General features: G+C 73.0%; 52 protein-coding genes and 1 pseudogene (2 of these 53 running past the window's edge). 20 read left to right on the top strand and 33 right to left on the bottom strand.

Annotation, left to right across the window (positions count from 1 at the left end; all coding sequences use genetic code 11):
• Window positions 1-1,663: the 5' portion of a bifunctional [glutamine synthetase] adenylyltransferase/[glutamine synthetase]-adenylyl-L-tyrosine phosphorylase gene (locus tag IEZ17_RS08395; RefSeq protein ID WP_189298038.1), read on the bottom strand. 1,361 nt of this gene lie to the left of the window's left edge; 1,663 of the gene's 3,024 nt are visible here — the first part of the coding sequence; it begins with the start codon at window positions 1,661-1,663; the stop codon falls past the left edge of the window.
• Between the two features lie 51 nt (window positions 1,664-1,714).
• A pseudogene (locus IEZ17_RS08390) lies at window positions 1,715-1,798 on the bottom strand (glutamine synthetase); the annotation flags it as partial.
• A 676-nt stretch (window positions 1,799-2,474) separates the two neighbouring features.
• On the opposite strand from IEZ17_RS08390, the gene IEZ17_RS08385 reads away from it, so the two are divergent.
• On the top strand, window positions 2,475-2,717 hold the full coding sequence (locus IEZ17_RS08385) for a hypothetical protein (protein ID WP_189298034.1): 243 nt from the start codon (window positions 2,475-2,477) through the stop codon (window positions 2,715-2,717).
• A gap of 428 nt (window positions 2,718-3,145) precedes the next feature.
• Here the strand turns inward: IEZ17_RS08385 and glnA2 are convergent, their stop codons facing one another.
• The 3 genes from glnA2 to IEZ17_RS08370 form a co-directional block, all read right to left on the bottom strand.
• A complete protein-coding gene (gene glnA2, locus IEZ17_RS08380; RefSeq protein WP_069568045.1) occupies window positions 3,146-4,507 on the bottom strand; it encodes a gamma-glutamylpolyamine synthetase GlnA2 in 1,362 nt (453 codons plus the stop codon).
• A 331-nt stretch (window positions 4,508-4,838) separates the two neighbouring features.
• Window positions 4,839-5,663: an alpha/beta fold hydrolase gene (locus tag IEZ17_RS08375; RefSeq protein ID WP_189298368.1), complete on the bottom strand. Its 825-nt coding sequence runs from the start codon at window positions 5,661-5,663 to the stop codon at window positions 4,839-4,841.
• 80 nt (window positions 5,664-5,743) lie between these two features.
• On the bottom strand, window positions 5,744-6,538 hold the full coding sequence (locus IEZ17_RS08370) for a DUF998 domain-containing protein (protein ID WP_189298032.1): 795 nt from the start codon (window positions 6,536-6,538) through the stop codon (window positions 5,744-5,746).
• Window positions 6,539-6,995: 457 nt separating this feature from the next.
• On the opposite strand from IEZ17_RS08370, the gene IEZ17_RS42135 reads away from it, so the two are divergent.
• Both IEZ17_RS42135 and IEZ17_RS08355 read left to right on the top strand, forming a co-directional pair.
• Window positions 6,996-8,963: a multicopper oxidase family protein gene (locus IEZ17_RS42135; RefSeq protein ID WP_229852057.1), complete on the top strand. Its 1,968-nt coding sequence runs from the start codon at window positions 6,996-6,998 to the stop codon at window positions 8,961-8,963.
• A 125-nt stretch (window positions 8,964-9,088) separates the two neighbouring features.
• Entirely contained in the window at window positions 9,089-10,843 is a 1,755-nt protein-coding gene (locus tag IEZ17_RS08355; RefSeq protein ID WP_189298030.1) for an NAD+ synthase, read from the top strand.
• On the opposite strand, the gene IEZ17_RS08350 is transcribed toward IEZ17_RS08355, so the two are convergent.
• The 4 genes from IEZ17_RS08350 to IEZ17_RS08335 all read right to left on the bottom strand — a co-directional run bounded on the left by IEZ17_RS08350 (window position 10,815) and on the right by IEZ17_RS08335 (window position 15,865).
• On the bottom strand, window positions 10,815-12,113 hold the full coding sequence (locus IEZ17_RS08350; protein ID WP_189298028.1) for an MFS transporter: 1,299 nt from the start codon (window positions 12,111-12,113) through the stop codon (window positions 10,815-10,817). The genes IEZ17_RS08355 and IEZ17_RS08350 overlap by 29 nt on opposite strands.
• A gap of 187 nt (window positions 12,114-12,300) precedes the next feature.
• Window positions 12,301-13,221 carry an endonuclease/exonuclease/phosphatase family protein gene (locus tag IEZ17_RS08345; RefSeq protein WP_373299766.1) on the bottom strand — a complete coding sequence of 307 codons (921 nt, stop codon included), beginning with the start codon at window positions 13,219-13,221 and terminating at the stop codon, window positions 12,301-12,303.
• Window positions 13,222-13,580: 359 nt separating this feature from the next.
• The gene (locus IEZ17_RS08340) at window positions 13,581-14,249 is read right to left on the bottom strand and encodes a TetR/AcrR family transcriptional regulator (protein ID WP_189298024.1); all 669 of its coding nucleotides are present in this window, start codon (window positions 14,247-14,249) and stop codon (window positions 13,581-13,583) included.
• Entirely contained in the window at window positions 14,246-15,865 is a 1,620-nt protein-coding gene (locus tag IEZ17_RS08335) for an MFS transporter (protein WP_189298022.1), read from the bottom strand. The genes IEZ17_RS08340 and IEZ17_RS08335 overlap by 4 nt, the downstream gene beginning before the upstream one ends.
• A 182-nt stretch (window positions 15,866-16,047) precedes the next feature.
• Between IEZ17_RS08335 and panB the strand changes: the two genes are divergently transcribed.
• The 3 genes from panB to IEZ17_RS08320 all read left to right on the top strand — a co-directional run bounded on the left by panB (window position 16,048) and on the right by IEZ17_RS08320 (window position 18,903).
• The gene (gene panB, locus IEZ17_RS08330; protein WP_189298020.1) at window positions 16,048-16,956 is read left to right on the top strand and encodes a 3-methyl-2-oxobutanoate hydroxymethyltransferase; all 909 of its coding nucleotides are present in this window, start codon (window positions 16,048-16,050) and stop codon (window positions 16,954-16,956) included.
• A 91-nt stretch (window positions 16,957-17,047) separates the two neighbouring features.
• A complete protein-coding gene (locus IEZ17_RS08325; protein ID WP_189298018.1) occupies window positions 17,048-18,076 on the top strand; it encodes an ATP-binding cassette domain-containing protein in 1,029 nt (342 codons plus the stop codon).
• Window positions 18,073-18,903, top strand: coding sequence for an ABC transporter permease (locus IEZ17_RS08320; protein WP_189298016.1), 831 nt, complete (start codon window positions 18,073-18,075; stop codon window positions 18,901-18,903). Before IEZ17_RS08325 ends, IEZ17_RS08320 begins: the two co-directional genes overlap by 4 nt.
• A gap of 63 nt (window positions 18,904-18,966) precedes the next feature.
• Here the strand turns inward: IEZ17_RS08320 and IEZ17_RS08315 are convergent, their stop codons facing one another.
• On the bottom strand, window positions 18,967-22,404 hold the full coding sequence (locus IEZ17_RS08315) for an AfsR/SARP family transcriptional regulator (RefSeq protein WP_189298014.1): 3,438 nt from the start codon (window positions 22,402-22,404) through the stop codon (window positions 18,967-18,969).
• Window positions 22,405-22,652: 248 nt separating this feature from the next.
• Here IEZ17_RS08315 and IEZ17_RS08310 point away from each other — a divergent pair, with 248 nt between their 5' ends.
• On the top strand, window positions 22,653-23,456 hold the full coding sequence (locus tag IEZ17_RS08310; RefSeq protein ID WP_189298012.1) for a site-2 protease family protein: 804 nt from the start codon (window positions 22,653-22,655) through the stop codon (window positions 23,454-23,456).
• A 4-nt stretch (window positions 23,457-23,460) separates the two neighbouring features.
• Here IEZ17_RS08310 and IEZ17_RS08305 read toward each other — a convergent pair whose 3' ends face one another.
• The 7 genes from IEZ17_RS08305 to IEZ17_RS08275 form a co-directional block, all read right to left on the bottom strand.
• Complete coding sequence (locus tag IEZ17_RS08305) at window positions 23,461-23,679, bottom strand: hypothetical protein (RefSeq protein WP_189298010.1); 219 nt, start codon at window positions 23,677-23,679, stop codon at window positions 23,461-23,463.
• A 111-nt stretch (window positions 23,680-23,790) separates the two neighbouring features.
• Window positions 23,791-24,546: an NADPH-dependent F420 reductase gene (npdG, locus tag IEZ17_RS08300; protein ID WP_189298008.1), complete on the bottom strand. Its 756-nt coding sequence runs from the start codon at window positions 24,544-24,546 to the stop codon at window positions 23,791-23,793.
• 117 nt (window positions 24,547-24,663) lie between these two features.
• A complete protein-coding gene (locus tag IEZ17_RS08295) occupies window positions 24,664-25,512 on the bottom strand; it encodes a carbohydrate ABC transporter permease (protein ID WP_189298006.1) in 849 nt (282 codons plus the stop codon).
• The gene (locus IEZ17_RS08290) at window positions 25,509-26,507 is read right to left on the bottom strand and encodes a carbohydrate ABC transporter permease (protein WP_189298004.1); all 999 of its coding nucleotides are present in this window, start codon (window positions 26,505-26,507) and stop codon (window positions 25,509-25,511) included. Before IEZ17_RS08290 ends, IEZ17_RS08295 begins: the two co-directional genes overlap by 4 nt.
• On the bottom strand, window positions 26,504-27,877 hold the full coding sequence (locus IEZ17_RS08285) for an ABC transporter substrate-binding protein (protein ID WP_189298002.1): 1,374 nt from the start codon (window positions 27,875-27,877) through the stop codon (window positions 26,504-26,506). Before IEZ17_RS08285 ends, IEZ17_RS08290 begins: the two co-directional genes overlap by 4 nt.
• Window positions 27,874-28,953, bottom strand: a complete 1,080-nt coding sequence (locus tag IEZ17_RS08280; RefSeq protein WP_189298355.1) for a sialidase family protein — start codon at window positions 28,951-28,953, stop codon at window positions 27,874-27,876. The genes IEZ17_RS08285 and IEZ17_RS08280 overlap by 4 nt, the downstream gene beginning before the upstream one ends.
• A gap of 387 nt (window positions 28,954-29,340) precedes the next feature.
• A complete protein-coding gene (locus IEZ17_RS08275; RefSeq protein WP_229852055.1) occupies window positions 29,341-30,027 on the bottom strand; it encodes a FadR/GntR family transcriptional regulator in 687 nt (228 codons plus the stop codon).
• Window positions 30,028-30,209: 182 nt separating this feature from the next.
• Here IEZ17_RS08275 and IEZ17_RS08270 point away from each other — a divergent pair, with 182 nt between their 5' ends.
• Window positions 30,210-31,178: a dihydrodipicolinate synthase family protein gene (locus IEZ17_RS08270; protein ID WP_189298000.1), complete on the top strand. Its 969-nt coding sequence runs from the start codon at window positions 30,210-30,212 to the stop codon at window positions 31,176-31,178.
• Between the two features lie 125 nt (window positions 31,179-31,303).
• Window positions 31,304-31,930: a hypothetical protein gene (locus IEZ17_RS08265; RefSeq protein ID WP_189297998.1), complete on the top strand. Its 627-nt coding sequence runs from the start codon at window positions 31,304-31,306 to the stop codon at window positions 31,928-31,930.
• Between the two features lie 110 nt (window positions 31,931-32,040).
• Here IEZ17_RS08265 and IEZ17_RS08260 read toward each other — a convergent pair whose 3' ends face one another.
• Complete coding sequence (locus IEZ17_RS08260) at window positions 32,041-32,307, bottom strand: hypothetical protein (protein ID WP_189297996.1); 267 nt, start codon at window positions 32,305-32,307, stop codon at window positions 32,041-32,043.
• A 68-nt stretch (window positions 32,308-32,375) separates the two neighbouring features.
• Here IEZ17_RS08260 and map point away from each other — a divergent pair, with 68 nt between their 5' ends.
• Together map and IEZ17_RS08250 are read left to right on the top strand one after the other, a co-directional pair.
• Window positions 32,376-33,233 carry a type I methionyl aminopeptidase gene (map, locus tag IEZ17_RS08255; RefSeq protein ID WP_189297994.1) on the top strand — a complete coding sequence of 286 codons (858 nt, stop codon included), beginning with the start codon at window positions 32,376-32,378 and terminating at the stop codon, window positions 33,231-33,233.
• A 187-nt stretch (window positions 33,234-33,420) separates the two neighbouring features.
• The gene (locus tag IEZ17_RS08250; protein WP_189297991.1) at window positions 33,421-34,101 is read left to right on the top strand and encodes a biliverdin-producing heme oxygenase; all 681 of its coding nucleotides are present in this window, start codon (window positions 33,421-33,423) and stop codon (window positions 34,099-34,101) included.
• A gap of 62 nt (window positions 34,102-34,163) precedes the next feature.
• Here the strand turns inward: IEZ17_RS08250 and IEZ17_RS08245 are convergent, their stop codons facing one another.
• Window positions 34,164-34,898, bottom strand: coding sequence for a PhzF family phenazine biosynthesis protein (locus IEZ17_RS08245; RefSeq protein ID WP_189297989.1), 735 nt, complete (start codon window positions 34,896-34,898; stop codon window positions 34,164-34,166).
• Between the two features lie 8 nt (window positions 34,899-34,906).
• Complete coding sequence (locus IEZ17_RS08240; protein WP_189297987.1) at window positions 34,907-35,101, bottom strand: hypothetical protein; 195 nt, start codon at window positions 35,099-35,101, stop codon at window positions 34,907-34,909.
• 243 nt (window positions 35,102-35,344) lie between these two features.
• Between IEZ17_RS08240 and IEZ17_RS08235 the strand changes: the two genes are divergently transcribed.
• Window positions 35,345-36,331, top strand: a complete 987-nt coding sequence (locus tag IEZ17_RS08235) for an SCO2278 family lipoprotein (protein WP_229852053.1) — start codon at window positions 35,345-35,347, stop codon at window positions 36,329-36,331.
• 138 nt (window positions 36,332-36,469) lie between these two features.
• On the opposite strand, the gene IEZ17_RS08230 is transcribed toward IEZ17_RS08235, so the two are convergent.
• A complete protein-coding gene (locus IEZ17_RS08230) occupies window positions 36,470-37,213 on the bottom strand; it encodes a bifunctional DNA primase/polymerase (protein WP_189297985.1) in 744 nt (247 codons plus the stop codon).
• A gap of 143 nt (window positions 37,214-37,356) precedes the next feature.
• A complete protein-coding gene (locus IEZ17_RS08225; RefSeq protein ID WP_189297983.1) occupies window positions 37,357-37,956 on the bottom strand; it encodes a TetR/AcrR family transcriptional regulator in 600 nt (199 codons plus the stop codon).
• Between the two features lie 125 nt (window positions 37,957-38,081).
• Here IEZ17_RS08225 and IEZ17_RS08220 point away from each other — a divergent pair, with 125 nt between their 5' ends.
• Complete coding sequence (locus IEZ17_RS08220) at window positions 38,082-38,258, top strand: DUF6243 family protein (RefSeq protein WP_189297981.1); 177 nt, start codon at window positions 38,082-38,084, stop codon at window positions 38,256-38,258.
• A 35-nt stretch (window positions 38,259-38,293) separates the two neighbouring features.
• Here the strand turns inward: IEZ17_RS08220 and IEZ17_RS08215 are convergent, their stop codons facing one another.
• Genes IEZ17_RS08215 through IEZ17_RS08205 form a run of 3 tightly spaced genes read right to left on the bottom strand, consistent with a single transcriptional unit; the run spans window position 38,294 to window position 41,830 of the window.
• Entirely contained in the window at window positions 38,294-39,277 is a 984-nt protein-coding gene (locus IEZ17_RS08215) for a small ribosomal subunit Rsm22 family protein (RefSeq protein ID WP_189297979.1), read from the bottom strand.
• 43 nt (window positions 39,278-39,320) lie between these two features.
• Window positions 39,321-40,397: a serine hydrolase domain-containing protein gene (locus IEZ17_RS08210; RefSeq protein ID WP_189297977.1), complete on the bottom strand. Its 1,077-nt coding sequence runs from the start codon at window positions 40,395-40,397 to the stop codon at window positions 39,321-39,323.
• A gap of 56 nt (window positions 40,398-40,453) precedes the next feature.
• Window positions 40,454-41,830 carry a multidrug effflux MFS transporter gene (locus tag IEZ17_RS08205; RefSeq protein ID WP_189297975.1) on the bottom strand — a complete coding sequence of 459 codons (1,377 nt, stop codon included), beginning with the start codon at window positions 41,828-41,830 and terminating at the stop codon, window positions 40,454-40,456.
• Window positions 41,831-42,133: 303 nt separating this feature from the next.
• Here IEZ17_RS08205 and IEZ17_RS08200 point away from each other — a divergent pair, with 303 nt between their 5' ends.
• Both IEZ17_RS08200 and IEZ17_RS08195 read left to right on the top strand, forming a co-directional pair.
• Entirely contained in the window at window positions 42,134-43,021 is an 888-nt protein-coding gene (locus IEZ17_RS08200) for an SDR family oxidoreductase (protein ID WP_189298348.1), read from the top strand.
• A gap of 53 nt (window positions 43,022-43,074) precedes the next feature.
• On the top strand, window positions 43,075-43,971 hold the full coding sequence (locus IEZ17_RS08195) for a PhzF family phenazine biosynthesis protein (protein WP_189297973.1): 897 nt from the start codon (window positions 43,075-43,077) through the stop codon (window positions 43,969-43,971).
• A 21-nt stretch (window positions 43,972-43,992) separates the two neighbouring features.
• On the opposite strand, the gene IEZ17_RS08190 is transcribed toward IEZ17_RS08195, so the two are convergent.
• Window positions 43,993-44,454, bottom strand: a complete 462-nt coding sequence (locus IEZ17_RS08190) for a MarR family winged helix-turn-helix transcriptional regulator (RefSeq protein WP_189297971.1) — start codon at window positions 44,452-44,454, stop codon at window positions 43,993-43,995.
• Between the two features lie 81 nt (window positions 44,455-44,535).
• Here IEZ17_RS08190 and IEZ17_RS08185 point away from each other — a divergent pair, with 81 nt between their 5' ends.
• Both IEZ17_RS08185 and IEZ17_RS08180 read left to right on the top strand, forming a co-directional pair.
• Window positions 44,536-44,907 carry a VOC family protein gene (locus tag IEZ17_RS08185; protein WP_189297968.1) on the top strand — a complete coding sequence of 124 codons (372 nt, stop codon included), beginning with the start codon at window positions 44,536-44,538 and terminating at the stop codon, window positions 44,905-44,907.
• Window positions 44,908-45,264: 357 nt separating this feature from the next.
• Complete coding sequence (locus tag IEZ17_RS08180) at window positions 45,265-46,269, top strand: trypsin-like serine peptidase (RefSeq protein WP_189297966.1); 1,005 nt, start codon at window positions 45,265-45,267, stop codon at window positions 46,267-46,269.
• A gap of 49 nt (window positions 46,270-46,318) precedes the next feature.
• Here IEZ17_RS08180 and IEZ17_RS08175 read toward each other — a convergent pair whose 3' ends face one another.
• The 3 genes from IEZ17_RS08175 to IEZ17_RS08165 all read right to left on the bottom strand — a co-directional run bounded on the left by IEZ17_RS08175 (window position 46,319) and on the right by IEZ17_RS08165 (window position 48,462).
• A complete protein-coding gene (locus tag IEZ17_RS08175) occupies window positions 46,319-46,672 on the bottom strand; it encodes a hypothetical protein (protein ID WP_189297964.1) in 354 nt (117 codons plus the stop codon).
• A gap of 471 nt (window positions 46,673-47,143) precedes the next feature.
• Window positions 47,144-47,764 (bottom strand): hypothetical protein, encoded by a 621-nt coding sequence (locus tag IEZ17_RS08170; RefSeq protein ID WP_229852051.1) that lies wholly within the window; start codon window positions 47,762-47,764, stop codon window positions 47,144-47,146.
• Window positions 47,765-47,955: 191 nt separating this feature from the next.
• Window positions 47,956-48,462, bottom strand: coding sequence for a DUF6010 family protein (locus tag IEZ17_RS08165; protein WP_229852049.1), 507 nt, complete (start codon window positions 48,460-48,462; stop codon window positions 47,956-47,958).
• A gap of 245 nt (window positions 48,463-48,707) precedes the next feature.
• Here IEZ17_RS08165 and IEZ17_RS08160 point away from each other — a divergent pair, with 245 nt between their 5' ends.
• A complete protein-coding gene (locus IEZ17_RS08160) occupies window positions 48,708-49,670 on the top strand; it encodes a GlxA family transcriptional regulator (RefSeq protein ID WP_189297962.1) in 963 nt (320 codons plus the stop codon).
• 687 nt (window positions 49,671-50,357) lie between these two features.
• Here the strand turns inward: IEZ17_RS08160 and IEZ17_RS42130 are convergent.
• From IEZ17_RS42130 to IEZ17_RS08140, 4 genes are all read right to left on the bottom strand, one after another.
• Window positions 50,358-51,005, bottom strand: coding sequence for a hypothetical protein (locus IEZ17_RS42130; protein WP_229852047.1), 648 nt, complete (start codon window positions 51,003-51,005; stop codon window positions 50,358-50,360).
• A gap of 125 nt (window positions 51,006-51,130) precedes the next feature.
• Complete coding sequence (locus IEZ17_RS08150) at window positions 51,131-51,580, bottom strand: hypothetical protein (RefSeq protein ID WP_189297960.1); 450 nt, start codon at window positions 51,578-51,580, stop codon at window positions 51,131-51,133.
• Window positions 51,577-52,578, bottom strand: coding sequence for a metallophosphoesterase family protein (locus tag IEZ17_RS08145; protein WP_189297958.1), 1,002 nt, complete (start codon window positions 52,576-52,578; stop codon window positions 51,577-51,579). Before IEZ17_RS08145 ends, IEZ17_RS08150 begins: the two co-directional genes overlap by 4 nt.
• Entirely contained in the window at window positions 52,578-52,871 is a 294-nt protein-coding gene (locus IEZ17_RS08140; protein WP_189297956.1) for a plastocyanin/azurin family copper-binding protein, read from the bottom strand. Before IEZ17_RS08140 ends, IEZ17_RS08145 begins: the two co-directional genes overlap by 1 nt.
• 775 nt (window positions 52,872-53,646) lie before the next feature.
• Between IEZ17_RS08140 and IEZ17_RS08135 the strand changes: the two genes are divergently transcribed.
• Window positions 53,647-54,249, top strand: coding sequence for a sigma-70 family RNA polymerase sigma factor (locus tag IEZ17_RS08135; protein WP_189297954.1), 603 nt, complete (start codon window positions 53,647-53,649; stop codon window positions 54,247-54,249).
• Between the two features lie 25 nt (window positions 54,250-54,274).
• Window positions 54,275-54,600 carry the 5' portion of an anti-sigma factor gene (locus IEZ17_RS08130; protein WP_189297952.1) on the top strand. 463 nt of this gene lie beyond the right edge of the window, so the window shows 326 of its 789 coding nt (coding positions 1-326); its start codon is at window positions 54,275-54,277; its stop codon lies beyond the right edge, outside the window.

Here is a 54,600-nt window from a genome sequence, read left to right as displayed (position 1 = left end):
ACCAGGCGAGCAGCACCGGCAGCAGCGTCCGCTGGATCGCCGCCTTGCGGGTCACCCCGGACGCCAGCGCCTCCAGATGCCGCAGCGCGCCCGCCGGGTCGGCGTAGCCCAGCGCCTCCAGGCGGTGGCCGGCGGCCCTGGCGGACAGCCGGGTCTCCCCGGGCTCCAGATGGGCCACGGCGTCCAGCAGTGGCCGGTAGAACAGCTTCTCGTGCAGCCGGCGCACCTCGCGCGCGTGCCACTTCCACTCCCGGCGCAGCGTCTCGGCCGGTTCGGTCCGCAGCCCCAGCGAGCGCGCCAGCCGCCGCAGTTCGGTGTCTTCCTCCGGCATCAGGTGGGTACGGCGGAGCCGGAAGAGCTGGATGCGGTGCTCCAGGGTGCGCAGGAAGCGGTAGGCGGCGTCGAGGGCCGCGGCGTCCTGGCGCCCCACGTAGCCGCCGGCCGCGAGCGCCGCCAGTGCGTCCAGGGTGGTGGCGCTGCGCAGTGTGGCGTCGCTGCGGCCGTGCACCAACTGGAGGAGCTGGACGGCGAATTCGACGTCGCGCAGCCCGCCGGGGCCGAGCTTGAGCTCCCGGTCGACCTGGGCGGCGGGGATGTTCTCGACGACCCGGCGGCGCATCTGGCGGACGTCGGCGACGAAGTTCTCCCGCTCGGCGACGTCCCAGACCATCGGCGACAGCGCGTCGACGTACTCCTGGCCCAGCGCCACGTCCCCGGCCATCGGGCGGGCCTTGAGCAGCGCCTGGAACTCCCAGGTCTTGGCCCAGCGCTGGTAGTAGGCGAGGTGGCTGCTGAGGGTGCGCACCAGCGGGCCGTTGCGGCCCTCGGGGCGCAGGTTGGCGTCCACCGGCCAGATGGTGCCCTCGACCGTGCTGTCCGAGCACAGCCGCATCATCCGGGCGGCGAGCCGGGTCGCGGCCTGGAGCGCCTTGGCCTCCTCGGCGCCCTCCCGGGGCTCGGCGACGAAGATGACATCGACGTCCGAGACGTAATTCAGCTCCCGGCCGCCGCACTTGCCCATGCCGATGACCGACAGCCGGCACAGCGCGGCGTCGCCGGGCTGCTCCTCGTAGGCGATCTCCAGGGCGGCGCGGACGGTGGCGGTGGCCAGGTCCGCGAGCTCGGCGGCGGCCTCGGCGAGATCGGTGGTGCCGCACACGTCGCGGGCCGCGATGCCCAGCAGGCTGCGGCGGTAGGCGGCGCGCAGCGCGTCCGCGCGCGGCCGGTCGGCACCCCGCTCGCCCCACACGCCCTCGGCGAGCGCCTGCTCGAACTCGGGCGTGGTGGGGTGCAGGTCGACCGACTCGTAGGTGACCAGCGACCGCCAGTCCTGCGGGTGCCGGGCCAGGTGGTCGGCGAGCGCCTCGGAGGCGCCCATGACCCCCAGCAGCCGGTCGCGCAGCGGCTTGGCGGCGGCCACGGTGGCCAGCAGCTCCTGCCGCTCGTCCGGCTCCTGCGCCTCCACCAGGCGCACCAGGCCGAGCAGCGCCAGGTCGGGGTCGGCGGTGGCCCCGAGCGCTTCGAGGAGCACCGAGTCCTCGCGTACGGAGGCGAGTTCGGGGGCGTCGAGCAGCTTCCCGGCGGCCGAGGGGTCGGTGAAACCGTGCCTCAGCAGCCGGGTGAAGGTGCTGCTCCGCCGTCCCTGCGGGGCGGGTAGTGCCATCGGGCGGCCTCTCGGTGACGGGTCGGCTCGGACACGGGGGCTGGTCCGGGGTCAGCGCACCGGCGGCATCGTCCGCAGCTCGGAGGCGGTGGCCTCGGAGGGGTACTCCTCCCACTCCTGCTTCTTGTTGCGGAGGGATCGACGCATGGTGCTCCTCACCCGAAACGACTCTACCGGCGGGCCCTCTGACCTGCGGCGGAGCGGTCGTCGTCGGTCGTCGTCGGACGCCCACGGACGGACCGCGGACGGACCGGCACGGTGCCGCCCCTGCCTACGGGGGCCGGCCGCTAACGTTAGCGGCTCCGCCGGCGCCCTCGTAGGGCGCTGATCACTGTGTCAGCGGTTCGTGGCCCGGTCGGTGTCAGCAGTTGGCGGCCGGGTCGGCAGATGTTCGCCGGGGCCGGCGCCAGGAGTTCTCCCCGACCGCCTCCCCGCCCCGCCCACAGGAGTTCTCCCCGACCGCCTCCTTGCCCCGCCCGCCCGGAGGCATCGGCGAAAGGGCGGACGACACGCGGAAGGGTGCGGGAGCATTCGGATCGCCCCGGACGGATTCGGAGAGCGCCGAAAGGGTTCGGGAAGATTCGGAAAGCACGGCGGCGGCACACCGCACCACTTTGCGATTATCGGGCCGAGGCCGACCCTTATGGTCGCGAAAGGCCGGTGAAGTAGGCACCTCGAAAAGCCAGTTCACCAGATTCCCCACGATTCACCCGATCAGCCGCACTCCGGGCGAAACCCGCCCCGGGAGCATGCATGGTGATTGAGTGAACGCTCTGCCAGATGAATCGCCCGAAGAAAGGAGCACTTCGACATGAATCACTCGAAGAAGACTGTTTCGCGAATATTCACGGTCAGCGCCGCCCTGGGCATCGCTCTCGCGGCAGGGTCGGCGACGGCCACCTCCGCCATCGCCGCGACACCGCTCGCCTCCCACGTCGCCGTGAAGGCCCCGGCCGCCCAGGCGCGCGCAGCCGACGGCCACGGCCGCCACCACGGCGGGGGCGAAGGCGACGAGGGGGACTGCAAGGGCCTCATCGTCCTCCTCTGCGCGTGACGGGTCTCCCGCACGTGCTCGGGCGAGGCTGAGGAGGAGGGCAATGCTCCCGCGCCGTTCCCCCTCGGCCTCACCCAGTGCCTGAAGTCGGCACCTCGGCGAGGAATTCGCGAACACGGAAATCCCGCTCACCGGCGGGTCGGAATGCGATTCCCTCGCCCGAATCACCGCCGTTTCCCCTTACGGCATTCCGCCGAGGCATTCCGTCTGCACTTTCCGCCCGCGTATTCCGCCAAGAATGCGCGGCGCGGCGTTCAATCCTTCGAGGACACCGCAACAAGGAAGTGCAGACGCCAGGCACGATGCCGGATATCGCCGTGAATTCCACCGGGAGACGGCCCGGGGAGGGCGGGACGGGCGTGGGGGTCCACGTCACATGCCGTGGACCCCCACACCGTTGCCCGCTGGAGAAGCGCTCTGACCTGCGGTTACAGCACCGGCAGCATCTTCCGCAGCTCGAAGGCGGTGACCTCGGAGCGGTACTCCTCCCACTCCTGCTTCTTGTTGCGCAGGAAGAAGTCGAAGACGTGCTCGCCCAGCGTCTCGGCGACCAGTTCGCTGCGCTCCATCAGCTCGATGGCCTCGCCGAGGTTCTGCGGCAGCGGCTCGATGCCCATCGCGCGGCGCTCGGAGTCGGACAGCGCCCAGACGTCGTCGTCGGCGCCGGCCGGGAGCTCGTAGCCCTCCTCGATGCCCTTGAGGCCGGCCGCGAGCAGCACCGCGTACGTCAGGTACGGGTTGGCGCCGGAGTCGATCGAGCGGACCTCGACCCGGGTCGAGCCCATCTTGCCGGGCTTGTACATCGGTACGCGGATCAGCGCGGAGCGGTTGTTGTGGCCCCAGCAGATGTACGAGGGGGCCTCGCCGCCGGCGCCCGCGGTGCGGTTGGCGCCGCCCCAGATGCGCTTGTAGGAGTTGACCCACTGGTTGGTGACGGCGGAGATCTCGCCGGCGTGCTTGAGCAGGCCGGCGATGAAGGAACGTCCCACCTTGGAGAGCTGGTACTCCGAGCCCGACTCGTGGAAGGCGTTGCGGTCGCCCTCGAAGAGGGAGAGGTGGGTGTGCATGCCCGAGCCCGGGTACTCGGAGAACGGCTTGGGCATGAAGGTGGCCTGCACGCCCTGCTCCAGCGCGACCTGCTTCATCACCAGCCGGAAGGTCATGATGTTGTCCGCGGTGGAGAGCGCGTCGGCGTACCGCAGATCGATCTCCTGCTGGCCCGGGGCGCCCTCGTGGTGGCTGAACTCCACCGAGATCCCCATCGACTCCAGCATCGTGATCGCCTGGCGGCGGAAGTCCATGCCGACGTTCTGCGGGGTGTGGTCGAAGTAGCCCGAGGAGTCGCCGGGGATCGGCCGGGAGCCGTCGACCGGCTTGTCCTTGAGCAGGAAGAACTCGATCTCGGGGTGGGTGTAGAAGGTGAAGCCGAGGTCGGAGGTCTTGGCGAGGATGCGCTTGAGCACGTAGCGCGGATCGGCGTACGAGGGCGAGCCGTCCGGCATCAGGATGTCGCAGAACATCCGGGCGGTGCCCGGGGCCTCGGCACGCCACGGCAGGATCTGGAACGTGCCCGGATCCGGCTTGGCGATCATGTCGGACTCGTACACCCGGGCAAACCCCTCGATGGCCGAGCCGTCGAAGCCGATGCCCTCGTCGAACGCCTGCTCCAGCTCGGCCGGCGCCACCGCCACGGACTTGAGGAACCCGAGAACGTCGGTGAACCACAGCCGGACGAAGCGAATGTCGCGCTCTTCCAGCGTCCGGAGCACAAACTCCTGCTGCTTGTCCATGGGTCACCAATCCTTGCAGGTCATTCGGCCTGTCCACGCGCGTGGAACACCGCGGTCCGGCACACCAGTATCACGTCAGGGGGTTACCGTCACATTACGCACCCTTGGCCTGAATCAGAACCGCTGACCCGTGACCCCCATCGCGCATCTTTCCCGCAGTGGCCCCCCTCAGCGCAACGGGACGCGACAATCGGCCGGCTTGGCGCAGTCTTGGACGGCCCCAGAAGCCCTGTTGACCGGCTGTTGAGCGCTCCGTGCCATGGCGTTCCTGCGTTCCCCCGGGCCGCACGAACGCCCGCCGCGGCGGGCGGATGGCCGCTCCGCCCGCCCCTCACGGGAGGTCCAGGACGGCCCTGACCACCGCCCCCGGCGCGTCCGCCATCACCAGGTGGCCGGAGGGCGCGGCGACCGCGAAGTGGCCGCCCAGTTCCGCCGCGAGAGCCCGCTGGCGCTCCAGCCAGCGCAGTCCGCGGGGCGACTCGCTGCCGTCGTAGGCCGCCAGGACGGCGACCGGGAGGGCGGGCAGCGGGCGGTGGCGGCGCAGCGCGGCGAGTTCGGCGGCCTGGTAGGGGTAGGTGGCGTTCTCCAGGACGCAGGCCCGCAGGACCCGGCTGGTGCGGTAGCCGGCGTGCTCCCACCCGTGCCGGGGGTGCCGGCCGACGGTCGAGGCGCGGGTTATCAGACGGCGGGCGGCGGGTCCGAGCAGCTGCGGCAGCCCGGCGGCGGACAGTGCGCCCGCGAGGCCGCCCGCCCAGGCCGTACGGACCGCGCGCGGCAGGCGGGGCCGGGGGTCCTCCTCGATGCTGCCGTCGACGAGGACCAGACCGGCGCAGCGGGCGGGGTGCAGCCGGGCGAACGCCTCGGCATGGAACCCGGCGAGCGAGTGCCCGACGACCGTCGCCGGCCCCACGTGGCCCAGCGCGTCGAGGAGTTGGGCGATCCGGTCGGCCTCGGCGGCGAGGCCGGGCGGCCGGCGGGCGGCGGCGCTGAGGCCGAGTCCGGGCCGGTCGAACCGGACGACGGTGCGGTACGAGGCGAGCAGCGCGGCGACCGCGTCCCAGTCGAACCAGGCCATGCCTAGTCCGCCGCTGAGGACGCACAGCGGTCCGCGGCCCTCGCGCAGCACGTGCAGCGGCAGACCGCCCACACGCACCATGCGGCCGGGGGCGGGGCGGGTCCGTACGGGCTGGTTCACGGTTCTCCTCACGGCGGGTCCGGTGGGCGCGGCGTCAGCCGCTACGGCGACGGGCGCGCGGGCGCGGCACCGGGGGCGGCCGGGGGCGGGTGCGCCGCGGGCGCCGTGCGGGCCGCGGCGGTGCCCGGCCGCGCGAGGCACCCGGCGAGCAGCGCGATGTAGAGGGCGACCAGCAGGACCTGGACGCGCTGGCCGACGCCGAGCGCCCAGGTGCCGCGGTCCGCGGTGAAGGCGGCGACCGCGGCCAGGGTCCAGAGCGTGGCGGCGAGTTCCGCCAGCACCAGCGGCGGGCCGAAGCGGGCCAGCGCCGGCCAGCGGTCGTAGCGGCGGGCGGCCACCGTGAGCAGGACCAGCGCGGCGAGCGCACCGACCATGGCGAGGGAGCTGCTGACGGCGTGCGCGGTGTGGGTGGCCGGGACCAGCCCGGCGGTCTCCCGGGCCGCGCACTCCGGGTCGCCGGTCGGCGCGCAGCTCAGCGGCAGCCGGGAGTCCAGCGCGGTGGCGGCGCCGAACAGCACCAGCGCGGCCCAGCCGGCCACCGCCCAGGGCCGCCGCTCCGCGGCTGCCGGCCCGGTCGGCTCCGCCTGTCCCGCCGGCCCCGTCAGCGCGGTCAGCGCACCGGCGAGCACCAGCAGCCCGGCGACCAGGTCGGTGGCGCGGAACAGGCCGCCGAGCGGCTGGTCGGCGGCGGCCAGTTCGCTGACGTACGCCCGCACCGGGTCCAGGCCCGTGACGATCACCAGCTCCAGGACCCAGGCCGTGTAGGCGACCGCGCCGAGCAGCAGGAGCGCGGCGGCGGTGCGGCGGGCTGCGGGGCGGGTGCGGTTCACGGGCATCCTGGTGTTCGGGTGGTCCCGACGGCGCGTCCGGAATGCCGGATATGCCAGAGGAGCGGGAAGGCCAAGAATAGGCGGATGGTCCACCGGACGCGGCGAGCACGGCGCGATGGGCCACCTCCAGGGCCGGCCGGCCCGGGAGCAAGGGTGCGTCCGTTGGTCCCCGGCTGTCGAGAGGTCCGCGATGGGTGAACACCGCAAGGCCGCCACCCGGCGCGGTCACCCGCTGCGCGGACTCCGGCCGATATCCCCGGGGCCGCGCCGACGACGCCTCGCGCCACTGCCGACTGCGTGCGCAGGAGCGCGCCCGGCCTCTCCCAAGGGCCTCCGGCACTCCCCGGTCCCGACGTCGTTCGGCTGAGGGAACACCCATCGGTCCAGGGGCCCCGACGCCGGTCGGAGTCCGCGGCCCGCCGCCGCTCCCCCTCCCCCGACATCGCCACGAGGTGCTCACCCCATGGATTCCCTTCCCACGCACTCCCGCCGCGCCCTGCTGGGCGCGGGCATCGCGGTCGCCGGCAGTGGCCTCCTGGCCGCCTCCAGCGCCGCCGCCAGCTCCGATACCGGGCCGGACGGCCGACACGACGGGCACGACGGGCGCGACGGGCACGGCGACCACGGCTCCAGCCGGGCCGGATACGTCGAACCGAACGGCCCGGAGGTCTCCGACGCCGAGCGCCGGCGCGGCTCCGGCCCGGTGCGCAAGCTGTACGTCGACGCCCGGAAGTCCCGGATCGACATCGGCAGCCGTACCGTCGACACCTGGACGTACGGCGACCGCCTGCCCGGCAAGGAGGTCCGGATCACGGCCGGCGACACCCTCGCGGTGACGCTGGTCAACCACCTTCCGCAGTCGACCACGCTGCACTGGCACGGGATGCACCTGCGCAACGACATGGACGGCGTCCCCGACGTCACCCAGCGCGCGGTCAAGCCCGGCGGCTCCTACCTCTACAGCTTCCGGGTCACCCAGCCCGGCACGTTCTGGATGCATCCGCACGTCGGCGTCCAGCAGGACCACGGGCTGTACGCCCCGCTGATCGTCGACGATCCCAAGGAGCCGATGTCGTACGACAAGGAGTGGGTCGTCGTGCTGGACGACTGGCTCGACGGGGTGGACGGCAGCAACCCGGACACCGTGCTGAAGGATCTGAACCACGGCCGGGACCCCATGGCCATGGACGACGACGGTGACGGGGGCGGCGGCTCGCACGGCGGCGGCCACGGGCACGGCTCGGGCCACGACGGGTCCGGACACGACTCCGGCCACGGGCGCGACCACGGCCACGGCCCGGGTCACGGCCACCGGCACGACGGCCACGGTTCCGGGCACGGCCACGGGGAACACGGGCGCCACGGCGACCACAGCGGTCGTGGCGACCACGACTACCCGCGCTACGGGATGCCGCTCACGTCCCCGATGGACATCGACGAGCTGACCGAGGACTTCCGCCGCGGCTTGGACTTCATCCGGGACGGCCTGGACCTGGGCTTCAGGGCCATGGGCGGCTTCCCCGACGACGACCGGCTCATGGACCGGGCGAGCCGCGGGGCGTTTCGCGCGCAGGGGCCCATGCCCGGCAACGACGGCCCCAACCGCCTCCTGCGCGACGACGCCCGCAGCAGCCTGCTGGGCGCCATGCCGGGCAACATCAACTACCCGTACCACCTCATCAACGGCCGGACGAACCGGCATCCGGAGACCTTCCACGCCAAGCCCGGCGACCGCATCCGCATCCGCTTCATCAACGCGGGCGGCGACACCGCCTACCGGGTGGCGCTGGGCGGCCACGACATGACCGTGACGCACACCGACGGCAACCCCGTGCAGCACGCCCGGGCCGGTGCGCTGCTGATCGGCATGGCCGAGCGCTACGACGTGGTGGTCACGGCCAGGTCCGGTGTCTTCCCGCTGGTCGCGCTCGCCGAGGGCAAGGGCCGCTCCGCGCTCGCCGTACTGCGCACCGCGAGCGGCGAGGCACCGGACGACAGGGACCGGCCCAAGGCGCTGGACGGGCATGTGATGACCGCCGACAAGCTGCGGGCGCCCGCGAGCGTACGGGCCCGGTCCCGGCGGCCGGACCGCGTCCTCACCATGCGGCTCACCGGCAACATGACGCGCTTCAACTGGGCGTTCAACGGCCGGCCGTACACCCCGTCCCAGCGCTATCCGCTGTACGAGGGCGAGCGGGTGCGCCTGGTGTTCCGCAACGGCACCAAGATGTGGCACCCGGTCCACCTGCACGGGCACAGCTTCACGCTCCCGGACGGCGGGCCGCTCAAGGACACCATGATCATGCGGCCCGGCGAGAACACCGCCGTCGAGTTCGACGCCGACAACCCGGGGCTGTGGATGCTGCACTGCCACAACATCTACCACTCGGAGTCCGGGATGATGACGGTCCTCGGCTACCGCCGGAAGTGACCGCCCGGTCCGGCCGGCCCGGTGCGCTCCACCGGGCCGGCCGGGCCGCCGGCAGCGCCGTACGCGCCGTCTTCCCGCGCCGTCGCACACCCCCATTGCGTCAGAAAGACGATTACACTGGCGGGGTGCCTCAACTTCGCCTCGCCCTCAATCAGATCGATTCCTGCGTCGGCGACATCGCCCAGAACGCCGAGACGATCGTGCACTGGACCCGGCACGCCGCCGCCCAGGGCGCGCACCTCGTCGCGTTCCCCGAGATGGCGCTGACCGGCTACCCCGTCGAGGACCTCGCGCTGCGCCCGTCGTTCGTCGAGGCCAGCCGCGCCGCGCTGCCCGCGCTGGCCGCCCGGCTCGCCGCGGAGGGCCTGGGCGACACCCCCGTCCTCGTCGGCTACCTCGACCGCTGCGAGCAGGCCCGGCCCCGTTACGGCCGTCCGGCGGGCGCCCCACAGAACGCGGCGGCCATCCTGCACCGCGGCCGGGTCGCGCTCACCTTCGCCAAGCACCACCTGCCCAACTACGGCGTCTTCGACGAGTTCCGCTACTTCGTCCCCGGCGACACCCTGCCGGTGGTGCGGATCCACGGGGTGGACGTGGCGCTCGCCATCTGCGAGGACCTGTGGCAGGAGGGCGGCCGGGTGCCGGCGGCCCGCAGCGCGGGGGCCGGGCTGCTGGTGTCCGTCAACGCCTCGCCGTACGAGCGGGACAAGGACGACACCCGGCTGGAGCTGGTGCGCAAGCGGGCCCAGGAGGCCGGCTGCACCACCGCGTACCTGGCGATGATCGGCGGGCAGGACGAGCTGGTCTTCGACGGGGACTCGATCGTCGTCGACAAGGACGGCGGGGTGATCGCCCGCGCGCCGCAGTTCGCGGAGGGGTGTGTGCTGGTCGACCTGGAACTGCCCGCCGCCGCGGCCGAGCCGCCCGCCGGGGTGCTGGACGACGGGCTGCGGGTGGACCACGTCGTGCTCTCCCCCGACCCTCTGCCGCCCTACGAGCCGGAGACCCTGGGCGGGCAGGCGGAGCGGCTGGGGGACATCGAGGAGATCTACACCGCGCTGGTCGTCGGGCTGCGCGCCTATGTCGCCAAGAACGGCTTCCGGAGCGTGGTGCTGGGGCTGTCCGGCGGGATCGACTCGGCGCTGGTCGCGGCGATCGCCTGCGACGCGCTGGGCGCCGGGCAGGTGCACGCCGTCGCGATGCCCTCCCGCTATTCGTCGCAGCACTCGCTCACCGACGCCGCCGAGCTGGCGCACCGTACGGGACTGGCCTTCCGTACGGTGCCGATCGGCCCGATGTTCGACGCGTACATGGAGGCGCTGGGGCTGACCGGGCTCGCCGAGGAGAACCTCCAGTCGCGGCTGCGCGGCACGACGCTGATGGCGATCTCCAACCAGGAGGGGCACCTGGTGCTCGCACCGGGCAACAAGTCCGAGCTGGCGTGCGGGTATTCGACGCTCTACGGCGACTCGGTCGGCGCGTACGGCCCGATCAAGGACGTCTACAAGACCGTCGTCTACGAGCTGGCGCGCTGGCGCAACCAGGCCGCCGCCGACCGCGGCCAGACCCCGCCGATCCCGGAGAACTCGATCAGCAAACCGCCGAGCGCCGAGCTGCGCCCCGGCCAGGTCGACACCGACTCGCTGCCCGACTACGACGTGCTGGACCGGATCCTGGAGCTGTATGTCGACCGCGACCGGGGCCGCGCGGAGATCGTGGCGCAGGGCTTCGACGAGGCCCTGGTGACCCGGGTGCTACGGATGGTGGATCACGCCGAGTACAAGCGGCGCCAGTACCCGCCGGGCACCAAGATCTCCGCGAAGGGCTTCGGGAAGGACCGTCGGCTGCCGATCACGAACCACTGGAGAGAGGGGGCCTGACGGCCCCGCCGGCTGCCGCATCCGCCCCGGCAGCCGTCACCGCCCCGCCCGGCCCGGCGCCCTCGGCGCTCCCGGCGTTCCCTGCGTTCCCGGCGCCGCGCGCCACGACGCGGGTGGGAGTGTCGTGCCCGCCGCGGTCCAGCAGACCGGCGACGACGGCGACGGCCAGGCCGACCGCGGCCAGGACGGCGCCGACCAGGGTGGGCGAGGTCCAGCCCCAGCCCGCCGACAGGGCCAGCCCGCCGGCCCAGGCGCCACCCGCGTTGGCGAGGTTGAACGCCGACTGGTTGGACGCGGCGGCCAGGGTCGGTGCCTGCTGGGCCTTGTTCATCACCAGCATCTGGAGCGGGGTGGTGGTCAGGAAGCCCACGGCGCCGATGACCACCACGCTCGCCAGGGCCGCCCACTTCACCGGGGCGGTGAAGTGGAAGGCCGCCAGCACCAGCGCCAGCGCGCCCAGGGACCCGTAGAGGGTGGGGCGCAGCGCCCGGTCGGTGAGCGGTCCGGCGGCGAGTGCGCCGAGGGTCATCCCGATGCCGAAGAGGGCGAGGACGACCGGGACCGAGCCGGCCGCGAATCCGGTGACCTCGGTCATCATCGAGGCGAGGTAGCTGTAGACGGCGAAGATGCCGGCGAAGCCGAAGACCGTGGTGAGCAGGCCGAGCAGCACCTGGGGGTGCGCCAGGGCGCGCAACTCGCCGCCCGGCCCGGCGGGTTGCTCGGCCGGCAGCGGCGGGATCAGCCGGGCCAGGGCCGCCATCGCGACGAGGCCGATGGCGGCCACGACGAGGAAGGTGGCGCGCCAGCCGAGGTGCTGGCCGAGCAGTGTCGCGGCGGGGACGCCGACGATGTTGGCGACGGTCAGGCCGAGGAACATGGTGGCGACCGCGCGGGCCTGGCGGCCCTCGTGCACCAGCCGGGCGGCGACCACCGCGCCGACGCCGAAGAACGCGCCGTGCGGCAGCCCGGCCAGCAGCCGGCCGGCGACCAGCAGGCCGAAGTCGGGGGCGAAGGCGGAGGCGAGGTTGCCGACGGTGAAGACCGCCATCAGCGCCACCAGCATCCGCTTGCGAGGGACGCGGGAGCCGAGGGCGGTCAGGAGGGGTGCGCCGATGACGACGCCGAGGGCGTAGGCGGAGACGAGGTAGCCGGCGGTGGGCACGGAGGTGCCCAGATCGTCCGCGACATCGGGCAGCAGGCCCATCATCACGAATTCTGTGGTGCCGATACCGAAGGCCGAGATCGCGAGTGCGAGCAGAGCCAAGGGCATGGAGTGCCTTTCGGGGTGGGGTGGGCGCGTGCGGGCGCACCGAGACCTAAGTTCGCTTACGGAACAAAGTCTCTCAGCCGCAGTGTTCCGGCGTGAAAACGGCAGGTGAAAAGCCCGCTGCGGACCGGCGTCCACAGCGGGCCGTCACGCTGTGGCACACAGCGGCGGGGCGGGTCGGCGGCAGCTGTCAGATCTTGACCGTCGCCGCGACCGGGAGGTGGTCGCTGCCGGTGGCCGGCAGCACCCATGCCTTGACCGGGTCGATCCCCTTCACCATGATCTGGTCGATCCGGGCCATCGGGAAGCCGACCGGCCAGCTGAAGCCGAAGCCGTCGCCCGCGGCGCCCTGCGCGGAGCGCATCTGGGAGGTCAGCGGGGCCAGCGAGCGGTCGTTCATGGTGCCGTTGAGGTCACCGAGGAGCATGACCTTCCTGACCGGGTCCTGGACGATCGCGTCACCGAGCGCCTTGGCGCTGCCGTCGCGCTGGTTGGCGGTGAAGCCCTTGTCGACGTGGACCCGCACGGAGGGCATGTGGGCGACGTAGACGGCGAGTTGCTCGCCGTCGGCGGCGGTGACGGTGGCACGCAGCGCCCGGACCCAGCCGATCTTGATGTCCACCGGCCGGGCGTCGGACAGCGGGCGCTTGCTCCACAGGCCCACGGTGCCCTGGACCGTGTGGTACGGATACGCCTGCGCCAGGCCCTTCTTGTACGTGGGCAGCGCGGCGCCGGTCAGCTCCTCCAGGGCCACGACATCGGCGCCGGACGCCACGATGTCCCGGGCGGTGCCCGCCGGATCGGGGTTGCCCGCGTCGACGTTGTGGGTCAGCACCGTCAGATTGCCGCCGGTGCCCGCCTTGTCGGTGATCTGCCCGCCGAAGAGGCCGACCCAGGCGACGGCCGGCAGCACCAGCGCCACCAGTGCCGTCGCCGACCGGCGCAGCACGGCGCAGAGCAGCAGCAGCGGGATGCCCAGCCCCAGCCACGGCAGGAAGGTCTCCACCAAACTGCCCAGATTTCCCACGGTGTTGGGGATCCGGGCGTGCAGCACCATCGCCAGTCCGAGGGCGACCGCGAGCACCGCGAGGATGATGCCGCGCCGCCACATCCCCTCGGGGCGCCACCAGTTCCGCAGGCGGGCGGCCCGGGAACCGGCCCCCTCGGGCCCCTCGCCCTGCCCCGGCTCCGTCACGTACGCCTGCGCCATGCCGCTGTCCTCACTGCCCCTTGCCGCCCTGCTCCGGTCCGCCCCGCCTGTGATCATCGACCCTAGGCGACGCCCGTAAAACACGTTCTTAGATCCGCACCGCCCCGGTCCGTGCGCGGACCCGCGGCGTGCTCGGCCGAAAGCGTGTTTTCTCGACGGGGAGGACGGCCCGCCGGCCCGCCCGGGTTCCGCTCCCGGGGCTTCGTGACAACGGCTGTGACACAACGGGCATCGTCCGGTCATACGGAGCCCGCTCCAGGTCACACCGTACGCGGCGGCCCCGCTTCGGGGCGGGGCCGTACGCCCTCCAGGACCATGTCGACGATGTCCTCCGAGAACCCCTCGGGGAGCTCCTTCCACTCGTGGAGGATGGCGCGGGCCAGCATCGGGCCGATGAAAAGGTCGGCGAGGGCGTCCAGATCGCGGTCGGCGCGGATCTCGCCGCCGGCCACCCCGCGCCGGAGGACGCCGAGCAGGGCTTCGTGGCGGGCCCGGACGACCGTCTCGTGGTACTCCGCCCACAGCTCGGGCTGCGCCTGGACGTGGCTGACGACGGTGCGCAGCAGGGCGGAGCTGCGCTTGGCCAGACCGCGGCGTCGCAGGAACTCCAGCAGGGAGACCAGGTCGTCGCGTACCGAGATGCCGTCCAGGGGAGGGGTCGGTGCGTCCAGCGACCGCATCACGTCGAGCATCAGCGCGCTCTTGCCGGGCCAGCGGCGGTAGACGGTGGCCTTGCCCACACCCGCCTCGCGGGCGATGCGCTCCATGGACAGCTCACCTATGGAGCAGCCGTCCTCGATCAGCCGGAGCACGGCCTCGATGATGGCGGAGTCGGCCGCGGCGCTGCGCGGCCGGCCCCGGCGCTCGGGGGCCACCGCACCCGCGCGCGCCCCGGCCGCCGCCCCAGCGTCTCCCGCCACCCGGCTCATCGTGCTGCGCCCGCCTTCCACTCGTCCCGCGGCTCCGCCGCGCGCGGAACCGGAGCCATTTTGCCCGGCAGGAAGGCCGCGACGACCACGGCCCCGAGCACCGATACGACGGCCGAGCCGAGCGCGGTGACGTGCATGGCGTGGAGGAAGGCGTCGCGGGCGGAGTCGATCAGCGGGCGGCCGGCCGGGCCCAGTCGGTCGGCGAGGCCGAGCGTGGCCTCGATGGATTCGCCGGCCGCGGCCCGTACCGGTCCCGGCACGCCGGGCAGGGCGTCGAGGGTGCCCTGGATGCCGTCGCGGTAGGTCGTCGAGAGCAGCGAGCCGAGGACGGCGACGCCGAGGGTGCCGCCGACCTGGCGGAAGGTGTTGTTGAGCGCCGAGGCGGAGCCGGCCTTCTCGCGCGGCAGCGCCTGCATGATCGCGACGGTGACCGGCGGCATGATGTGCGCCATGCCGGTGCCCTGGAGGAAGAACAGTGCCTCCAGGACCCAGACGGGGGTGCCGGTGCGCAGCAGCAGCATCCCGGCCATCGTGACGGCCACCACCAGCATGCCGGCGGTGCACACCGCGCGGGCCCCGAAGCGGTCCACCACGAGCCGGGCCCGCGGCGCGAAGATCAGCTGGGCGGCGGCCAGCGGCAGGATCAGCAGCCCGGACTGGAGCGGACTGTAGCCGCGCACGCTCTGCACGTAGAAGACGATGAAGAACGTGACGCCCATCAGCGCGAAGAAGACCAGCGCGATGGCGGCGGCGGCGGCCGAGAAGGCGGGCTTGCGGAAGTAGCCGATGTCGATGGACGGGTGGTCGCTGCGCTTCTGGTGGATCACGAACACGGCCAGGACCGCCAGGCCGCCGAGGGCGGTGACCAGCACCTCGGGGTCGGCGAAGTCGGCGAGCTGGCCGCCCTTGATGATCCCGTAGACCAGCAGGACGAGGCCGACGACGGAGAGCAGCACCCCGACCGGGTCCAGCCTGCCGGGGTCGGGGTCCTTGGAGTCGGGCACCAGGACGATCATCGCGGCCAGCGCGAGCAGCACGATCGGGACGTTGATCAGGAAGACCGAGCCCCACCAGTAGTGGTCCAGCAGCAGCCCGCCGGCGATCGGGCCGATGGCGATGGCCAGGCCCACGCCGCCGGCCCAGACGCCGATGGCCCGGGGCTGCTCCTCGCGCTCGAAGACGTTCATCAGGATGGCAAGCGTGGCCGGCATCACGAAGGCGCCGCCCAGCCCCATCAGCGCGCGGAAGGCGATCAGTTCGGCGGGCGAGGCGGAGACCGCGGCGAGCACCGATCCGGTGCCGAAGACGGCCAGGCCGAAGAGGAGGACCTTCTTCCGGCCGATCCGGTCGCCGAGCAGGCCGGAGGTGAACAGCAGCCCGGCGAAGACCAGCGTGTAGGCGTTGATCGCCCACTCCAGCTCGCTCTGGGTGGCGCCGAGGCCGGCGGGGGCCCGGGTCGCGATGGTCTTCATGGCGACGTTGAGGATGGAGTTGTCCAGCACCACGATCAGCAGGCTGAGCATCAGGACGGAGAGGATCGCCCAGCGCCGGCGGTGGATGTGGTCGGGGATCCGTGGAGCGGCGGGTGCGCCCGGTGGGGGCGGTGAGGTGGCCATGGCGCCACCATACGACGATACCGATACGGAACCGTTCCGTATCGATGAAACGGCGGCCCGGACTGGGCCGGGCGGACCAGCGGCCCCCTCCTCTTTTCCTTTGCGGCACGCCGTGCCAGCATGGTCGGGAGTCCGGAGACACCGTCAGGGTGCTTCGAGATGGAGATACAGGAGCCGTCACCATGACGCAGCTTTCGCCTGCCCGGAAGCCGGCCGCGGGGGCCACCGCCGAGCCCGCCGCCAAGCCCGCCAACAAGGAGAGCACCAAGTCGCTGTACGGGGGCACCAGCTCCCGCCGCATCACGGTCCGCGACATCGCCGCCGCCAAGGAGCGCGGCGAGAAGTGGCCGATGCTCACCGCCTACGACGCGATGACCGCCTCGGTCTTCGACGAGTCCGGGATCCCGGTCCTGCTCGTCGGCGACTCGATGGGCAACTGCCACCTCGGCTACGAGTCCACCGTGCCGGTCACGATGGACGAGATCACGATCCTGTCCGCCGCGGTCGTACGCGGCACCAAGCGCGCCCTGGTCGTCGCCGACCTGCCGTTCGGCGCGTACCAGGAAGGCCCGGTCCAGGCGCTGCGCAACGCCACCCGGCTGGTCAAGGACGCCGGGGTCGGCGCCGTCAAGCTGGAGGGCGGCGAGCGCTCCGCGCACCAGGTGGAGCTGCTGGTCTCGTCCGGCATCCCGGTGATGGCGCACGTCGGGCTGACCCCGCAGTCGGTGCACGCCTACGGAGGCTACCCGGTCCAGGGCCGCGGCGAGGAGGCCGCCCAGCAGCTGCTGCGGGACGCCAAGGCGGTGCAGGACGCCGGGGCGTTCTCGGTCGTCCTGGAGGCCGTACCGGCCGAGCTGGCCGCCGAGGTGACCCGCTCGCTGCACATCCCGACCGTCGGCATCGGCGCGGGCCTGGACTGCGACGCCCAGGTGCTGGTGTGGACCGACATGGCGGGCCTGACCGCCGGCCGGGTGCCGCGGTTCGTCAAGCAGTACCTCCAGATGCGGGAGCTGCTGGGCGGCGCGGCCAGGGCATTCGCCGAGGACGTGGTCGGCGGCGCGTTCCCCGCCGAGGAGCACACCTTCCACTGATGCCCGGCCGACGGGCCGCCGACAGCCGGTCCTCAGGGGCTGTCGGCGGCCTGTCGGCGCGTTGTCGGTGGCGGCTGGCACCTTGGAGGGCATGACGCGACAGACGATAACCACCAAGGGCGGCAACGCCGTGGAGGTGCGCGGTCTGGTCAAGCACTTCGGCGAGGTGAAAGCCGTCGACGGTGTGGATCTGGACGTGCGGGAAGGCACCGTGCTCGGTGTGCTCGGCCCCAACGGCGCCGGCAAGACCACCCTCGTACGCTGCCTGTCCACCCTCCTGGTGCCGGACGCCGGACGCGCGGTGGTGGCCGGATTCGACGTGGTGCGCCAGCCCCGGGCGCTGCGCCGGACCATCGGCCTGACCGGGCAGTACGCCTCGGTCGACGAGAAGCTCTCCGGCTGGGAGAACCTCTACATGATCGGGCGGCTGCTCGATCTGTCCCGCAAGGACGCCCGCAAGCGCGCCGACGAGATGCTGGAGCGGTTCTCGCTCACCGAGGCCGCCAAGCGGCCGGCCGCCAAGTACTCCGGCGGGATGCGCCGCCGGCTCGACCTGGCCGCCTCGATGATCGGCCGGCCGGCGGTCCTGTATCTCGACGAGCCGACCACCGGCCTCGACCCCCGCACCCGCAACGAGGTGTGGGAGGAGGTCCAGCGGATGGTCCGCGAGGGCGCCACGGTCCTGCTGACCACCCAGTACATGGAAGAGGCCGAGCAGTTGGCCGACGAGCTGACGGTCATCGACCGCGGCCGGGTGATCGCCGAGGGCCGGGTCGACGAGCTGAAGGCCAAGGTCGGCGGGCGCACCCTCCAGATACGGCCGACCGACCCGGGCGAACTGGACCGGATGACCGGCGTGATCGCCGAGGCCGGTCTGGACGGCATCGCCGGTGCCACCGCTGACCACGACGGGGGTGTGGTCAACGTCCCGATCATCAGCGACGAGCAGCTGACCGCGGTCGTCGCGGTGCTCGGCCGGCAGGGCTTCGCGCTCGCCGGGATCAGCACCCATCTGCCCAGCCTGGACGAGGTGTTCCTGGCCATCACGGGCCAGAAGTCCTCCGAGGCGGACGGCCCGGAGAGCGAGTCCGACGAGCAGTACGCGGAGGTGTCGGCATGAGTGCCGCGACGATGACGGCGCCCCTGGCCAAGCCCGGCGCCGACGAGGGCAGGATCGGTATCCGCGCCAACCTGCGGCACATCGGCGCGCTGGTGCGCCGCAACGCCCTCCAGATCAAGCAGGACCCGGAGTCGATGTTCGACGCCCTGCTGATGCCGGTGATCTTCATCCTGCTGTTCGTCTACGTCTTCGGCGGCGCCATCGCCGGCAAGGGCAACCAGCAGGAGTACGTGCAGTATCTGGTGCCGGGCATGATGGCGATGATGGGCATGAACATCGCCATGGCGGTGGGCACCGGCGTCAACGAGGACTTCCGCAAGGGCGTGATGGACCGCTTCCGGACGATGCCCATCGCCCGGTCCTCGGTCCTGATAGCCAAGATCGTCGTCGAGATCGGCCGGATGCTGATCGCCACCGCGATCCTGCTCGGCATGGGCTTCCTGCTGGGCCTCGAAATCCGGGGCGGCATCCTGGAGTTCCTGGCCTCGATCGTGCTGTCCACGGTCTTCGGCGCCGCCCTCATGTGGATCTTCATCCTGCTCGGACTGAGCGTGAAGACCCCGCAGGCGGTGCAGGGCATGGCGATGCTGGTGCTGATGCCGCTTCAGTTCGGCTCGTCGATCTTCGCGCCGACGCAGTCGATGCCCGGCTGGCTGGAGGGCTTCACCAAGGTCAACCCGCTGTCCAATCTGGCGGACGCGGCCCGTGCGCTGATCAACGGCCATGGCGCGGTGGCCCATCCGGCGCTGATCACCCTCGGCTGGGCGGTGGCCATCACGGCCGTGACGATGCCGCTCGCGGTGGCGAAGTTCCGCAACAAGACCTGACGCGTGTCTTCCGGGAATCCCGTTCCCGGGACGCCCGGAGGACGGCCATCCGCCCGGCTCGCGTCAGACGAGGGCGGTGGCCTCTTCGAGCGAGAGGCCACCGCCTTCGGCGTGGGCGGCTTCGTACGCCGGATCGCCCAGCAGGGCGCGGGCGATCCGCTCCGTACGGGCCCGATCGTCGCGGAGGATCAGCGGTGGCACGTGCGAGACGGCCCGCAGCGCGTCGTAGGCACCGACCAGCCGGGCCGCGTCCCGGGCCCCGGCCGCGCCGCGCACCGCCATCAGCACCCGTGCGCCGGCCAGGAGTTGGATCACCGGCAGATCCGGCGCGATCATCTGCGCCATGTCGTCCTGGGTCAGCGCCAGCGCCGCCCGCATCCGCAGCAGGAGGTCTTCGCCGTGCTTCCCCTCCGCCACGTCGATCGAGACCAGCGACGCCTCCAGCAGCCCCAGGAAAACGTCCGGGGCGCGCGAGGCGAACGCCTCCCGCACCGCGTCGAGTTGCTCGCGGGCCTCCTGGAAGCGCTCCGCCATCGTCAGCATCATGGCCAGCGTCATCCGGGCGAACGGCACCGCGTCCCGGCCGCTGTTGCGGTCCTGCGCGTCGTCCAGCACCTCGCGCAGCATCCGCTCCCCCTCCTCCGGCCGGCCGTCCTCGATCATCAGCGCGCCGAGCCGGGTGCGCAGCACCAGGGTCTGGCCGTGCGCGCCCAGCGCCTCGGCGTGCACCATCGCCGCCCGGTACTCGCGCGCCGCGAGCGCATACTCACCGCGCTTCTCCTCGGACTCACCCCGCAGCGCCAGCGCCTCGGCCGCGCCCCAGGCGTCGCCCAGCCGCTGGAAGATCCGCAGCGACTCGTCGGCGTCCTCGGTGGCCTGCGCCAGCCCGCCGGGGCGGTCGTTGAGCATTTTGGAACGCAGCTGGAGGACATACGCCAGCTCCCAGTCGTAGCCGAGGTCGCGGCAGGCGCGCACCGCGCCGTCGACCAGCCGCACCAGCTCGTCCCACTGACCGCTGATCAGCACCGCGAAATACCAGAGGACCCCGGGCACCTTGCAGGTCTGCGGCATCCCGCTGCGGTACGCGGTCAGCATCCCCGCCAGCTCCTGCTTCATCTCCGGGCTGCGCAGCGCCTCCATGTCGTTCTCGCTGGAGAGCGCCACCAGCCGCACCTCGCGGCGGGCCTCCAGCAGCTGCTCGGGGGCCATCGGCGGCGGGCTGTCGATGGGCCGTTCGTGGAGGTCGGGGGCGGGTTCGACGGGCGGCAGGAAGGGGTTGGGGCCGAGCGCGCCGGCCGCCGCCGCCCAGGTGTGGCCGTCGCTGCGGTGGTCGCGCAGCGACCAGAACCACTGGAGGGACAGCACCAGGCACAGCGCCTCGTGCTCGTCTCCCGCGGCCAGCGCCCGGCGCAGCGCGGTGCGCAGATTGTCGTGCTCCAGCTCCAGCCGGTCGATGGCGGCCCGCTGCCCGGGGCCGCGCAGCAACGGATCGGTGGTACGCGCCAGTTCGCGGTACGCGACCAGATGGCGGCGCTCGGCCGCGGCCCGCTCCCCGGCCTCGTCCAGCCGCTCCCCGGCGTACTCCCCCACCGTCTCCAGCAGCCGGTAGCGCATCCCGCCGGAGCCGCCCTCCTTGCCGCCCGGAGCCGCCACCACCAGCGACTTGTCGATCAGCGAGCCCAGCAGCCCGGCCACCTCGTACGCGTCGACGCCGTCACCCGCGCACACCTCCTCGGCGGCGGCCAGGTCGCAGCCGCCGGCGAACACCGACAGCCGCCGCAGCACCGCCCGTTCGGGCTCGTCGGTCAGGTCCCAGGACCAGTCCACCACCGCGCGCAGCGTCTGCTGGCGCGGCAGCACGGTCCGGCTGCCGCTGGTCAGCAGCCGGAAGCGGTCGTCCAGCCGGTCCGCGAGCTGCCGCGGCGTCAGCAACCGCAGCCGGGCCGCGGCGAGTTCGATGGCCAGCGGCAGCCCGTCCAGCCGGCGGCAGATCTCGGCGCAGGCCGCCGGATCGTCGGCCACCCGGAAACCGGGGGAGGCGGCGGCCCCGCGCTCGGCGAGCAGCCGCAGCGCCACCGGGTCCGGCAGCGGCTCGACCGGCCGCAGCGCCTCGCCCGGTACGGCCAGCGGCTCCCGGCTCGTCGCCAGCACCGTCACCCCGGGGCAGGCGGCCAGCAGCCGCTCGGCCAACTCGGCGGCGGCGCCGATCACATGCTCGCAGTTGTCCAGGAGCAGCAGCATCCGGCGGCCCGCGCAGTGCTCGGCGAGCCGGGCGTGCGGATCCCGGGCGGTCGGGTCGGAGGCGGCCCGCAGCCCCTCGGCGGTGGTACCGCGGACGACCGTCTCGCGCGCCCCGAGCGCGGTGAGCACCGCCTCCGGCACGGTCCGCGGATCGTCCACCGGCGCCAGCTCCACGAGCCAGACGCCGTGCGGCCAGGCGTCCGGCAGCGCCGCCGCGGCGGCCTCGGCGCCCTCCTGCGACAGCCGGGTCTTGCCGGCGCCGCCCGGCCCCAGCAGCGTCACCAGCCGGTGCGCGGCCAGATCACCCCGCAGCGCGGCCAGATCGCGGTCCCGCCCCACGAAGGAGGTCAGACGCGCCCGGAGGTTGCCGGGGCGGACGGCCGGGGCCGGCGGAGAGGCGGCGGGGACGCCGGCTGCGGAGGTGCCGTTCACCGCGGGGATGCCGTAGGGCACGGGAGCCGCGGGGGTCACCGGGGTCACGGGGGTCACGCGGGCGTCCGCCACGGCGCCACCCGGCACCGTCCCCGCCCCGGGCTCCGGCGCGGGCCGCAGCAACGCGCCGTGCAGGGCGCGCAGTTCCGGGCCGGGGTCGGCGCCCAGGCGGTCGGCGAGCACGGTGCGTATCTCCTCGTAGGCGGCCAGCGCCTCGGCGGTACGGCCGGCGTCCCGCAGGGCGCGCAGCCGCAGCGCCTGGAGGGGTTCGTCGAGCGGGTTGTCCTGGCAGAGCGCGACGAGGGTGGGCAGCGCCTGCGCGGCCCGGCCCAGCGCCAGCTCGGCGGCGAGGCGGGTACGCCGGGCGTCCAGCCGGCGGCGCTCGGCGCGGGCCGCCTCGACGGCCGCGTCGGGCAGATCGGCGAGCGCCGGACCGCGCCAGAGTTCCAGCGCCTCGTCGAGCAGGGCGGCGGCGCGGGCCGGATCGGCGTCGCCGAGCGCCCGGCCGCCCTCCGCCGCCAGCCGTTCGAAGCGGTGCAGATCGACGGCGTCCGGCTCCGCGCACAGCAGATAGCCGCCGTCGACGGAGGCGACGGCGCTACGGCCCAGGGCCCGGCGCAGCCGGCCGACCAGCGCCTGGAGGGCACCGGGCGCGTCGGCGGGCGGGTCCATGCCCCAGACGTCGGCGATCAGGGCGTCCACGGTCAGCGCCCGGCCGGGTCGCAGCGCGAGCGCGGCGAGCAGGGCGCGCAGCCGGGGGCCGCCGAGGGCGACGGGGCTGCCGTCGCCCTGGTCTGCCTGCGTGGTGCCGAGGATTCCGTAACGCACCGGCCCATTGTCGTGCAATGCCGGACCTGCGCGCGTACCGAGCAGGCGGTACGAACGGTTCCGGTTCGGGTCGGCGGCCGGGGCCACACCCGCGCCCGGGTCCACACCCGCGCCCGGGTCCGCGCCCGCGCCGGGGTCCGGGTCCACACCCGGGCCCGCGTCCGTCGCCGTGAATCCGTGCACCGTCCGCCGAACCGCGGATACGGTCGTGGCTGCCCCGCACCGAGACCACTGGGAGCCCGCTACCGATGACCACAGCAATCCGGCGCGCCGACCGCCGCGTCAGCCCGGTCTTTCTCGCGCTCGTCGCCGTCATGGCGGTGTCCGGCTGGGCCGTCTGGAGCGGGACGTCGGCGTCCGGCACCGGCTTCGCGGTCTTCTTGTTCGTGGTGTCCGGCTGGGTGGTGTCGCTGTGCCTGCACGAGTACGCGCACGCCCGCACCGCCCTGCACAGCGGCGACATCTCCGTGGGCGCCAAGGGCTATCTCACACTGAACCCGCTCAAATACACCCATGCGCTGCTGAGCATCGTGCTGCCGGTGATCTTCGTCATCATGGGCGGGATCGGGCTGCCGGGCGGCGCGGTGTTCATCGAACGCGGCCGGATCCAGGGCCGTTGGCGGCACAGCCTGATCTCGGCGGCGGGGCCGCTGACCAACATCCTCTTCGCGGTCGTGGTCAGCGCGCCGTTCTGGCTGCACGGCCTCGACGGCGTACCGGACCCGTTCCGCTACGCGCTGGCGTTCCTCGCGCTGCTCCAGGTGACCGCGGCGATCCTGAACTTCGTGCCGGTACCCGGACTGGACGGCTACGGCGTGATCGAGCCCTGGCTGTCCCCCGACGTACGGCGGCAGGTCGAGCCGTTCGCGCCGTTCGGCCTGCTGGCGGTCTTCGGGCTGCTGTGGGTGCCGGAGATCAACCAGGTCTTCTTCGACCTGGTCCACACGATCCTGCGCGCCCTGGGCGTCTCCGCCTGGGACAGCTACTGGGGCCAGGAGTTCTTCCGCTTCTGGCAGGGGGAACCGCAGATTCCGCAGACCGGCGCGCTGTAGCGCGTCAGCCCGACGCCTCGGCGCGGCGCGCCTGCTCCAGCTTCGCCTTGCGTACGTAGAACCACGCCATGTTGCTGGAGACGCCCGCCAGCAGAACCCAGACGATGCCGATGAAGCTGCCCTCGACGAAGGAGACGACCGCCGCCGCGACGGCGAGGACGCACACGACGAGGGCGAGGACGGCAAGGCGCCGGTCCGGGCCGGACGGGGGCAGGGAGGGCATGGGGCGAGCTCCTGTCGGGGATGGGACGGTCTGTTCCAGTGTCCCCCATGCCAGGCGGGCGATCGCCCTCCGCCCCCTCTCCCCCTTCGGGGAGGGAGAGGGGCGGGTTCGTCAGACGTCCGTGACCCGGAGCCCTGCGTGGGCCTTGTAGCGGCGGTTGACCGAGATCAGGTTGGCGACCAGGGACTCGACCTGGTGGGCGTTGCGCAGCCGGCCGGCGAAGACACCGCGCATACCGGGGATGCGGGCGGCGAGCGCCTGGACCAGGTCGGTGTCGGCGCGGCTCTCGCCCAGCACCATCACATCGGTGTCGATCTCCGCGATCTCCGGGTCCTGGAGCAGTACGGCGGAGAGGTGGTGGAAAGCGGCGGTGACCCGGGAGTCCGGCAGCAGGGCGGCGGCCTGCTCGGCGGCGCTGCCCTCCTCCGGCTTCAGCGCGTAGGCGCCCTTCTTGTCGAAGCCGAGCGGGTTGACGCAGTCGATGACGAGCTTGCCGGCCAGTTCCTCGCGCAGCGACTCCAGGGTCTTGCCGTGGCCGTCCCAGGGCACCGCGACGATCACCACGTCGCTGCGCCGGGCGCAGTCGGCGTTGGCGAGGCCCTCGATACCCAAGCCCAGTTCGGCGGCGGCGGTCTGCGCCCGCTCGGCGGCCCGGGAACCGATGATCACTTTCTGCCCGGCCTTGGCGAGCCGGTAGGCCAGGCCGCGGCCCTGGTCACCGGTGCCGCCGAGGACACCGACCACCAGGCCGGAGACGTCCGGGAGATCCCAGGGGTCGCGGGGCGCCGGCTTGGCACCGGCCGGGACGGACGAAGCGGGCGAAGCGGACGAGGCAGGCGGGGTCGCGGCAGCGTCGGAAGTAGTCATGACAGCGATACTGTCACGCCCGGACGGGCGTGCCGAGGCGCGGTCCTGACGCGCTCCTCCCACCGGTCGCCCCACCCCCGCGACCACGGTGGAACGCCCTGCCGTCCGCCCCCGCCCTCACGACTTCACGCTCCCCTCCGTCAGCCCCGTGCGCCAGTAGCGCTGGAGGACCGTCATCAGCACCATCAGCGGAAGTACGGACAGCAACGCGCCGCCCACCGTGTACTGGTAGAGCACCGGCTGCCGGTCCGCGTAGCCGGTCCAGCTCGTCAGACCCAGCTGGACCGGGTAGAGGTCGGAGTCGGAGAGCATGACCAGCGGCAGGAAGTAGTTGTTCCAGATATGGACGAACTGGAACAGGAAGACGGTCACCAGCGCGGGGGTCATCAGCCGCAGCCCCAGCCCGCCGAAGATCCTGGCCTCGCCCGCGCCGTCGATCCGGGCCGCCTCCAGGAGCGAGTCGGGGACCGCGGCAGCCGCGTAGATCCGGCAGAGGTAGACGCCAAAGGGGCTGACCGTGCTGGGGATGAGCACCGCCCAGTAGGTGTTCGCCAGGCCCATCGCGCTGAAAAGGAAGTACAGCGGCAGGGCGAGTGCCGTACCGGGGATCAGCACCCCCGCCAGCACCACGTTGAAGATCGTCTCGCGCCCGCGGAACGGGAACTTGGCCAGGGCGTACCCCGCCGCGGCGGACATCAGGGTGGCGCAGACCGCGCCGATCCCGGCGTAGAGCAGGGAGTTGGCGAACCAGCGGGCGTAGACGCCGTGGTCGTAGGTGAGGACCTCGGTGAGGTAGCGGAGGGGGTGCGGATGGCGGGAGAACCAGAAGCCGAAGGTGCCGAAGAGGTCGGCGCTGTTCTTGGTGGCGGAGACGATCAGCCAGTAGACGGGCACGAGGAAGTAGAGCGCGGCGACGGCCAGCAGCGCGTTGGTGATGATCCGGTGGCGGAGCGGGGGCCGGGTCATCCGCGTTCCTTCCCGTGCCCGCCGACGAGGCGGAGGAAGCCGAACGACGCGGCGCACGCCACCAGCGCCAGCAGCACCGCCTCGGCCGCCGCCAGCTGCTGGTTGTTGCCGACGAACGCCTCGCTGTAGGCGTGCAGGTTGGGGGTGTAGCCGGAGTCGATGGCGGAGGAGAGCGGGCGCAGCACCATCGGCTCGGCGAACAGCTGGAGGGTGCCGATGATGCTGAACACGCAGGTCAGTACGAGCGCGGGCCGGATCATCGGGAGTTTGATGTGCCGGGCGACCTGCCAGGCGTTCGCGCCGTCGATCCGCGCCGCCTCGTAGAGCTCGCCGGGTACGGCCTTGAGCTGGGCGATCAGCACCAGCATGGTGTAGCCGGTGAACTGCCAGGTGACGATGTTGGCGAGGGACCACAGGACGCTGCCGCGGGAGAGGAAGTCGACGTTCCAGCCCACGGATTGGGCGATCTTCACCAGCGGGCTGATGCCCGGTACGTAGAGGAAGCCCCAGAGGATCGAGGCGATCACCCCGGGCACTCCGTACGGGAGGAAGAAGGCGCTGCGGAAGAAGGTGATCCCGCGGGCGGCGGCGCTCTCCAGGAGGAGCGCGAGGCCGGTGGCAAGGAGGGTCATCAGCGGGATCTGGACGGCGCCGAAGAGCAGCACCCGGCCGAAGCCGGCCAGGAACCGGTCGTCGGCGAGCGCCTGGGCGTAGTTGGCGAGGCCCGCGAAGACCTCGTGTTCCTGGCCGCCGAGGCCGAGCGGGCCGGTGCGTTCGGTCCGCTGGAGGCTCGTCCGGAGGGCGTAGCCGATCGGGGCCAGGAAGCAGAGGCCGAAGAGGGCGAGGAAGGGCAGCAGGAACCCGGCCGCGGCGCGGGCGTTGCGGGCCTCCGTACGGGAGGCCCGGCGCCGACGGCCCGCGGCGGCTCGCCGTGCGCCCGGCTCCGGAGGGGCCGCCGCCGGGGTCGGTGGGCGGACCGGCGTGTCCCGGCTCACCCGCCGCTCTCCACCTTCAGGCCCTTGCCCTTGAGGTCGGCGACGGTCTGGCCCTGCACCTTGCGCAGTACGGAGCGGAACGAACTCCCGTCGGCGAGCGCTTCGGTGAAGGCGTCGCCGAGCCGCTGGTAGAGGGTGTCGACGCCGGGCCCCCACCGCCAGCGGGTGTCGACATGCGCCCCGGCGTCCGCGAACACCCTGCTGTACGCCTGGCCGCCGAAGAAGTCCTTGTCGGCGTCGAGGGCGGCGGGGGCATAGCCCGTTCTGGCGGCGGGGAAGCCGTAGCCGCCGGCGATCAGCAGCGCGAGGGACTGCGGGTCGGTGTTGAGCCAGACGGCGAAGTCCAGGGCGTCCCGGGGGTAGGCGGCCTGCGCGAAGACGGCGGTGGTCGAGCCGCCCCAGTTGGCGTACGCCCGGCCGCCGGGCCGCCACTGCGGCAGCGCCGCGGCCCGCCACTTCCCCTTGGTGCCGGGCGCGTTGCCGGCCAGCAGCGCATCGCCCCAACTGGCGCCCACCCAGGCGGGGATGGCGCCGGTCTGGATGTCCTTGTACCAGGCGTTCTGGCGGTCCGGGATGGTCTTCACGAGCCGCTGCCGGACGAGGGATTCCCAGTAGTCGGCGACCTTGCGGGTGGGCCCGTCGTCGAGGTGCACGATCCAGGTGTCGCCCCGGGTGGCGTACCACGCGGCGCCGGCCTGCCAGGCCAGTCCCGCGAAGCGGTTGCCGTTGGTGGGGGCGAAGGTGTCGATCCAGGCGCCGTGCCGGCGGATCGCCTTGGCGGCGGCCTCGTACTCGTCCCATGTCCCCGGGACCTGTACTTCCCACCGGTCGAAGAGGTCCTTGCGGACGAACAGTCCCATCGGCCCGGACGCCTGCGGAATCGCGTAGACGCCCTTGCCGAAGACGGACTGCTGCCACTGCCAGCCGACGAACTTGTCGCGGTGCCGGGCGGCGCCGAGCGGGGCGAGGTCGCGCAGGCCGTTGTCCAGCAGGAAGCCGGGGATCACCGGGAACTCGATCTGACCCAGGTCGGGCGGGTTGCCGGCCTTGATGGCGGCGTGCATCTTCGCGTACTGCTGGCCGTTGACGGCGGAGACCTTCTCGACCCTGACCTGCACCTCGGGGTTGCGGCGGTTCCAGAGGTCGACGGGCTTGTCGATGCCCGGCACCCAGGACCAGAACGTGAGGCTGATCCGCTGCCCCTTCTTGCGCTCCTTGGGGGCGCCGCCGTCCGGCCCTGCCCCGCAGCCGGCGAGCGCGAGCCCGGCGGCGGCCCCGGCCGCCCCGCCCAGCACCGTTCTCCGCCGCGGGGCGCCGCCGGCCGTGCCACCGCCTCCCGTGCCGCCGCTGGTCGCATCGCTGCTGGTCATGCCGGCTCCTTGAGGGGGATGCGGCGGAAGGTGAGGGTGTCGTAGGCGCTGAAGTCGCCCGTCTCGTAGAGCAGTCCGACGCTGCCCCGGTCGAGGCGTACGAGGTCGGAGTAGCCGGCCGGGAGCCCGCTGACGGTGTGCGCGGTGTGCCAGGTCCGCCCGCCGTCGCGGCTGGCCCGCAGGGTCATCAGGGCCCGGGCCGCGGGGTGCGCGGGCCCGGAGAAGAGCAGTTCGCCGCGGTCGTCGAGGCACAGGGTGCTGCCCTGGACCTGCGGCCCGGCCAGCGCCGCCTGCGGCCGGAAGGGGCGGACCAGGCGCTCGCCGCCGTCCGCGGAGACCGCGTCGAGACGGCGCCAGGCGGCGCTCGCCGCGTTACGGGCGTTCAGATAGACGGTGCCGTCGGGGAGTTCGGCGGCGGTGGTCTCGTTGGGCGCGGCGATCCGGCCGGTTGCGGGGTCGTGGTCGGTGTAGCCGATGCGCCAGGTGGCGCCGCCGTCGTCGCTGAGCAGCGCGTGCCCGCCCTCGTAACGGGCTTCGGTGCCGGTGTCCCGGGGGTCGGTGGGCGGGAGGGAGTGGTTGGCGGGGACGACCAGCCGGCCGGCGTACGGGCCGTGGCGCAGCCGCAGCGCATGGCCGGGGCCGGTGGCGTACCACCGCCAATGGGGCGGCTTGGTCGCGTCGGTGATCTCGCGGGGGGTGCTCCAGGTCGCGCCGTCGTCGTCGCTGTGCTGGAGCCAGACGCGGCGGCCGTCGGCGGGTCCGACCTGGCCGCGGCGGATGCGGTCCTCGGTGGCGTCGGCGGCGTTGTGGACCTGGACGAGCAGCACCCGGCCGCCGGCGAGGACGACCGGGGCGGGGTTGCCGGCCGTTCCGGTGCCGTTGCGGGCGACGCATTGCAGCGGGCCCCAGGTGCGCCCGCCGTCCGGGGAGCGCTTGAGGACGAGGTGGATCTCGCCGGAGTCGTCGGCCGAGGAGACCCGGCCCTCGGCGAACGCGAGCACGGCGCCGGAGCGCGCCCGCACCACGGCCGGGATCCGGAAGCTCGTGTACCCCTCGGTCCCGGCCCGGAACGGCACCGAACTCCCGTACTGCTGTGCGCTCTCGTGGGGCGGTGGGGTCGCGGACGGCTCCGGGTAGGCGGACCGCGGTGCGCCCTCGTGCGGCTCCCAGGTCTCGTGCGGTGCGGAGGTCGCATGCGGTTCCGAGGTCTCGTACGCCACGGGTCACCCCCAACGGGCCGGACGTAGGATGTCCCTTGTCCTGCGGACCATAGGCAGCGCCCAACTGACCGTCAAGGCACCGCACATGGTGCTTTTTCGTGTCGGCAACGGTCCCGTCGACGTCGGGTGAAATCCCGGTGAACGGGATGAATGGCGGCATTCCGGACGCCGGCCGTTCACCGAGGGGCGCCCGCGGCCGTCCCGCCCGCGCCCCTGGCCCCGCCCCTGCGGCGGCGCGCTCCGCTACTTCCCGGTGAGCCGCCGGCGGATGCCGTCGAAGTGGCGGTGCATCGCGGCCACCGCGCGGTGGCCGTCGCCCGCCTCCAGCGCGTCGACGATCTCCTGGTGCCGGCGGTAGGTCACCTGGGGGTCCTGCCGGTCGTCGGCCAGGTCCTCGCGGACCCGGCGCAGCGCCGCCCAGAACGCGTCCAGCACCTCGCTCAGCAGGTGGTTGCCCAGCGAGCGGTACAGGGCCAGGTGGAAGGCGCGGTCGGTGGCGCTCTGCACCTGCCCGCCGCGCGCCTCCTCGGCCATCCGCTGCACCAGCCCCTTGAGGACGGTGAGGTCCGCGGCGGGCAGATCGCGCGCGACGGTGCCGATCAGCCCCGCTTCCAGGGCCTCCCGGACCTCCATCAGCTCGTACAGGCTCGGCTCCCCCTGGAGGTGGCGGACCGCGGCACGGAAGGCGACGCCCTCGACGAACGGCTCCAGGGTGAGCGCCCCGACGTAGGTGCCGAAGCCGTGCCGGATCTCCACGATCCGCATCGCCTGGAGAGCCTTGAGTGCCTCGCGGACCGAGTTGCGGCTGACGTCGAGCATGGCGACCAGTTCCGTCTCGGTGGGCAGCGGGTCGCCCGGGGTCAGCCTGCGCCGCAGGATCAGCTGCTTGATCCGCGCCTGGACGTCCTCGGCCATCGTCCCTCGCGCCATCCCTATCGCCCTCTTCCTCTGCCGCACCCTCACCTGCCGTGCGCCGCCGGTCCGTTCGGCCCTTTCGGCCCACGCCGGGTCCGGGAATCCTTGACCGTGCGCCCGCGCGCATGCCTATTGTGACCGCGACATCGGACCTCCTATGTCCTTTGTCCCAGCTCAGAGCCGCCTTTGGAGGCCCCATGGCACTCCCCGCCCCGCTGCACGGCGTCATCCCCCCGGTCTGCACCCCGCTCGACGCGTGCGGCGAGGTCGACACCGGCTCCCTCGCCCGCCTGGTCGACCACCTCCTCGACGGGGGCGTCCACGGCCTGTTCGCGCTCGGTTCCACCAGCGAGGCGGCCTATCTGACCGATCGTCAACGTGCGGTCGCCCTGGAGACCGTCGTCACGGCCGCACGCGGCCGGGTCCCGGTGCTCGCCGGAGTCATCGACACCACCACCGCCCGCGTGCTCGACCACGCCAAGGCCGCCGCCCGGCTGGGCGCCGACGCGCTCGTCGCCACGGCCCCCTTCTACACCCGCACCCACCCCCGCGAGATCGCCGCCCACTTCCGCCACCTCCGCACCGCCACCGGCCTGCCCCTCGTCGCGTACGACATCCCCGCCGCCGTCCACAACAAGCTGACCCCGGCCCTGGTCCGCGAACTGGCCGCGGACGGCACGCTCGCCGGGCTGAAGGACAGCAGCGGCGACGACGGCTCGCTGCGCCGGCTGCTGGTCTCCCTCGGCGGCCGAACCGCCCGCCCATCCGGCCCCGCGCCCGGCTTCGCCGTCCTGACCGGCTCCGAACTCACTGCGGACGCCGCCCTGTTGGCGGGCGCGGACGGCGTCGTCCCGGGCCTGGGCAACGTCGACCCGGCGGGCTATGTCCGCCTCTACGACGCCGCGCGGGCCGGCGACTGGCCCCGGGCCGCCGCCGAACAGGAGCGCCTGGTCGCCCTGTTCGCGATGACCGACGCCGGCCCGGAGAGCGAGATGGGCCGCAGCTCCTCGGCCCTCGGCGCCTTCAAGGCGGCGCTCCAGCTCCTCGGCGTGATCGAAGGGCGCGCCACGGCGCTGCCGCAGGTCCCGCTGAGCGAGGAGGCGGTGGCGGAGGTAGGACGTCGGCTGAAGGACGCGAGCCTCGCCGCCGGGCGACCGGCCCCGTGACCGGGCGCCGCGCCGCCGCACCCGCCCCCGGCGCTCCCCTCCCGTATCCCCGCCCGGCCTCCATACGGGTGACGCCGCCCCGAGCGGCCCCCCGGAGGCCCGGCGCTGCGGCAGTATGCCGCGCCATGGATGCCGTACGAGTCGCCCTGCTGCGCGAGGTCCTCGCCGGAACCGAGTGGGTGCAGGCCAGCCGCCGCTTCGCCGGTTCGCTGCGGGCCGCCGTCACCCCGCACGGCGGCGGGCTGCTGCTGGTCGGCAGCGCCACGTACGAGCCCTGGCACCTGGCCGCCCACCTGGACGACGAGGCCGCCTGGTCGGGCCTGCCGGAGCTGTCGCCGACCCTGGTGCGCCACCGGGTCCCGGGCGGGGCGCCCGCGCATCTCGCGGTCGGGCTGGGGCGGCTGGCGGCGGCCGGGCGCGGTGCGACGCTGCTGGTCGTGACGCCGGGGCAGCCGGGCGCCGGGCTGCTGGAGCGGGTGCACGACGCCCGCCGCAACGGCGCCACGGTGCTCGCCCTGGACGGCGGCGACCGCGATCTGCACACGCTGGCGCATGACGCGCTGGCCGCTCCCCCGCCCGCGCCCGAGGGCACCGCGCAGGGCCAGGACCTCGACCTCGACCTCGTCCAGCACCTGGTCAGCGCCGCCGCCGGAGAGAACGGCGGGCCCGCGCCCCGCCGTCACCGCCGCTTCCGCGACCGCCTCTCCCGCCTCGCCGACGGTCTCTCGGCCCCGCCCCCGCCCCGCTGGTAGCCGCCCGGATCCCGGTACGGACCCGGCCACCGCCCCACGGACGCCTGACGGACGCCCAACGGATGCCGCCCACGAGGGCCGGGGGTCATCCCACGAGGGCGGGTGACGTCCTACGAAGCCCGGGGATCGCCCCCGTCGCCCTCCTGCCCCTGCCCCTGTCCCTGTCCCTTCCCCATGTCGTGCCACTTGGGGTCGGTCTCCCACTCCAGGTTCCGCTCGCGTGCGGTCTCCATGGCGTGGGACGCCTCCTCGCGGGTGCCGTAGGGACCGAACCGGTCGGCCGCCCGGCACTCGGGGCCCTCCTCCACGGTCTGGTGCCGGAGGCAGTAGTACCACTCGCCCGGCTTGCCCACCGTCCGCCGCTTGAACAGCGCCATTGCCGCCTCCTGCCACGTGGCTCCTGTGCCACCATCCTGCCCGACGGCCCGCGGATACACTCGCTGGCATGTCTGGCCAGTCGCTTCTTGTCCCGGGGAAGATCTCCCCCACCCGCCCCGTCCCCGCCGCGATCCCGCGCCCCGAGTACGTCGGAAAGGACGCACCCACCCCGTACACGGGCCCCGAGGTGCAGGACTCCGAAACGATCGAGCGGATGCGGATCGCCGGCCGGATCGCCGCGCAGGCGATGGAGGAGGCCGCCAAGCTGATCGCGCCGGGCGTGACGACCGATGAACTGGACCGGGTCGCCCACGAGTTCATGTGCGACCACGGCGCCTACCCGTCCACGCTCGGCTACCGCGGCTTCCCCAAGTCCCTGTGCTCCTCGCTCAACGAGGTCATCTGCCACGGCATCCCGGACTCGACCGTCCTCCAGGACGGCGACATCGTGAACCTCGACGTGACCGCGTACATCCACGGTGTGCACGGCGACAACAACGCCACCTACCTGTGCGGCGACGTGGACGAGGAGTCCCGGCTGCTGGTGGAGCGCACCCGTGAAGCGCTCAACCGCGCGATCAAGGCCGTCAGGCCGGGCCGCCAGATCAACATCATCGGCCGGGTCATCGAGTCGTACGCCAAGCGCTTCGGCTACGGCGTGGTCCGCGACTTCACCGGGCACGGCATCAACTCGTCCTTCCACTCCGGCCTGATCGTTCCGCACTACGACAGCCCGCACCACACCACCGACATCAAGCCCGGGATGACCTTCACCATCGAGCCGATGCTGACGCTGGGCACGTACGAGTACGACATGTGGGAGGACGGCTGGACCGTGGTCACCAAGGACCGCAAGCGGACCGCGCAGTTCGAGCACACGCTGGTGGTGACCGAGACCGGGGCGGAGATCCTCACGCTGGCCTGATGCCGCCCCGATGCGGACAGGAGTAGGGTTTTTACCGACAGCTTGTCGGGAACAGGTTGACCGGGGCGGTCCCCCGTAGTTGGGTAACGCCGAGTTATCAGGCTGCGGCGCCCCGGGCTCCCGGGGCGCGGCGTCCCCGTGGCGCCGGCCTGTTCCCGTCCGCTCCCCCGGTCCCCGGAGGTCCGCCTTGGAAGCGTCCAGCCCGACCCCGTCCGCGCCGTTCACACCGTTCTCGACGGTGATCCGCACGGCGTCCCACGCACAGCACACCGAGGCCGAGAACTCCTCGTTCATGGGCGACCTCCTCGGCGGCAAGCTCGGCGTCGACGCCTACCGGCGCTACACGGAGCAGCTCTGGTTCGTCTACCGCACGCTGGAGGACGCCTCCGGAGCCCTCGCCGGCGACCCGGTCGCGGGCCCCTTCATCCGCCCGGAGCTCGCCCGCACCGCCGAGCTGGAGCGCGACCTCGCCCATCTCGGCGGCCCCTCCTGGCGGGCCGGCCTGGTGCCGCTGCCGGCCACCGCCGCCTACGCCGACCGGATCGCGGTCTGCGCCCGCGACTGGCCGGCCGGCTACGTCGCCCACCACTACACCCGCTATCTCGGCGACCTCTCCGGCGGCCAGATCATCCGCGGCACCGCCGAGAAGACCTGGGGCTTCGCGCGCAAGGGCGACGGCGTCCGCTTCTACGTCTTCGAGGAGATAGCCAACCCCGCCGCCTTCAAGCGCGAATACCGCGAACTGCTGGACGCGCTGCCGGTGGACGACCTGGAGAAGCAGCGGGTGGTCGACGAGTGCAAGCGCGCGTTCGCGCTGAACAGCGCGGTGTTCCGGGAGCTGGGCGAGCAGTTCCCGATGAGCGCGTAGCGGCCCGCGGACGGGGCGCGGCGGGTCGGCCGTCCCCCCGCGCGGCCTTCCGCCCCGCGGCCCTAGGCGGTCTCGGCGCGCACCCGTCCACCGACCTCGATCGTGCCGTCCGGATACGTCCGGGTACGGATCTGCGAGCCGGCGCCCTGGCGGATGTCCAGCGGGCGTCCGAGCTGATGCGTCAGGAGCAGGGCGGCGGCGCCGGTGGCCTCGTCCTCGACGATGCGGTCGCCGCGCCGCGGGAAGGCACGTGCACGGACCACGCCCGCGGACTCGTCCTGCCAGGCCCAGGCGTAGAGCCAGCCCTCCCCCGGTGGCGGGGCGGGCAGCGCGTCGACCGCCGCGACGGAGGGGTACTGCTCGGTGGTGCGGTGGGTGACCCACTCGGCGCGCCCGCGCACCCAGGTGGTGTCCCCGTCGTGGCGGACCGCGACCTCGCCGGCCGGCGGGCGCAGCACGGCCGGCGGCCGGCCGAGGCTCCGCAGCAGCCAGGCCAGCCCGACGAGGGGGTGGCCGGCGAAGGGGAGCCGGACACTGGGGGTGTGGATGTCGGCGGTGCCGAGGGCGGCGTCGTCGAGGAACACGGTCTCGCTGAAGCCGAGTTCGGCGGCGAGGGCGGCCCGTGCGGCCCGGCCGGGGAGAGCGGCACCGTCGCGCACGACGCCCAGCAGGTTGCCGCCGGCGCCCTCCGGTCCGCAGAACACCCGCAGCACATCCACGTCCACGTCCAACGACGCCACCGCTGCCACTGCCGCGGCTGCGTCGTTGACGGCATCCAGGTCATTCGCGTCGGTCATCCCCGCATTCAACAGCACGCCGGGGCACGGGAATCCGGGCGGGGGCGCCCGGGTGCGGCGGCGGTGCGGCGGGGGGCCGCGCCGAACTCCGGGGCGACCACCCGGACCAGCCCCCGCCGCAGCCCCGCGCAGAGCACACGGATGCGGACGCCGGCGCGGGTACGGGCGTGGGCGCGGAGCCGGAGGTGGCGGTGACGGCGCATGGGACCCCTTCCCGAGGAAACGCAAGAGAAGTTACTTAGGTAAGCCTAACCTAACTAGATCTCCGCGTGCCAAGGGCCCGGCGTCGGCGGCCCCCGGGCCGAGCGCCCGTCAGATCACGTTGTGGGCTCCGTATCCGATCCCCACGGACTTGTTCTCCCGCACCCCGGGTAGGGTTGCGCCGAATCGTGCCACCCCGGCGGCCACCCAGTCCGCCCCGGTCGCCCCGAAGGAGCCCGAGCCCCATGACACGCAGGTCGCCGTTCCGGGTGCCCGCAACACTGACGTCGGCAGCGGCGGCGCTGGTGATACTGAGCGGGTGCATGACGGTGCACGGCGAGCGGGAGATCCTGCCGGCGGTGTCGAAGGCGGACGCCGCGCAGGCGCTCAAGCACTTCACCGACGGCTTCAACAAGGCCAACCGCACGCTCGATCCGCAGCTGAACACCTCGTTCGAGGCGGGTGCGCTGCTCGCCATCGACCAGGCCGGGATAAAGGCGGCGCACGGCGTCAAGCCGAACGGCAACCCGGGGTTCGCCCCGCTCCGCTTCACGGACGCCCACTTCACCGTGCCCAAGCAGACGGGCTGGCCGAAGTTCTTCATCGGGGACGCGCTCAGCAACCGCAGGAACCGCAGCGGCGAGAGCACCCGCTGGTTCCTGGTGTTCAGCCGGGACGCCATCGGCGCGAAGTGGCGGGCGGTCTACCTCGCGACGTTCGACAGCAACACGGCCCCGGAGCTGAAGATCACGGACGGCTACGCGGAGGCGGTGCCCACCGACGGCTCGTCGGGGCTGACGGTCGATCCGGGCAAGCTGGGCCAGTCGTACGCCGACTACCTCAACACCGGCAAGGGCGGCGACTTCGCGCCGGGGCCGAACACCGACCAGTGGCGGGCCCAGCGCGCCCGGGACGCCAACCAGCCCGGCGCCCGTATCCAGTGGGAGGACCAGGCGTCGGACTACCCGCCGGTGGCGCTGCGGACCACGGACGGCGGTGCGCTGGTGTTCTTCTCGACCGTCTACCACCAGCAGAAGACGGTCTCCCCGGGCCTGATGATCACCGTGCCGCCGAGCCTGCGCGGCATCGTGGAGGGCCCGGACAAGAAGACCACGCGGATGGCCTTCACCACGGTCTCGGGCCAGGCGGTCACGGTCCCGGCGAAGAGCGCCGGCGGCAAGGTCACGGTGCTCAACCGGATCGAGGCGAAGACCTCGGCGAAGGCGCTGTAGCCGCAGCGGTCGCGGCGGAGATGCCGCCAGGGGCTGTCGGCGGGAGCCGGCGGCCCCTTCGCCGTCGGGCGCGGGCCCGTACGGGAGCAGGTCCGTACGGGAGCAGGTCCGTACCGGAGCAGGTCCGTACCGGAGCGGTCAGCGGCCGATCGGCCAGGCCGCGGTCTCGTGGTCGGGCTCGCGGTCGATGAACTCGGCGCAGGCGTCGGTGAGCGTTTCCAGCAGCGTCAGCGGGTCGGGCAGCGGGAGTTCGGGGCCGCGCAGCCAGGTCACGGCGGGCTGCTCGCCGGTGAGGGTCGAGGGCGGCAGGAGGACATAGCTGCCGCGGCAGTGCCAGCGCAGGCCCGGATGCTCGTCGAGGGTCTCGGGGTGGCAGTCCAGTTCGCACGGCCACCACTCGTCCTCGTCGTCGGGGGTGCCGCGGGTGGCGGTGAAGAACAGCATCCGGCCGTCCCCGAAGCCGGCGCCGCTGAGGCTGACCGGTCCGACGTCGACGCCCGCCGCGTCCAGCCGGCCGAGGGCGCTGCGGCCCGCTTCGACGGGGACGTCGAGGACGTCGTGGGCGATGCCGGTGGCGGTGACGAAGTTGGCCTCGGGGAGGGTGCGGACCCAGGCGGCGACCTTGTCGCGGTCGGTGGTGGCGACGGTCTGCCAGCCGAAGGAGATGGGGTGCCGTCCCGGGGTGGGACAGCCGATGCGCTCGCAGGAACAGCCGTAGCCGGAGGGGTGGGCGGCGGGGGCGACCGGGAAGCCCGCGTCGGCCGCCGCCAGCAGCAGGTCCGCACGGCCGCGCGCAGCCGCTGATCCCGTGTCCGTATCGCCGCCGTCCGTTCCGCTCTTCGGCCGGCGCAGCCACTGGGAGAACCTGCTCTTGCGTTCCATCTATCCCCTCACTTCGAGCGGTGGTCTGGGATCAATGCTGCCACCATCCGGGGCGCCAGGTGACCGGTGTGCGGATCCGGAGTGAACGCGGGACGGGCGAACAGGGGCAATTCACGCCATCACCGACCGACCGCCCGGTGCGGTCAGTCGCGCGGGCGCAGACCACGCAATACCTGGTCGACCAGGGTGTCGACGTAGTCGTGGGTCAGCTCGCCGGTGCGCATCAGCCACCGTTGTGAGAAGGGACTCAGCAGCATCTCCGCGGCGATCCGGACATCGATATCGGGGGCCACCTCGCCGGCCTCCTGGGCGGCGCGCAGCCGCTCGACGTAGACGCGGATGCCGGGCTCCATGAGACGGCCGACGAAGGTGCGGGAGAGCTCCTCGTCGTTGGCGCCGGCCGCCGCGAGGGCGCGGTACGGGGCCTGCCAGGCCGCGTCGTTGAACTCGTCGGCGGTGGCGCGGAGGACGAACTTCAGGTCGGCGGCCAGGTCGCCGGTGTCCGGGAGCCCCTGCCGGTCGTATTCCTCGACGCCCGCACTGAAGGCGTCCAGGAGGACGGCGGCCTTGGAGGGCCACCAGCGGTAGATCGTCTGCTTCCCGACGCCGGCGCGGGCGGCGATGCCCTCGATCGTGAGCTTGTCGTAGCCGACCTCGCCGACAAGGGCGAGGGCGGCGTCGAAGATCGCGCGGCGGGAGCGTTCGCTGCGGCGGGAGGCGTCGGGAGCTGCTTTGTTGGCCATGGGCGGAGTGTAGGCGAGGGAGAGGCGAGACGTATCGTCTTGACAAGACGGATCGTCTCGCTTGAAGATGGAGCGCAAGCGAGACGAACCGTCTCGCAGACGGTCCGGAGAAGGGAACTCGCCTCATGAGCAAGGGAAATGCAGGCGGCATGCTCGGTGTCGGCGGCACGCGCAGCAAGCTCTCGCGCGGCGCGCTGCGCGGCGGCACGGGCGGCGGGCGGAACGGCCAGGGAGGCCACGAGAGCCAGGCACACCGCCGCGAGCTGCTACGGAAAATGCAGGAGCGGACACAGAAAGGCTGAAGTTGCCCCCCGGCGCCGCGCCCCCCGGCGGAGGGTCAGGCCGGGGGCCAGTCGTCGCCCCAGGCGGCGTCGCGGGCCGCGCGGTAGGCCGTGCCCTGGCGCTTGGTGACCGTGCTCCGCCGGAGGCCGTCGTCCGCGGTGCACAGGTCCAACAGGACCTGGCCCTTGCGGAGTTGGGGCTTGCGGACGATCCGGGCGGCGGCCGGCGCGGCGTCGCTGCGGGTGGCGGCGACATAGCTGAACTTCTCGTCCTCGTACGCGAGGGAGCCGCCCTTGACCTGGCGGTGGAGGGAGGAGCGGCTGACCCGGACGGAGAAGTGGCACCAGTCTCCCCCAGCTACCGCTGGGGGTGCCCCCACCCTCGGGACGATCGGGCAGGCGGCGCTGTGCGGGCACGGCGCGACGATGCGCAGACCGGCGGCGACCAGCTGCTCGCGCGCCTCGCGGATGCGGAGGTAGCCCTCCGGGGTGCCCGGTTCGACCAGCACGACGGACCCGGCGGTGGCCGCGGCGGCGACCACCGCGCGGCGGGCCTCGGGGCGCAGCTCGCCGAGGACGTAGGAGACGGTCACCAGGTCGGTGCCGTCCGGGACGGTGAGGCCGTCGCCGATGATCTGCCGCTGCCACGTGGTGTCCGGCAGCATTCCGGCGGCCAGTTCGCGGCCGAGGTCGAGGGCGGGCTGGGCCCAGTCCAGGACCGTGCTGCGGACGCCGTCCCAGGTGGCCGCGGTGGCCCAGGTGGCGGCGCCGGTACCGCCGCCGATGTCGACATGGGCGGCCGGGGACCAGCCGGGGACCCGGGCGGCGAAGGCGGCCAGCGCGGCCCGTGCGGCCTCGAAGGTCGCGGGCATGCGGTAGGCGGCGTACGCGGCGACGTCGCTGCGGTCCCGGAGCACCGGGGCGTCGGTGGGGGTACGGCCACGGTAGTTGGCGATCAGCCGGTCCACGGCCTGCGCGGCCTGCTTGGGCGGCAGGCCGTCGAGCAGGCCGGCCAGGGCGGCGCGCAGTTCGTCGTGCATTCCGCAGATTTTACGGGGCCGGCGGCGTGCTCGGTCCGGCCGCTCAGCCGGCGTGCGCCACCGCGCGGGCCAGCCGGGTCGCGGCCAGCGCGCGGGGGGCGCTGCCGCCGTCGCGGCGGCGCGGGTGCACGGTGTTGGCCAGCAGGACGAGGAAGGTGTCGGTGGCCCGGTCCAGGACCAGGCTGGTGCCGGTGAAGCCGGTGTGCCCGGCGGCGCCCCGGCCGGCCAGTTCGCCCATGAAGTGCGGCTGGTCGACGCCGAAGCCGAGACCGGGCGGGTCGAGCAGCGCGGCGACCGCGTCCGGGCCGAGGATCCGGGCGGTGCCGTACGCGCCGCCGTTGAGCAGCGCGCGGCACAGGACGGCCAGGTCCTGGGCGGTGGAGAAGAGCCCCGCGTGCCCGGCGACCCCGCCCAGCGCCCAGGCGTTCTCGTCGTGCACCTCGCCGCGCACCATGCCGCGGTTCGCCTTGGCCCAGGGCCGCCGCTGGTCCTCGGTCGCGGCCACGCCCTGCGGCCCCAGCGGGCCGTACGAGGTGCTGGCCATGCCCAGCGGACCGGTGATGCCCGCGCGGATCAGGGCGTCCAGGCGGTGGCCTGTGAGCCGTTCCAGGATCAGCTGGAGGGCGATGAGGTTGAGGTCGGAGTAGCCGTATCCGGGGTGCGGGCCGCCGGACGGGGCGGCGGCCTCGGCCCACAGCAGCGCCAGTTGGGCGGTGCGCTCCCGGTGGTCGTGGAAGGGGAGCTCGGGGGCGAGCCCCGAGGTGTGCCCGAGCAGCCGGCGGACGGTGATGCCGGGGGCGAAGGCCGGGAGGTGGGCGGCGGCCGGCTCGTCGAGGGCCAGCCGGCCGCGCTCGACCTGCTGGACCACGGCGATGGCGGTGAAGAGCTTGCTGAGCGAGGCGAGGTCGAAGACGGTGCCGACCCGCATCGGCTCCCACAGGTCGCGCGGCAGCTCGACGCCGCGGTCCCGCTCGGGGTCGTAGCTGCCGTAGCGCACCGCCCAGCCGGCCGCCGCCTCGGCGGCGACCACCGGTCCGCGGCCGGCCAGCACCACGGCTCCGGCGCACCACGGCGGACGGCCGTCGGGCAGTGCCCGCACGCCGCTGACCAGCCGTTCCATCCAGGCGGGGTCCAGTCCCGCCTGGGCCGGTGTGCCGTGTCGGAGCCTGAGTGCGTTCAGAGCCGGGTCCTCTCGCCGCCGAGGTGCGCGGGGCCGTCCCCCCTACGCTGCCACGGTCGGCACATTCCCAGGAAGCTCACGAGCGCGAGAACGGCGCACGACAGCTGTACGACGGCCATCGGTACGGCCGTCCGCTCGCCCGCGATGCCCACCAGGGGGGAGGCCACCGAGCCGAGCAGGAACGTGGAGGTGCCCAGCAGCGCGGAGGCGGAGCCGGCCGCGTGCGGGGTGCGCAGCAGCGCCAGGGTGTTGGTGCTCGGCATGACCAGGCCCATCGCGGACATCAGCACGAACAGCCCGGCGGCCATCGGCACCAGGCCGACCCGGCCGAAGACCCCAGAGGACATCAGCAGCAGGCCGGCCCCGGCGAGCGCGACCAGCGCCAGGCCGGTGCCCAGCACCTTGTCCAGGGAGACCCGGCCGACCAGCAGCTTGCCGTTGATCTGGCCGGCCGCCACCAGCCCGACGGAGTTGACGCCGAAGAGCAGGCTGAAGGTCTGCGGGGAGGCGCCGTAGATCTCCTGGACGACGAACGGCGAGGCGGAGATGTACGCGAAGAGCGCCGCGAAGGCGAAGGCGCCGACGAGGAGGTAGCCGGAGAAGACCCGGTCGGCGAGCAGCTCGCGCATGGTGCGCAGGGCCTGTCCCAGGCCGCCCGGGTGCCGGCGCCCGGGCGGCAGGGTCTCGTGCAGCCGGCGCCAGACGAGGAGGGTGAGCGCCAGCCCGACGGCGGTCAGCACGACGAAGACCCCGCGCCAGTCGGTGATCCGCAGGATCTGGCCGCCGATGAGCGGGGCGACGACCGGCGCCACCCCGGAGATCAGCATGAGGGTGGCGAAGAAGCGGGCCATCGCCACACCGTCGTAGAGATCGCGCACCACCGCCCGGGCGATGACGATGCCGGCGGCGCCCGCCAGCCCCTGCAACAGGCGGAAGGCGATGAGGAGTTCGGCGTCGGTGGCGACCGCGCACAGGGCGGTGGCCAGGACGTAGACCACCATGCCGGCGAGCAGCGGGCGGCGGCGTCCCCACTTGTCGCTCATCGGGCCGACGATCATCTGGCCCAGGGCCATGCCCGCCAGGCAGGTGGTGAGGGTGAGCTGGACGGTGGCGGCCGGGCTGTCCAGGGCCGCGGTGACCTGCGGCAGCGCCGGCAGATACATGTCCATGGAGAGCGGCGGAACGGCCGTGAGACCGCCGAGGACGAGGGTGACGAGGAGGCTGGTGCGGCGGGACCCAGGCGGTGCGGCCGGTGCGGTGCGCGCGGCCGGTGCGTCCGGTGCCGGGCCCCGCCCGGCTATGGCCGGCTGGTCGGTGGGTTCGCCGCTCGGTTCGTCCGTGCTCGCGGCGGTTCCGGCGCCGGGCTCCGTCATGAGTGTCTCCATGGGTCGGTGATGGCCGCCCCATCGTGGCACGCGGCAGGCGGCGCCCGGTGCGGAGGAATGCAGTCCTTTCGACCCACGTCCGGCCCGCGCCGGGGCACACTCCGGCATGCGCCGGGGCCTGCGACCGGGTGCGCCGGGGCACACCCCGCGGCGTACGGACGGCCGGCGACCGGACCAACGGCGGCCGGGTCGCGGCCCTGTGGGGCGTCGCCGGGTTCGCTCCCCGTACGCCGTTACGCTGCCGCCATGGCACAGAACACAGAGCGGTCACCGGCCGCACAGGCGCCCCCGATGGCACGGGCCGGGCAGGTGGGCGGGACGGCGACCGCGGCCCGGCCGACGCTCCCGTCGCCGTCCTCGCGGGCCGGGACACCGCTGACGGCACCGGCGCCCCAGGAGGCGCGGGAGGGCGCGGCGGCGGCCCGCAAGGTGGCCGTGGTCACCGGCGCCGGCTCCGGCATCGGGCGGGCGGTCGCCCTGGCACTGATCGCCGCCAACTGGACCGTGGTGCTGGCCGGCCGGCGCGCGGCGGCCCTGGAGGAGACCGCCCGCCAGGTCGGGTACGCGGGCATCGGCGGCCCCGCGGTCCTGCCGGTGCCCACCGACATCACCCGGCCCGACGAGGTCGAGACCCTCTTCGCGACCGTACGGGACCGCTTCGGCCGGCTGGACCTGCTCTTCAACAACGCGGGCACCTTCGGCCCGCCCGCCCCGCTGGACGAACTCTCCTACGAGGACTGGCGGTCGGTCGTCGACGTCAACCTCAACGGCGCGTTCCTCTGCGCCCAGGCCGCGTTCCGCGCGATGAAGGCGCAGGAACCGCAGGGCGGCCGGATCATCAACAACGGCTCGGTCTCCGCGCACACGCCCCGGCCGCACTCCATCGCGTACACCGCCACCAAGCACGCGATGACCGGGCTGACCAAGTCGCTGTCCCTGGACGGCCGTCCGTACCGGATCGCCTGCGGCCAGATCGACATCGGCAACGCGGCCACCGAGATGACCGGCCGGATGCAGACCGGCATCCTCCAGGCGAACGGCCGCACGGAGGTCGAGCCGGTGATGGACGCGGCCGATGTGGCCCGGACGGTCGTGCACATGGCGGCACTGCCGCTGGAGGCCAATGTGCAGTTCGCGACGGTGATGGCGACGAACATGCCGTACATCGGGCGGGGTTGACGCACTCCGGGCCGCCCGGGAATAGCCGGGCGGCGGCGGGAGGTTCCCCGGCCATGACACACGACGCCCCCGCCGGGGACACCGCCCCCGAGATCCTCCGCTACACCGCGTTCTCCACCGACCCCCAGGGCGGCAACCCGGCCGGCGTGGTCCTGGACGCCACCGGGCTGGACGACGCCGCACAGCTCGCCGTCGCCGCCGGCCTCGGCTATTCGGAGACCGCGTTCCTGACCGCCCCGCCCGAGGGGCTGGGCGAGCCCGGACGGGCCTTCACCATCCGGTACTTCAGCCCGCTCGCCGAGGTCGCGTTCTGCGGCCATGCGACGGTCGCCACCGCGGTCGCCCTCGCCGAGCGCACCGGCCCCGGCGACTTCGTCTTCGCCACGCAGGCGGGCCCGGTCCCGGTGACCGTGGCCCGGCACGGCGACGCCCTCCAGGCCACCCTCACCAGCGTCGAACCGCACATCGACCCGGTCGCCCCGGCCGACCTCGACGAGGCCCTGGCCGCCCTGGACTGGCCCGCCGCCGACCTGGACCCGGCGCTGCCGCCCCGCATCGCCTACGCCGGGGCCCGCCATCTGGTCCTCGGCGCCGCCACCCGCGACCGGCTCGCCGCGCTCGACTACGACTTCGACCGGCTGGCGGCCCTGATGCGCCGCCTGGACCTCACCACCCTCCAACTGGTCTGGCGGGAGAGCGACACGGTCTTCCACGTCCGCGCCCCGTTCCCGGTCGGCGGTGTCGTGGAGGACCCGGCCACCGGCGCCGCGGCGGCGGCCTTCGGCGCGTACACCCGCGCCCTGGGCCTGGTCACCGCCCCGGCGACGCTGACCCTCCATCAGGGGCACGACCTCGGCCGCCCCGGCCTGCTGACCGTCGAGCTGCGGGCCGGCGACCCGCGGTCGCACGTCAGCGGGACGGCGACGGCGATCCCGGCGACGGACGCCTGAGGCACCGGGGCCCTGGGCAGGTCACCCGCCCAGGGCCCCCGCCATGCTGTCGAGGTCGGCGAGGAGCACGGCCAGCCGCCGCTGCGGGACCGCCTCGACCATCCGCCGCTCGATGGCGTAGACCGCGGACCGGGCCGCGTCGAGACGGCTGCGGCCCTCCGCGGTGAGGTGCGCCGGCAGGGCCCGGCCGTGGTCGGTGGTGGCCGGCCGGGAGATCAGCCCGGCGTCCTGGAGGCCGCGGAGGACGACGTTCATGGACTGCCGGGTGACGAACGCGCCGCGGGCCAGCTCGGCGTTGGACAGGCCGGGCCGCTCGTCGAGGAGTTCGAGGCAGGCGTACTGCGGCACCGTCAGGCCGTGTTCGCGCAGCGCCCTGTCCATGGCGCCGCGCAGCGCCGCGGCGGCGCGTTTGAGTCGGTACCCCACGTGCTCGGTGACGTCCCGGGCGGCGTGCGGCGAGTCCACGTGCTTGCGCTCTTCCATGTCAGGATTTTGACACAGGAAGCCGCCCCGCGTACCGTCAGGCATGTCAAAGTCCTGACATCACGCATCCGAGGAGGACCCGTGCCCGCGACCCTCGACGGCCCTGACTTCATCGCTCTCCAAGTACGCGACGTCCAGGCGGCAGCCGCCTTCTGCGAAGACCACCTCGGTCTGCGGCGGGCCCCGGCCTCGCCCCCCGGCGCGGTGGTGTTCGCCACCGAGCCGATCCCGTTCGCCGTCCGCGAACCGCTGCCGGGGGTGGATCTCGACGGCTCCGCGCGGCCCGGGCTCGGGGTGGCCCTGTGGTTCCGCACCGCCGACGCCCAGGAGCTGCACGACCGGCTCGCCGCCGCCGGAGTGCCCATCGTCAGCCCGCCCCGGGACAGCCCCTTCGGCCGCACCTTCACCTTCACCGGCCCCGAGGGCTACGCCCTCACCGCCCACGGAGGCTGACCGCCCCGCCCGCCCCTTCCCGCTCGCGGCGGGTGCGCACCTCCCGGACGACCGCATCCCCGCCCACCTGCCGCGAGCGGACTCCCGCACGCGCCACCGCCCGGCGCACACACCCTCAAGTCCCTCCGCCGGAAGCGTCGTTCGCCCGGCCCGCCGCACCAAAACCCCGCGAGGCGGACCATCGCGGGACACACCGCCCAAGACACCCGCCGCGCATCCCGTGCGGCCAAAGCCGGCCAGGATCCCCGCCCGGTCGTCGATCCCTCACGCCAATTCCACAACCCGCCCCCTGCCGCCCCACCGCGGCCGGTGGCAGCCTTGCACCTCCGATCCGCCGCTACCCGATCGGAGTTACGCGTGACACGACCCCGCCAAGGCATACCGGCCGTTGCCGCCGGTGCGCTGCTGGCCCTGCTGCTCCCCACCGGCCAGGCCGGTGCGGTCACCCCGCAGCACACCCCGCGCGCCGCCACCGCAGCCTCCCCGCTCCGCACACCGGACGCCTTCTGGACCGCGGACCGGATGCGTGCCGCCACCCCGCTCGACCTCGCCATCTCGGCGCCGGAGGAGGGCAGTTCCGCCGCGGTCCCCCGCAGCGGCCCGCTGACGGTGCTCCCCACCCTCCCGCAACTCCAGCTCCCGAAGGTGCCCTCGCTCCCACCGCTCCCCTCACTCCTCCCCGGGGTCGAGACCGGCGGCCCCTGGAACGGCCGCGGCGCGGTCACCAGGACCACCGGGCGGGTGTTCTTCACGTACCAGGGCCGCCTGGCCTCCTGCTCCGGCGACGCGGTGACCGGCGCCAACAAGAGCACCGTGCTCACCGCCGGGCACTGCGTGAAGCTGGGCGGCGCCTGGCACACCCACTGGGTCTTCGTCCCCGGCTACCACGACGGCAAGGCCCCGTACGGCAAGTGGGCCGCCGCCAGAACGCTCTCCACTCCCCAGTGGACGGCGAAGGAGGACATCGACTACGACGTCGGAGCCGCGGTCGTCGCCCCGCTGGGCGGCAGGAAGCTCACCGATGTCGTCGGCGGCCAGGGACTGTCCTTCAACTCCGGCTACCACCGGCAGATGTACGCCTTCGGCTATCCGGCCGCGGCCCCTTACGACGGCAGCAGGCTCATCTACTGCTCCGGCGCCACACTCAAGGACCCGCTGCTGTCCGAGGACCACGGACTGCCCTGCAACATGACAGGCGGCTCCAGCGGCGGCCCCTGGTTCACCTCGTTCAACGAGCGCACCGGGACCGGCCTCCAGTCCTCGGTCAACAGCTTCGGCTACCAGTTCCTGCCCAACACCATGTTCGGTCCGTACTTCGGCGCCGACGCCAAGAACCTCTACACCAAGGCCCAGAAGGCCTGACGGACGGACGGCGAGCGAGCCGCACCCCCGCGGCCCGCTCGCCGTCCGCTCACTCCTTCACCGCCACCGCGCACTCCGTGTCCGGCCGGTCACAGGCCGACGGCCCACCGCGCCCCAGCTCACCGGACGGCTGCACGACGGTCGCCCCGCCCTCCCGCGGCCCCGCCCCGAAGGTGTCGTCCCGCCACCCCAGCAGCGCCGAGGCCATCACCACGATCAGCACCATCACCGCGAACACCAGCAACGGCCGCGCCCGCCGGGCCAGTTGCCGCATCCGCCCGGACCGCCGCGGCCCCGCCCCGTACGCCCCCCGGGGCCCCGGGACCGTCCCCGTGCGCCGCACTCCCAGCGCGCGCCCCAACCGCCTCTTCCAATACACCAACCGGTAATAGAGCTTCAGCACCGCGGTGCCCCCTCGTGCGACAACTCAGGAAAGGCACGAGGGTACTGGTCCCCGGCCGGCACAGCCCCCGTGTGCGGGCAACGTGGGCTACGACGGTCGCCGACCGGGCCCTCACTCCGGGGTTACCCAGCAACGAATCCAATATGTCCACGAACCGCGCCGGATTCCCCGTTTCCTCCCCCTTCTCACCTTTCCCCGCAACTCCGCCCCGAACAACGACAGTTCCTCTCGAATCACCTCGAACAACCGCATTTCATCACGCAGCGGCCGTGCCCTGCTCACCAGCACCCCGGTCACCGGGGGCCTGGTCACCGGGGTCCGGGCCGCCGGGGTGCGGGGCGCCGGGATGCGGGGCGCCGGCCCCTTGTGACGGAACCGACATGCCACGCCGCACACGGCAACGGCCCCGCGCCGACCCCCCGGAGAACGGGAGCGGAGCGGGGCCGGAACGCGCACGCGTCGCGCCGGGCGTCAGCTCAGCCCGGACAGGCCCTTCAGCGGAAGCTGGTCCGTGGACGGCAGCCCCTGCGTGGGCAGGCCCTTGGCGGTGGGCAGCGCGCCGGTGGTGGGCAGACCCTTGGCGGTGGGCAGCGCCTCAGTGGTGGGCAGGCCCTTGGCAGTGGACAGCACCTCAGTGGTGGGCAGACCCTTGGCGGTGGGCAGCGCGCCGGTGGTGGGCAGGCCCTTGGCGGTGGGCAGCGCCTCGGTGGTGGGCAGACCCTTGGCGGGCAGCCCGCCGATCAGGCCGCCCTCCCCGGCCATCTTCGCGGTCTCGCCCACCAGCTCGGAGGCCGAGCTCGCCACGCTGCCGGCGGTCTGGGTCGCCGCCGGCGTCACCTTCTCCACGGCCGCACCCGACGCCTTGCTCGCCGCGGGAACCGCCTTGTGGACGGTCTTGTCCCCGGTATCTCCCGCGAGCTTCGTCGCCGTCTGCCCGACCCCGCCCACCGCGCCGCCGACGCCATCGGCGTCGACATTGGTCAGCCCGCCCATGTCAGGGACCTTCGGCAAGTCCGCGGCCTGCGCTCCGGCAGCCGACCCCAGCGTCATCGCGGCGGCGGCCATACCCACTGCCGTAAGAACTCGTCGCATCAAGGACTCCTAGAGAGAGGGAGATGTGCTTGTGTGATGAGAACGATGAGCTGCCCGACCGGACACGCACCGACGGTGCTCCATGGGGCGCGAAACCGAAGAGGGGGCGGACCGCCCGCCCCGTACGCCGGTCCCCGCGCCCCGAGGCCACCACGGAGTCGAGCCGCCGCACCGGACGACGAATCGGCAGGTCAGGCCAGGCGACGCGCCCCCGACCCTGATCCCGCACCCGAGCCCTTGACTGCGCCCCCATCCGCATCCGTGTCTGCGTCTGCGTCCGCGTCCGCGTCCGCGTCTGAGTCCGCACCTCCCCTCCCACCCCGCATCCACTGGCGCAGCGACGGACCACCCCGCAGGCACCACAGCGCGATGACCGGATCGCAGATCGCGCAACCCAGTGACGAGTCATGGACGAACGGGATCAACGGGCTGCCCTTGAGGTGGTGGACGACGTCCCACGCGGTGTGCAGCAGCCAGCCGATGCCGATGAACGTCCACGAGTCCAGGCCCCGGTAGGCGACGTAGGTGCTGAGGGCGGTGAAGGCGAACTCCCAGCCGCCCATGCCGCCGCCGCTGAGGTACGCGGCGCCGGCGCCGGCGACCATGACCGCGTTGACGCGCCGACGGTGCGGTTCGCGGACCAGGGTCATCAGCAGCGCGTAGAGGACGCCGATACCGATCGGCATGAGGTACTGCATCCGAAGTGCCTTTCCTTGGAGCGGAAGATGGCCCTGGGCAGCCGGCGGCCTTCAGGCGAGCGCCGGGTGCGGGCCGGATCGCTCCCGACGCTAGACGGGCGCAACCGCACTCCCCAGTGGCATTGATGCCGGTCTTCAACGGAATACCGCCAGGCCCGCCAGGCGCCCCGCCTACTGAAGAACCAGGAACCGCGAGTCGGCCCCTGCCCTCATCACCACCACCCACGCCCCGCTAGATTCCCGCCATGCACACGGTCGCCGTCCTCGCGCTCAACCATGTGATCCCGTTCGACCTGTCCACCGCCATCGAGGTCTTCGGCCGCACCCGGCTGCCCGATGGACGCCCCGGCTACCGGATCCGCGTCTGCGCCCACCAGCCGGAGATCGACACCGGTGCGTTCACGCTGCGGGCGCCGTGGGGCCTGGACGGGCTCCGGGACGCGGACACCGTCATCGTCCCCGGCACCGCCACCCCCACCGCCCCGCTCGCACCGGCCGTACGCACGGCGCTCCGCCAGGCCGCCGCCGCGGGCACCCGGATCGCCTCCCTCTGCACCGGCACCTTCGCACTGGCCGCCAGTGGCCTCCTGGACGGCCTGCGCGCCACCACCCACTGGAACGCGGCCGACCAACTCGCCGCCGCCTACCCGGACATCGACGTCGACCCCGCCATGCTGTACGTCGACAACGGCCGGATCCTCACCGCCGCGGGCGCCGCGGCCGGGCTCGACCTGTGCCTGCACATGGTCCGCCGCGACTACGGCTCGGCGGTGGCCGCCGACGCCGCCCGCCTCTCCGTCACACCGCTCGAACGTGAAGGCGGCCAGGCCCAGTTCATCGTCCACGACCACGCACCCGCACCGGCCGGATCGGCCCTGGAACCGCTCCTGACCTGGCTCCGGGACAACCTGGCCGACCCGCTCACCCTCGACGACATCGCCACCCACGCGGGCGTCAGCACCCGGACCCTCATCCGCCGCTTCCGCGAACAGACCGGCACCACTCCGCTCCAGTGGCTCCACCGCACCCGCATCCGCCGCGCCCAGCACCTCCTGGAGACCACCGGACACTCCGTCGAACGCATCGGCGCCCAGGTCGGTTTCGGCTCCCCCACCGCCTTCCGCGACCGCTTCAAACGCACCACCGGCGTCAGCCCCCACACCTACCGCCGCACCTTCAGCCGCCCGACCGATCACGAGGCGTGCTGACTCGCAGCCGGCCGCCCACCGAACGTCCCTCACGCCACGGCAGCCTCCACATGCACAACAGCCGCCGATCCCGCCCAGAGCCACACCCCGCGCCGGAGATCTTCCCGAAGGAGGCCGTGTGCATGGTGAGTGAGACTCTCCGACTGAGCACCCCCACCCCCATCCGCATACCCGGAGGCTCCGGCGAAGGCGGACACGAGTCGGCCGATGCGCCGAGGATGGGTGGGGCTTTTGGCGGCGGGCGTTGTGACCTGCGTGTACGCGGCCCGGGGCCCACCACGGTGCACATCCGGTGCACGACATCGGGCAGCCGAGCGTGAAGCGGTGATACAGCCACACGCAGGGGAAGACGGCCTCGGCCGGGAACCGGGAGCCCTTGTACGACGGCACCACCACTGTCCCCTCCTCATGCCGAACGACCCCAGGTTCTTCCCAGGCACGGGGGCCCGGCAGCCAAGTCGACCACGCCGTGCCAATGGTGGAGAACGGCCCGCAGCTCGGGCGGTGTTCGTTGATGGGCGGCGTGGGGCCGGGTTCGCGGTGACCTCGCCCTCTCCGAACTCGTCCTGGTGGGCATGCGGTTGAGGGGTGGTATTTCCGAAGCCGCGGACACCGGTCGGTGCGGTGACCGCAGGCCGCTCGTCGCGCAGTTCTCGGGATTCAGGGGCCAGTCAGGTCAGGTTCCGGTCAGCTCGGTCGGTGGTGGAGCAAGGTGGCCCGCAGCTCGTTCTCGGTGATCTGCTCAGCGGGGTGGTGGAGCGTCCAGCGATGGGCCTCGCCGTCCATGGGCAGCACCTCGACGACGGTTTCCAGCGGTGGGCAGCCGACCTCGCCACAGACGAGTTGGCGGATTTTGACGGCAGTGTCGTCGTCCAGGCCGAGCAGGGCGTGTACGGCATCCTTCAGTTCGCGGAGGTGCGGGGTCGGCCAGGCGATTCCTGGGCGCGGTTCCAGGTACATGGGGGGGGCTCCTTGGTTGCGGAATGAGGGGCGGGCGGCGCAGACAGCGCCGGTGAGGTCGACGGTGCGTTCGGCGGCGATGCCGATGTCGCAAGCCTTGTGACTGGGCCGCCTCTCGATGATGTCGGTGTCCGCGGGCGGGGTGTGCTGCATGCCGCGGCACGGCTGGGGGTGGCGGTGTCGGTCGGCGGGACGCAGCCGGTGCGCCCCGTCGGCCTGTCCGTTCGCGTACGGCGTCCACACCGCTGTCCGCCTGCGGCTCGCGCAGCGTGGTGGAGAGTGGTCGGTGGTCAGGCCGAGCGAAGCGGCTTCGGCAAGCAGCAGGGCGTGCGGCGCCTGGGCCGACACGAAATCCCGGCGACCGGTGGGCAGCACCCGCATGATCGCCCTGCGCTGCCATGTCGTTCTGTCGTGGTGGCCCGTGAGGCGGTGTGTGGCTTTGCGGGCCCGCCGCCCCCGAGCCAGGACGCAGGCGTCCCGGGCGGCTTCCTGGTGGTGGTTCAGTTGGGCGGTGTGCGGGTGGTGGCCCAGTCGGATGTGCTGACGGGCGGTCGGGCAGCGTGGGGTTGTCTGATCAAGGTCACCTGCCAGATGGCGAGGAGCAGCAGCGTGCCGGTTTCGGCGAGGAGGCTGAGGACGGCTTGCGGCTCGGGCTGTAGCCCGTGCTCGGTGAAGCCGAACACGCCTACGGTACGCGAGGCGGTGAAGCCGCCGAGGGCGCCGAGCGCGACACCTGCCGCGGCGGTCCGCAGCAGCAGGGGTGGTGTCCCGACCAGCAGCAGGGCGGCGAGGGCGAAGGAAGCGCTGGCCTGGAGCAGGAACAGGGGGCCGATGAGGTGGATGAAGCGGTACCCGTCGATGTAGAGCTGGGCGTGGATGTATCCGCCGGCAGCGAGGGTTGCGGCGGTCGCCGACCGCAGGGTGGGGGCGAGGAGTCTTCGGGCGTTCATGCCAGCCTCTGGTCCTTGACGGCCAGTTCGCGGTCGCCTTGGCGGAAGCCGACGCTGCGGATGCCGAGTGCTTCTTTGAGCTGCCGGGCAGGGACGACCTGCGGGGTGGGGGCGTGGGCGCGGCCCGGTTTGGGCAGGGGGTAGGCGGTGGTGGTGGCGGAGTGGAAGGTGATGTTGCCGTCTGTCTTGGTGAACAGCTGGTGGACGTGCCCGTTGAGACAGGTGACGGAGGAGAAGCGGCGCAGGAGGGCGATGACCTTGAGGGCGTCGTCGGTGCTCCAGCCCCACTGCGGGTACATGGCGAACAGTGGGATGTGGCTGAAGACCACGATAGGGGTGTCCGACGACAGTCCGGCGATGTCCTTGCGAACGAAGTCGATCTGTTCGTTGCCGAGGTGGCCGAGCTTCTCCAGGCTCAGGGTGTTGACCAGGGCGATGAAGTGCACGCCGTGGGTGTCGAAGCTGTACCAGCCGTCGCCGAGCGTGCCCATGCCGAAGGTCCGCCGGTAGGCGCGGCCCGCATCGCCGATGGAGTCGTGCTCGCCCGGCACGGTGAAGATGCGGTCTGTCTTCATTCCGGCCATCAGCTGCTTGACCTGGTCGAACTGCCCGGCCGTGGACAGGTGGGTCAGGTCGCCGCTGTGCATGACGAAGTCCGGTCTGAATCCGAGTGAGTTGACCTGGTTGATCGCTTCGGTGAATGAGCCGACCACGTCCAGGTTCGCCGGACCCCGGAATCCGATATGGCTGTCGGAGACCTGCACGAACCGCAGCGCGCCACGTCCAGCTGCGCCGGCCCCGGCGGCAGCCGCGGCGTTGGCGTCCCGGGAGTCCGCGATGTGGCTGAGCACTTCTCCACCGGCCACGGTCAGCACCACCGCGCCGCCGAACCACCCTGCATGCCGGAGGAGTTGACGCCGATTCATGCCGTGTTCGGTATCGGGCCGACCGGCGTCTCCGGTCGATGCCCCGTCGTCACTGTCGTAGTAGTTGGTCATCAGGTCACCTCCACGGTGGCGGTCATGAACGGATGGATGGTGCAGAGGTAGGCGTAGGTGCCGGGCTTGGTGAACGTGTAGCTGTAGGTGGCGTGGGTGGCCAGGGCGGCCGAATGCAACGGGCCGCCCGATCCGGTGCTGGTGACGGTGTGGGGGTCGGTGTCCTGATTGGTCCAGGTCACCGTCGTGCCCGCTTTGACCTTCAGCGTGGCCGGGGAGAAGGCGAAGTTCTTGATCGCCACGGCGTTCCCGGCCACCGGTGCGGCCGGCGCGCCCGTGCCCGAGGGACTCATGGGCATGCTCATGCTCGGCATCGGCGAGGCGTCGGAAGCGGAGCCCGCCGCGTTTCCCGACCCCGTGGCTCCGGGCATGCCTGCCGTCTGGTGCTGACCGGGACCGGGGGTGATGGCGCCGGCTCCGGTGGACGAGGAATGCGACGACTGGCCGCATGAACTGAGGAGCCCCAGCGCGCCGGCAGTGGCGATGGTGGCGACGGCCAGCCCGGCCGCAGTCCGTGATCGACGGCCTGGTGCGCGAAAGTTCAGGTGCATGGTGTCCGTTCCTCACTGATCAGGCGGAGACGGGGACTGTGCCGGCTGGGCGGACGTCACCGCAGGGATGCGTGTGGATGCCCTGTTCATGGGCGCGTGCCCGTCACGGATCCAGCGGTCGCGCACCGGCCGAGGCTGCGCGGTGGCGCCGACTTCGCGGCACGGGGGCGGGGCGAGCACGGCCGGTGCCAGGAGCGCGTGCGTCGCGTGGTGTTTTTCGGTCACCTCAGGTCCATCCTTTGCCACATGGGGAATCGATGAGGAGCTGCGCGTAAGGCGGCTCTTGTCCGGCTCCACGGGCGGCGGGGTTTCCACGGTTCGGTAGATATGCACTTTTTGTGAGATCTCTTGGTATCGCCGCGGATCGGCCGGCCTCCTCCAGGCCGCGCACGCCTGGTCCTTGTGGTGCCGCAAGGCCCGGCAGGGGCGTATCACCCGCGGCGGCACCCACAGAGCGTGACCTGTACCGCGCCGTGCGTTACAGGACAAAGCGGTACATGTGCGCGATGATCGACTTATGCCCTGGAGTTCCCGAAAACGTGGTCCAAGGACCGATCCGGATCGCTCCGCGCACCGTGTCTCTGGTAAAGGGACCCTTTCGACCGCAGACGAGGAACTGCTGCGCACTCTGTACGCGGAGCACGCAGGAGCCCTGTTCCACTACGTGCTGCGACTGACCTCAGGAGATCGGCAATGGGCGGAGGATGTGGTGCAGGAGACGATGCTGCGAGCGTGGCAGCATCCCGCCGCGTTCGACCCCGCACGCGGCCCGGCCCGGGCATGGCTGTGCACGGTCGCCCGGCACCTGGTCATCGACGCCCACCGGGCCCGGCAGGCCAGGCCGGCCGAGGCCGGCGGCGAGGTGCTGGAGCGAGCCGCCGAGCAGAAATCCGGCGAGGACGAGATCGAGCAGGCACTGCAGAGCTGGGCGGTTGCCGACGCGGTCCGGTCACTGTCCCCGGACCACCGCGCCGTCCTGCTGGAGACCTACTTCCGCGGCCGGACCATGGTGGAGGCCGCACAGGTGCTGGGCATCCCGCTGGGCACCGTGAAGTCGCGGACGCACTACGCCCTGCACGCCCTGCGACTGGCGCTACAGGAACGGGGCATCACGCCATGACCGCGGCGGGCAGGAGGTGGCGGCCATGAGCGCGGAGCACGACACCCTCCGGCTGGCGCTGGGAGGATACGTCCTGAGCACGCTGCCCTCGGCGGAGAGGGAACGGGTGCGCCTCCACCTCGCGGAATGCGCCGAATGCCGAGCCGAACACGCCCAGCTGGCGGGATTGCCTGCGCTGCTGGCGACGGTGACCGAAGCCGAAGCCTCGGGCCAGACGGTGCCGACGGCCGACGGGGACCTGGCCGACCGACTGGTGGCACGGGCAGCCGAAAGCGCACAGCGCTCCCAGCCCGAACGGCCCGCCGCGCCCGCGGTGGCGCAGGCGCCAGAGGGCGGTGTGCTGGAGAGGCT

The organism is Streptomyces albospinus, from assembly GCF_014648695.1.
Taxonomy (GTDB): Bacteria; Actinomycetota; Actinomycetes; order Streptomycetales; family Streptomycetaceae; genus Streptomyces; species Streptomyces albospinus.
The sequence above is the reverse complement of the archived record's forward strand: the minus strand, read 5'-3'. Positions and strand labels throughout refer to the sequence as shown.

What these genes read in the sequence shown, in the direction of transcription:
- IEZ17_RS08385 (WP_189298034.1), top strand. Translation starts at nt 2,475, where the DNA reads ATGAATCACTCGAAGAAGACTGTTTCGCGAATATTCACGGTCAGCGCC.
- glnA2 (WP_069568045.1), bottom strand. Translation starts at nt 4,507, where the DNA reads ATGGACAAGCAGCAGGAGTTTGTGCTCCGGACGCTGGAAGAGCGCGAC.
- IEZ17_RS08375 (WP_189298368.1), bottom strand. Translation starts at nt 5,663, where the DNA reads ATGGTGCGTGTGGGCGGTCTGCCGCTGCACGTGCTGCGCGAGGGCCGC.
- IEZ17_RS08370 (WP_189298032.1), bottom strand. Translation starts at nt 6,538, where the DNA reads ATGCCCGTGAACCGCACCCGCCCCGCAGCCCGCCGCACCGCCGCCGCG.
- IEZ17_RS42135 (WP_229852057.1), top strand. Translation starts at nt 6,996, where the DNA reads ATGGATTCCCTTCCCACGCACTCCCGCCGCGCCCTGCTGGGCGCGGGC.
- IEZ17_RS08350 (WP_189298028.1), bottom strand. Translation starts at nt 12,113, where the DNA reads ATGCCCTTGGCTCTGCTCGCACTCGCGATCTCGGCCTTCGGTATCGGC.
- IEZ17_RS08345 (WP_373299766.1), bottom strand. Translation starts at nt 13,221, where the DNA reads ATGTGGCGGCGCGGCATCATCCTCGCGGTGCTCGCGGTCGCCCTCGGA.
- IEZ17_RS08340 (WP_189298024.1), bottom strand. Translation starts at nt 14,249, where the DNA reads ATGAGCCGGGTGGCGGGAGACGCTGGGGCGGCGGCCGGGGCGCGCGCG.
- IEZ17_RS08335 (WP_189298022.1), bottom strand. Translation starts at nt 15,865, where the DNA reads ATGGCCACCTCACCGCCCCCACCGGGCGCACCCGCCGCTCCACGGATC.
- panB (WP_189298020.1), top strand. Translation starts at nt 16,048, where the DNA reads ATGACGCAGCTTTCGCCTGCCCGGAAGCCGGCCGCGGGGGCCACCGCC.
- IEZ17_RS08325 (WP_189298018.1), top strand. Translation starts at nt 17,048, where the DNA reads ATGACGCGACAGACGATAACCACCAAGGGCGGCAACGCCGTGGAGGTG.
- IEZ17_RS08320 (WP_189298016.1), top strand. Translation starts at nt 18,073, where the DNA reads ATGAGTGCCGCGACGATGACGGCGCCCCTGGCCAAGCCCGGCGCCGAC.
- IEZ17_RS08310 (WP_189298012.1), top strand. Translation starts at nt 22,653, where the DNA reads ATGACCACAGCAATCCGGCGCGCCGACCGCCGCGTCAGCCCGGTCTTT.
- IEZ17_RS08305 (WP_189298010.1), bottom strand. Translation starts at nt 23,679, where the DNA reads ATGCCCTCCCTGCCCCCGTCCGGCCCGGACCGGCGCCTTGCCGTCCTC.
- npdG (WP_189298008.1), bottom strand. Translation starts at nt 24,546, where the DNA reads ATGACTACTTCCGACGCTGCCGCGACCCCGCCTGCCTCGTCCGCTTCG.
- IEZ17_RS08295 (WP_189298006.1), bottom strand. Translation starts at nt 25,512, where the DNA reads ATGACCCGGCCCCCGCTCCGCCACCGGATCATCACCAACGCGCTGCTG.
- IEZ17_RS08285 (WP_189298002.1), bottom strand. Translation starts at nt 27,877, where the DNA reads ATGACCAGCAGCGATGCGACCAGCGGCGGCACGGGAGGCGGTGGCACG.
- IEZ17_RS08275 (WP_229852055.1), bottom strand. Translation starts at nt 30,027, where the DNA reads ATGGCGCGAGGGACGATGGCCGAGGACGTCCAGGCGCGGATCAAGCAG.
- IEZ17_RS08270 (WP_189298000.1), top strand. Translation starts at nt 30,210, where the DNA reads ATGGCACTCCCCGCCCCGCTGCACGGCGTCATCCCCCCGGTCTGCACC.
- IEZ17_RS08265 (WP_189297998.1), top strand. Translation starts at nt 31,304, where the DNA reads ATGGATGCCGTACGAGTCGCCCTGCTGCGCGAGGTCCTCGCCGGAACC.
- IEZ17_RS08260 (WP_189297996.1), bottom strand. Translation starts at nt 32,307, where the DNA reads ATGGCGCTGTTCAAGCGGCGGACGGTGGGCAAGCCGGGCGAGTGGTAC.
- map (WP_189297994.1), top strand. Translation starts at nt 32,376, where the DNA reads ATGTCTGGCCAGTCGCTTCTTGTCCCGGGGAAGATCTCCCCCACCCGC.
- IEZ17_RS08245 (WP_189297989.1), bottom strand. Translation starts at nt 34,898, where the DNA reads ATGACCGACGCGAATGACCTGGATGCCGTCAACGACGCAGCCGCGGCA.
- IEZ17_RS08240 (WP_189297987.1), bottom strand. Translation starts at nt 35,101, where the DNA reads ATGCGCCGTCACCGCCACCTCCGGCTCCGCGCCCACGCCCGTACCCGC.
- IEZ17_RS08235 (WP_229852053.1), top strand. Translation starts at nt 35,345, where the DNA reads ATGACACGCAGGTCGCCGTTCCGGGTGCCCGCAACACTGACGTCGGCA.
- IEZ17_RS08230 (WP_189297985.1), bottom strand. Translation starts at nt 37,213, where the DNA reads ATGGAACGCAAGAGCAGGTTCTCCCAGTGGCTGCGCCGGCCGAAGAGC.
- IEZ17_RS08225 (WP_189297983.1), bottom strand. Translation starts at nt 37,956, where the DNA reads ATGGCCAACAAAGCAGCTCCCGACGCCTCCCGCCGCAGCGAACGCTCC.
- IEZ17_RS08220 (WP_189297981.1), top strand. Translation starts at nt 38,082, where the DNA reads ATGAGCAAGGGAAATGCAGGCGGCATGCTCGGTGTCGGCGGCACGCGC.
- IEZ17_RS08215 (WP_189297979.1), bottom strand. Translation starts at nt 39,277, where the DNA reads ATGCACGACGAACTGCGCGCCGCCCTGGCCGGCCTGCTCGACGGCCTG.
- IEZ17_RS08210 (WP_189297977.1), bottom strand. Translation starts at nt 40,397, where the DNA reads ATGGAACGGCTGGTCAGCGGCGTGCGGGCACTGCCCGACGGCCGTCCG.
- IEZ17_RS08205 (WP_189297975.1), bottom strand. Translation starts at nt 41,830, where the DNA reads ATGACGGAGCCCGGCGCCGGAACCGCCGCGAGCACGGACGAACCGAGC.
- IEZ17_RS08200 (WP_189298348.1), top strand. Translation starts at nt 42,134, where the DNA reads ATGGCACGGGCCGGGCAGGTGGGCGGGACGGCGACCGCGGCCCGGCCG.
- IEZ17_RS08195 (WP_189297973.1), top strand. Translation starts at nt 43,075, where the DNA reads ATGACACACGACGCCCCCGCCGGGGACACCGCCCCCGAGATCCTCCGC.
- IEZ17_RS08190 (WP_189297971.1), bottom strand. Translation starts at nt 44,454, where the DNA reads ATGGAAGAGCGCAAGCACGTGGACTCGCCGCACGCCGCCCGGGACGTC.
- IEZ17_RS08170 (WP_229852051.1), bottom strand. Translation starts at nt 47,764, where the DNA reads ATGCGACGAGTTCTTACGGCAGTGGGTATGGCCGCCGCCGCGATGACG.
- IEZ17_RS08165 (WP_229852049.1), bottom strand. Translation starts at nt 48,462, where the DNA reads ATGCAGTACCTCATGCCGATCGGTATCGGCGTCCTCTACGCGCTGCTG.
- IEZ17_RS08160 (WP_189297962.1), top strand. Translation starts at nt 48,708, where the DNA reads ATGCACACGGTCGCCGTCCTCGCGCTCAACCATGTGATCCCGTTCGAC.
- IEZ17_RS08150 (WP_189297960.1), bottom strand. Translation starts at nt 51,580, where the DNA reads ATGAACGCCCGAAGACTCCTCGCCCCCACCCTGCGGTCGGCGACCGCC.
- IEZ17_RS08145 (WP_189297958.1), bottom strand. Translation starts at nt 52,578, where the DNA reads ATGACCAACTACTACGACAGTGACGACGGGGCATCGACCGGAGACGCC.
- IEZ17_RS08140 (WP_189297956.1), bottom strand. Translation starts at nt 52,871, where the DNA reads ATGAGTCCCTCGGGCACGGGCGCGCCGGCCGCACCGGTGGCCGGGAAC.
- IEZ17_RS08135 (WP_189297954.1), top strand. Translation starts at nt 53,647, where the DNA reads ATGCCCTGGAGTTCCCGAAAACGTGGTCCAAGGACCGATCCGGATCGC.